Origin of the sequence: Lacimicrobium alkaliphilum (genome assembly GCF_001466725.1) — a bacterium.
Taxonomy (GTDB): domain Bacteria; phylum Pseudomonadota; class Gammaproteobacteria; order Enterobacterales; family Alteromonadaceae; genus Lacimicrobium; species Lacimicrobium alkaliphilum_B.
In genome coordinates, this window is sequence record NZ_CP013650.1 from 3,224,622 (window position 1) to 3,282,292 (window position 57,671).

46 protein-coding genes and 1 riboswitch (1 of these 47 only partly in view) are annotated in these 57,671 nt (G+C 51.8%); of the genes, 26 read left to right on the plus strand and 20 right to left on the minus strand.

Features of this window, described 5'->3' with window-relative positions:
* Positions 1–187 precede the first annotated feature (187 nt).
* Positions 188–1,783, minus strand: a complete 1,596-nt coding sequence (locus AT746_RS14640) for an isocitrate lyase (protein WP_062481566.1) — start codon at positions 1,781–1,783, stop codon at positions 188–190.
* A gap of 169 nt (positions 1,784–1,952) precedes the next feature.
* Here AT746_RS14640 and AT746_RS14645 point away from each other — a divergent pair, with 169 nt between their 5' ends.
* Together AT746_RS14645 and AT746_RS14650 are read left to right on the plus strand one after the other, a co-directional pair.
* Positions 1,953–2,891: a LysR family transcriptional regulator gene (locus tag AT746_RS14645; protein ID WP_062481569.1), complete on the plus strand. Its 939-nt coding sequence runs from the start codon at positions 1,953–1,955 to the stop codon at positions 2,889–2,891.
* Between the two features lie 224 nt (positions 2,892–3,115).
* Entirely contained in the window at positions 3,116–5,287 is a 2,172-nt protein-coding gene (locus AT746_RS14650) for a malate synthase G (protein WP_062484266.1), read from the plus strand.
* 113 nt (positions 5,288–5,400) lie between these two features.
* Here AT746_RS14650 and AT746_RS14655 read toward each other — a convergent pair whose 3' ends face one another.
* Together AT746_RS14655 and AT746_RS14660 are read right to left on the minus strand one after the other, a co-directional pair.
* The gene (locus AT746_RS14655) at positions 5,401–6,417 is read right to left on the minus strand and encodes a helix-turn-helix domain-containing protein (RefSeq protein ID WP_062481572.1); all 1,017 of its coding nucleotides are present in this window, start codon (positions 6,415–6,417) and stop codon (positions 5,401–5,403) included.
* Complete coding sequence (locus AT746_RS14660; RefSeq protein ID WP_062481575.1) at positions 6,389–7,318, minus strand: GGDEF domain-containing protein; 930 nt, start codon at positions 7,316–7,318, stop codon at positions 6,389–6,391. Before AT746_RS14660 ends, AT746_RS14655 begins: the two co-directional genes overlap by 29 nt.
* 314 nt (positions 7,319–7,632) lie before the next feature.
* Here AT746_RS14660 and AT746_RS14665 point away from each other — a divergent pair, with 314 nt between their 5' ends.
* The 3 genes from AT746_RS14665 (at position 7,633) to AT746_RS14675 (ending at position 13,207) form a co-directional block, all read left to right on the plus strand.
* On the plus strand, positions 7,633–10,341 hold the full coding sequence (locus tag AT746_RS14665; RefSeq protein ID WP_062481578.1) for a TonB-dependent receptor: 2,709 nt from the start codon (positions 7,633–7,635) through the stop codon (positions 10,339–10,341).
* Positions 10,342–10,352: 11 nt separating this feature from the next.
* Positions 10,353–12,269, plus strand: coding sequence for a phytase (locus AT746_RS14670; protein ID WP_062481581.1), 1,917 nt, complete (start codon positions 10,353–10,355; stop codon positions 12,267–12,269).
* Between the two features lie 62 nt (positions 12,270–12,331).
* Positions 12,332–13,207, plus strand: coding sequence for a metallophosphoesterase family protein (locus AT746_RS14675; protein WP_062481584.1), 876 nt, complete (start codon positions 12,332–12,334; stop codon positions 13,205–13,207).
* A 40-nt stretch (positions 13,208–13,247) separates the two neighbouring features.
* On the opposite strand, the gene AT746_RS14680 is transcribed toward AT746_RS14675, so the two are convergent.
* From AT746_RS14680 to AT746_RS14700, 5 genes are all read right to left on the minus strand, one after another.
* Positions 13,248–14,375: a beta-ketoacyl-ACP synthase III gene (locus AT746_RS14680; RefSeq protein WP_062481587.1), complete on the minus strand. Its 1,128-nt coding sequence runs from the start codon at positions 14,373–14,375 to the stop codon at positions 13,248–13,250.
* 110 nt (positions 14,376–14,485) lie between these two features.
* Positions 14,486–15,415 carry a hypothetical protein gene (locus tag AT746_RS14685; RefSeq protein ID WP_156413711.1) on the minus strand — a complete coding sequence of 310 codons (930 nt, stop codon included), beginning with the start codon at positions 15,413–15,415 and terminating at the stop codon, positions 14,486–14,488.
* 14 nt (positions 15,416–15,429) lie between these two features.
* On the minus strand, positions 15,430–16,080 hold the full coding sequence (locus AT746_RS20095; protein WP_062481592.1) for a hypothetical protein: 651 nt from the start codon (positions 16,078–16,080) through the stop codon (positions 15,430–15,432).
* Complete coding sequence (locus AT746_RS14695) at positions 16,073–16,615, minus strand: RNA polymerase sigma factor (protein WP_062481593.1); 543 nt, start codon at positions 16,613–16,615, stop codon at positions 16,073–16,075. Before AT746_RS14695 ends, AT746_RS20095 begins: the two co-directional genes overlap by 8 nt.
* Positions 16,616–17,046: 431 nt before the next feature.
* Positions 17,047–17,952: a hydrogen peroxide-inducible genes activator gene (locus AT746_RS14700; protein WP_062484268.1), complete on the minus strand. Its 906-nt coding sequence runs from the start codon at positions 17,950–17,952 to the stop codon at positions 17,047–17,049.
* A 201-nt stretch (positions 17,953–18,153) separates the two neighbouring features.
* Here AT746_RS14700 and AT746_RS14705 point away from each other — a divergent pair, with 201 nt between their 5' ends.
* The 4 genes from AT746_RS14705 (at position 18,154) to AT746_RS14720 (ending at position 23,877) form a co-directional block, all read left to right on the plus strand.
* Entirely contained in the window at positions 18,154–20,415 is a 2,262-nt protein-coding gene (locus AT746_RS14705) for a TonB-dependent receptor (RefSeq protein ID WP_062481596.1), read from the plus strand.
* 5 nt (positions 20,416–20,420) lie between these two features.
* Positions 20,421–21,386: an alpha/beta hydrolase gene (locus AT746_RS14710; protein ID WP_062481599.1), complete on the plus strand. Its 966-nt coding sequence runs from the start codon at positions 20,421–20,423 to the stop codon at positions 21,384–21,386.
* Between the two features lie 59 nt (positions 21,387–21,445).
* The gene (locus AT746_RS14715) at positions 21,446–22,669 is read left to right on the plus strand and encodes an esterase/lipase family protein (RefSeq protein WP_062481601.1); all 1,224 of its coding nucleotides are present in this window, start codon (positions 21,446–21,448) and stop codon (positions 22,667–22,669) included.
* Between the two features lie 170 nt (positions 22,670–22,839).
* On the plus strand, positions 22,840–23,877 hold the full coding sequence (locus tag AT746_RS14720; protein WP_197414268.1) for an AraC family transcriptional regulator: 1,038 nt from the start codon (positions 22,840–22,842) through the stop codon (positions 23,875–23,877).
* 47 nt (positions 23,878–23,924) lie between these two features.
* Here the strand turns inward: AT746_RS14720 and AT746_RS14725 are convergent, their stop codons facing one another.
* The 6 genes from AT746_RS14725 to AT746_RS14750 all read right to left on the minus strand — a co-directional run bounded on the left by AT746_RS14725 (position 23,925) and on the right by AT746_RS14750 (position 31,424).
* Positions 23,925–25,190: an inorganic phosphate transporter gene (locus AT746_RS14725; protein WP_062481607.1), complete on the minus strand. Its 1,266-nt coding sequence runs from the start codon at positions 25,188–25,190 to the stop codon at positions 23,925–23,927.
* A gap of 11 nt (positions 25,191–25,201) precedes the next feature.
* On the minus strand, positions 25,202–25,879 hold the full coding sequence (locus AT746_RS14730) for a TIGR00153 family protein (protein WP_062481610.1): 678 nt from the start codon (positions 25,877–25,879) through the stop codon (positions 25,202–25,204).
* A 144-nt stretch (positions 25,880–26,023) separates the two neighbouring features.
* Complete coding sequence (phoU, locus tag AT746_RS14735; protein ID WP_062481622.1) at positions 26,024–26,746, minus strand: phosphate signaling complex protein PhoU; 723 nt, start codon at positions 26,744–26,746, stop codon at positions 26,024–26,026.
* 156 nt (positions 26,747–26,902) lie between these two features.
* Entirely contained in the window at positions 26,903–27,715 is an 813-nt protein-coding gene (gene pstB, locus AT746_RS14740) for a phosphate ABC transporter ATP-binding protein PstB (protein ID WP_062481626.1), read from the minus strand.
* A 39-nt stretch (positions 27,716–27,754) separates the two neighbouring features.
* Positions 27,755–29,329 (minus strand): phosphate ABC transporter permease PstA, encoded by a 1,575-nt coding sequence (gene pstA, locus AT746_RS14745; RefSeq protein ID WP_062481629.1) that lies wholly within the window; start codon positions 29,327–29,329, stop codon positions 27,755–27,757.
* Positions 29,322–31,424, minus strand: a complete 2,103-nt coding sequence (locus AT746_RS14750) for an ABC transporter permease subunit (RefSeq protein WP_062481631.1) — start codon at positions 31,422–31,424, stop codon at positions 29,322–29,324. The genes pstA and AT746_RS14750 overlap by 8 nt, the downstream gene beginning before the upstream one ends.
* Before the next feature lie 168 nt (positions 31,425–31,592).
* Here AT746_RS14750 and AT746_RS14755 point away from each other — a divergent pair, with 168 nt between their 5' ends.
* The 4 genes from AT746_RS14755 to AT746_RS14770 all read left to right on the plus strand — a co-directional run bounded on the left by AT746_RS14755 (position 31,593) and on the right by AT746_RS14770 (position 36,372).
* Positions 31,593–32,096 carry a glycine cleavage system protein R gene (locus AT746_RS14755; protein ID WP_062481634.1) on the plus strand — a complete coding sequence of 168 codons (504 nt, stop codon included), beginning with the start codon at positions 31,593–31,595 and terminating at the stop codon, positions 32,094–32,096.
* 137 nt (positions 32,097–32,233) lie between these two features.
* Positions 32,234–34,309 carry a polyphosphate kinase 1 gene (ppk1, locus tag AT746_RS14760; protein ID WP_062481637.1) on the plus strand — a complete coding sequence of 692 codons (2,076 nt, stop codon included), beginning with the start codon at positions 32,234–32,236 and terminating at the stop codon, positions 34,307–34,309.
* Between the two features lie 5 nt (positions 34,310–34,314).
* Positions 34,315–35,844, plus strand: a complete 1,530-nt coding sequence (ppx, locus tag AT746_RS14765) for an exopolyphosphatase (protein WP_062481640.1) — start codon at positions 34,315–34,317, stop codon at positions 35,842–35,844.
* Between the two features lie 255 nt (positions 35,845–36,099).
* Entirely contained in the window at positions 36,100–36,372 is a 273-nt protein-coding gene (locus AT746_RS14770; protein ID WP_062481643.1) for an HU family DNA-binding protein, read from the plus strand.
* Positions 36,373–36,439: 67 nt separating this feature from the next.
* On the opposite strand, the gene AT746_RS14775 is transcribed toward AT746_RS14770, so the two are convergent.
* Positions 36,440–37,546, minus strand: coding sequence for a PQQ-dependent sugar dehydrogenase (locus AT746_RS14775; protein WP_062481647.1), 1,107 nt, complete (start codon positions 37,544–37,546; stop codon positions 36,440–36,442).
* 91 nt (positions 37,547–37,637) lie between these two features.
* Here AT746_RS14775 and AT746_RS14780 point away from each other — a divergent pair, with 91 nt between their 5' ends.
* Positions 37,638–38,090, plus strand: coding sequence for a hypothetical protein (locus AT746_RS14780; protein WP_062481650.1), 453 nt, complete (start codon positions 37,638–37,640; stop codon positions 38,088–38,090).
* A 74-nt stretch (positions 38,091–38,164) separates the two neighbouring features.
* On the opposite strand, the gene AT746_RS14785 is transcribed toward AT746_RS14780, so the two are convergent.
* Positions 38,165–38,503: a hypothetical protein gene (locus tag AT746_RS14785; RefSeq protein ID WP_062481653.1), complete on the minus strand. Its 339-nt coding sequence runs from the start codon at positions 38,501–38,503 to the stop codon at positions 38,165–38,167.
* Positions 38,504–38,577: 74 nt separating this feature from the next.
* On the opposite strand from AT746_RS14785, the gene AT746_RS14790 reads away from it, so the two are divergent.
* Positions 38,578–39,606, plus strand: coding sequence for a sodium:calcium antiporter (locus AT746_RS14790; RefSeq protein WP_231730947.1), 1,029 nt, complete (start codon positions 38,578–38,580; stop codon positions 39,604–39,606).
* A 127-nt stretch (positions 39,607–39,733) separates the two neighbouring features.
* Positions 39,734–40,147, plus strand: a complete 414-nt coding sequence (locus AT746_RS14795; protein WP_062481656.1) for a Dabb family protein — start codon at positions 39,734–39,736, stop codon at positions 40,145–40,147.
* A 249-nt stretch (positions 40,148–40,396) separates the two neighbouring features.
* On the opposite strand, the gene asnB is transcribed toward AT746_RS14795, so the two are convergent.
* The 4 genes from asnB to AT746_RS14815 all read right to left on the minus strand — a co-directional run bounded on the left by asnB (position 40,397) and on the right by AT746_RS14815 (position 45,591).
* Entirely contained in the window at positions 40,397–42,406 is a 2,010-nt protein-coding gene (gene asnB / locus AT746_RS14800; protein ID WP_062481659.1) for an asparagine synthase (glutamine-hydrolyzing), read from the minus strand.
* A gap of 157 nt (positions 42,407–42,563) precedes the next feature.
* The gene (locus tag AT746_RS14805) at positions 42,564–43,637 is read right to left on the minus strand and encodes an aspartate/ornithine carbamoyltransferase family protein (protein ID WP_062481662.1); all 1,074 of its coding nucleotides are present in this window, start codon (positions 43,635–43,637) and stop codon (positions 42,564–42,566) included.
* Positions 43,638–43,739: 102 nt separating this feature from the next.
* Positions 43,740–45,170: a sodium:solute symporter family transporter gene (locus AT746_RS14810; protein WP_062481665.1), complete on the minus strand. Its 1,431-nt coding sequence runs from the start codon at positions 45,168–45,170 to the stop codon at positions 43,740–43,742.
* Entirely contained in the window at positions 45,163–45,591 is a 429-nt protein-coding gene (locus AT746_RS14815; protein ID WP_062481668.1) for a hypothetical protein, read from the minus strand. Before AT746_RS14815 ends, AT746_RS14810 begins: the two co-directional genes overlap by 8 nt.
* 119 nt (positions 45,592–45,710) lie before the next feature.
* Here AT746_RS14815 and AT746_RS14820 point away from each other — a divergent pair, with 119 nt between their 5' ends.
* The 10 genes from AT746_RS14820 to AT746_RS14865 all read left to right on the plus strand — a co-directional run.
* A complete protein-coding gene (locus tag AT746_RS14820; protein WP_062481671.1) occupies positions 45,711–46,985 on the plus strand; it encodes a Zn-dependent hydrolase in 1,275 nt (424 codons plus the stop codon).
* 43 nt (positions 46,986–47,028) lie between these two features.
* A riboswitch (TPP riboswitch) is annotated at positions 47,029–47,144 on the plus strand.
* A 92-nt stretch (positions 47,145–47,236) separates the two neighbouring features.
* On the plus strand, positions 47,237–49,171 hold the full coding sequence (gene thiC / locus AT746_RS14825) for a phosphomethylpyrimidine synthase ThiC (RefSeq protein WP_062481674.1): 1,935 nt from the start codon (positions 47,237–47,239) through the stop codon (positions 49,169–49,171).
* A 1-nt stretch (position 49,172) separates the two neighbouring features.
* Positions 49,173–50,660 (plus strand): thiamine phosphate synthase, encoded by a 1,488-nt coding sequence (thiE, locus tag AT746_RS14830; RefSeq protein ID WP_062481677.1) that lies wholly within the window; start codon positions 49,173–49,175, stop codon positions 50,658–50,660.
* Entirely contained in the window at positions 50,650–51,405 is a 756-nt protein-coding gene (locus AT746_RS14835; RefSeq protein ID WP_062481679.1) for a HesA/MoeB/ThiF family protein, read from the plus strand. Before thiE ends, AT746_RS14835 begins: the two co-directional genes overlap by 11 nt.
* A complete protein-coding gene (gene thiS, locus AT746_RS14840) occupies positions 51,396–51,596 on the plus strand; it encodes a sulfur carrier protein ThiS (RefSeq protein ID WP_062481693.1) in 201 nt (66 codons plus the stop codon). Before AT746_RS14835 ends, thiS begins: the two co-directional genes overlap by 10 nt.
* A gap of 2 nt (positions 51,597–51,598) precedes the next feature.
* On the plus strand, positions 51,599–52,363 hold the full coding sequence (locus AT746_RS14845; RefSeq protein WP_062481696.1) for a thiazole synthase: 765 nt from the start codon (positions 51,599–51,601) through the stop codon (positions 52,361–52,363).
* Positions 52,360–53,472 carry a 2-iminoacetate synthase ThiH gene (thiH, locus tag AT746_RS14850; protein WP_062481699.1) on the plus strand — a complete coding sequence of 371 codons (1,113 nt, stop codon included), beginning with the start codon at positions 52,360–52,362 and terminating at the stop codon, positions 53,470–53,472. The genes AT746_RS14845 and thiH overlap by 4 nt, the downstream gene beginning before the upstream one ends.
* Before the next feature lie 138 nt (positions 53,473–53,610).
* A complete protein-coding gene (locus AT746_RS14855; protein WP_062481701.1) occupies positions 53,611–54,336 on the plus strand; it encodes an ABC transporter ATP-binding protein in 726 nt (241 codons plus the stop codon).
* 6 nt (positions 54,337–54,342) lie between these two features.
* Complete coding sequence (locus AT746_RS14860) at positions 54,343–56,706, plus strand: ABC transporter permease (protein ID WP_062481704.1); 2,364 nt, start codon at positions 54,343–54,345, stop codon at positions 56,704–56,706.
* 3 nt (positions 56,707–56,709) lie between these two features.
* Positions 56,710–57,671, plus strand: partial view of an efflux RND transporter periplasmic adaptor subunit gene (locus AT746_RS14865; protein ID WP_062481705.1) — the 5' portion only. The gene runs 259 nt beyond the window's last position; only the first 962 of its 1,221 coding nucleotides appear in the window; it begins with the start codon at positions 56,710–56,712; its stop codon lies beyond the right edge, outside the window.

Genomic DNA, 57,671 nt, shown 5'->3' on the forward strand with positions numbered 1-57,671 from the left:
AAGCTAGCATAGCAAATCAGCACTGCTCTCACACCCGGATACTTTTTTATGGCCAGGCAAAAACCTCCGGAAGGATTTTTACCAGCCTGGGTAGCTGTGAAGGGCGCAGAGCAGCCAGAAATACCGAAATAAAAAAGCCAGTCAGGTGCTCTGACTGGCTTTTTTCAATAACCCCTTTGAGAGCTGTTTAGCCAAACTGATTCATGGTGTTATTGTCACCGGAGGCCTTCAGCGCCTGCTCACCGCTGAAATACTCCTTATGATCGTCACCAAGGTTAGAGCCTGCCATATCCTGGTGTTTAACACAGGCCAGCCCCTCGCGGATTTCGCGACGCTGAACCCCTTCCACGTACGCCAGCATGCCCTGGTCACCGAAGTATCCTTTAGCCAGATTATCCGTCGACAAGGCCGCAGTGTGATAAGTAGGCAGGGTAATCAGATGATGGAAGATACCCGCCTCTCTGGCCGCATCAGCCTGGAAGCTGCGAATCCTGGCATCGGCTTCCTGCGCCAGCTCTGATAAGTCGTATTCAATGCTCATCAGATTCTCTCTGTTATAAGCGCTGACATCTTTACCCTGCTCGCTCCAGGCATCGAAGATCTGCTGGCGGAAGCTTAGGGTCCAGTTGAATGACGGCGAGTTGTTATACACCAGTTTGGCATTAGGTACTGCCTCGCGGATGCGGTTGACCATACCGGCAATCTGACCGATATGCGGCTTTTCGGTCTCAATCCACAACAGGTCGGCACCGTTTTGCAAACTGGTGATGCAATCCAGCACCACGCGATCTTCACCACTGCCGGCTTTGAATTTATACAGGCCATTGGGCAGACGCACAGGCTTAACCAGCTTACCATCGATCTTCATGGCGGTGTCGCCCTCGGCCAGATCCTCGACGCCATTTACCGGCGTGGTTTCCAGAAAAGCGGTATATTGTGACGCCAGATCGCCCGGCTCTTTCGATACAGGTACCTTTTGCGTCAGACCGGCGCCCAGTGAGTCGGTACGGGCCACAATCACGCCCTCTTCCACTCCCAGTTCCAGAAAGGCATAACGCACGGCGTTTATCTTGGCCAGGAAATCTTCATGGGGCACCGTCACTTTACCGTCCTGGTGACCACACTGCTTGGCATCGGAAACCTGATTTTCTATCTGAATACAGCAGGCGCCGGCTTCGATCATCTTCTTCGCCAGCAGATAGGTGGCTTCTTCATTACCAAAACCGGCGTCGATATCGGCAATAATGGGCACTACGTGGGTCTGATAGTTATCGATCTCACGCTGAATTCCCTGGGCTTTAACCATATCACCTGCTGCATTGGCCTGATCCAGCGCCTGGAAAAGATGTCCCAGCTCGCGGGCATCGGCCTGGCGCAGGAAGGTATACAGTTCTTCGATCAATGCCGGTACCGAAGTTTTTTCGTGCATTGACTGATCAGGTAAAGGACCGAATTCACTGCGCAGAGCGGCGATCATCCAGCCGGAGAGATATAAATAGCGCTTATTCGTGTTGCCATGGTGTTTTTTAATCGACAGCATCTTCTGCTGGCCGATAAAGCCATGCCAGCACCCCAGGGACTGTGTGTAACTGGCAGGATCGGCATCATATTCGTCCATATCGCGGCGCATAATACCGGCGGTGTAGCGGGCAATGTCCAGACCGCTCTGAAAACGGTTCTGGGCTTTCATACGTGCCGCATATTCAGGGTTAATGGCGTTCCAGGTCTGACGCTCTTTCAGCAATTGTCTGAACTGTTCGATATCCTGTTGATAGCTTGACATAGGGTTTCTCCGGTATTTAACGCCGCTGGCGTAATGCTTTCAAACTTGTTGTGAATCAGATTTATTTTCCTGCCGAGGGCAAACCTCCCGGCGAATCTGTTGCTGACAAGCATAGCCAGACACCCTATAATTCAACCAATTTATAAAATTCATATTCGGTATTTTATTTATGAATATATCCAAAATGGACCTGAACTTACTGGTGTATTTCGATGTGCTGATGCGCGAGCGCAGCGTCACCCGTGCTGCCAATCAGCTCAGTATCACCCAGCCGGCCATGAGTAATGGCCTGAAGCGCCTGCGTGATCTGCTGGCTGATCCCATTCTGGTACGCACCAGCGAGGGCATGACCCCAACCCAGCGGGCCTTGCAGTTACAACCTGTGGTCAGAGACGCGCTATCCAAGCTGGAATCAGCGATCCAGCCGCAAACAGAGTTTGATCCTAAAACCTCAGAGCGCACCTTTCGCATTATGGCCAGTGACTATGCCGAGTCCACCCTGCTGTTAGAGGTGGTACGCCAGCTCAACCAGCAGGCACCGGGTATTACCCTGGATGTGATCACTCCCAGCGATGTGACCTTCCATGATGTGGAGCATGGCAAAGTGGATATGGCCATCAACCGCTTTGAAGAATTGCCACTGTCTTTTCATCAGAAGGTATTGTGGTACGACACCTTTTCCTGTGTGGTCAACAAACTCAACCCGGTGGTGAAAGACTTTACCCTGGATAAGTATTTAAGTGCCCAGCATATCTGGGTCAGTAAAACCGGCTTTGGTGTGGGTGTGGGGATTGATCCCAATGAAGTGCAGAAACTCGGCTGGGTGGATCTGGAGCTGTCCAAACTGGGTAAAAAGCGCCGTATCCGCGTGTTTACCCGCCATTATCATGTAGCCTTGCAGCTGGCGCGGGAGCAGAATCTGGTGGCCACCCTGCCAACCCGCGCCGCCAGTATTCATAAAGACGATCCCAATATGGTGATCCTGGAACCGCCTTTTGATATTCCGCCTATTGCCCTGAAAATGGCCTGGAGCGCCCTGCTACAGCACGATGCCGGACATATCTGGCTGCGCAGATTGATTATTGAGATAGCGAAGGAGTTGGGGTGAGCGGTAGGTCGGGCTTCAGCCCGACAAATAAATGCCATCGCAGCGCCGTTGTCAGGATAAATCCCGACCTACATTACCACACTTCACCGATCATCACCTCCATGAATAGTGAAGATAGACTTCATAAACTCAACAAAAGGCGGTGGGGTGGCTAGACTGGCAGGACCAGTTTCTAAAAGGTGAGCATACTTATGTCACCGCCCATGCAACAAGAGGACTTCCCCATGCCAGATCGAATCGAGCAAGGCCAGTTAAATATCGATGCCGGATTGTTTGAATTTATTAATCAACAGGCTCTGCCCGGCACCCATGTGGACAAAGAAGTCTTTTGGCAGGGATTTGAGCAGATCTGTGCCGACCTGATACCGCAAAACAAAGCACTGCTGGCAAAACGTAAGCAACTGCAACAACAGATTGATGACTATCATCGCCAGCATCAACAATTAGATGCGGCGCACTATAAATCCTTCCTGCAGGACACTGGCTATCTGCAACCCCAGCCTGATGACAGCCAGATCAGCACCGCTGATGTGGATGCGGAAATCGCCATCATGGCCGGGCCGCAACTGGTGGTACCGATCAATAATGCCCGTTACGCACTTAACGCTGCTAATGCGCGCTGGGGCAGCCTGTATGATGCCGCTTATGGCACCGATGTGATCCCCGAAACTGACGGTGCCGAGAAAGGCGGTGCCTATAATCCGGTGCGCGGGCAAAAAGTGGTGGCCTGGGCCAGAGCCTGGCTGGATACCATTGCACCACTGGCTGCGGGCTCACACCAACAGGCTGTGGCCTATGACATCCGCAGTGGCCAACTGGTGGTCACGCTCAGCGATGGCAACACCAGTAACTTAAAAGACCCTTCAGGCTATACCGGCTATCGTGGTCATATCAGCCAGCCCTGTGCGATTTTGCTGAAACACAACCAGTTACATGCCGAGATCCAGTTCGACAAAGATCATCCCATCGGCAAGACCGATCCTGCTGGTGTCAAAGACATTCTGCTGGAATCGGCCCTGACCACCATTATGGACTGCGAAGATTCCGTGGCGGCGGTGGATGGCGAAGACAAAACCCTGGTGTATAAAAACTGGCTGGGGCTGATGCGCGGTGATCTCAGCACCGAAATCAGTAAAGGCGGTGAGACCCGCATTCGCGGCATGCACCCCGATCGCGAGTATATCCGCCCCACCGGTGAGCGTATCAGTCTGCCCGGACGCAGCCTGATGCTGGTGCGCAATGTCGGCCATCTGATGACCAACAGCGCAATTCTGTACAAGGGTGAAGAAATCCCCGAAGGCATCATGGATGGCGTGATCACCAGTCTGATTGCCAAACATGATTTGCTCAGTCTGGGCCGCTATAAAAACAGTCTGACTGGCAGTGTCTATATCGTTAAACCCAAGATGCACGGGCCGGAAGAGGTGGCCTTTACCAGCACCCTGTTTGCACGGATTGAATCTTTGTTAGGCCTTAAAAGCAATACCCTGAAAATGGGGATTATGGATGAAGAGCGTCGCACCAGCGTTAACCTTAAAGCTTGTATCGCTTCCGCTCGCGAGCGGGTGATCTTTATCAATACCGGCTTTTTAGACAGAACCGGTGATGAAATTCATACCAGCATGCTGGCTGGCGCCTTCGCCCCCAAAGCAGAACTGAAAACCATGGCCTGGATCCAGGCCTATGAGAAAGCCAATGTGGCTGCCGGGCTTGAGTCAGGACTATCCGGCAAGGCGCAGATAGGTAAAGGCATGTGGCCGATTCCGGATCATATGGCGGATATGATGAAAGCCAAAATCGGCCACCCCGAAGCGGGCGCCAATACCGCCTGGGTGCCCTCACCCACTGCTGCAACACTGCATGTACTGCATTATCACCAGTGCGATGTGTTTGCCCGTCAACAACAACTGGCAGCAGAAAAGTTTGATGGTCTGGACGAGATCTTACAGATTCCCCTGCTAAGCACCGACACAACGCTCAGCGCCGGGCAAATCCAGCAGGAGCTGGATAATAATGTGCAGGGCATTCTTGGCTATGTGGTGCGCTGGGTCCATCAGGGCATAGGTTGCTCCAAAGTGCCGGATATCAACAACGTTGGGCTGATGGAAGACAGAGCCACCTTGCGTATCTCCAGCCAGCATATCGCCAACTGGTTACACCATGGCATCCTCAGCCGCGAGCAGGTGCAGGCATCGCTGGAAAAAATGGCCAGACTGGTAGATAAACAGAATGAAGGCGACCCCGAGTATATTCCGATGACGCCGGATACTGCCAATGCCATCGCCTTTCAGGCGGCGGCTGAGCTGATTTTCGAAGGCTGTAATCAGCCCAGCGGCTATACCGAGCCAGTGCTGCATAAAAAACGCCTGGAAATGAAACAGCGCCTGGCTGATTAATCACTCCCCCGGGATTGGCCGGATACTATGATTTTGTCAGTCAGCAGAACTATCTCGCAGAGGTTTGTATAGATTACTATTAATATTCTCTGCGTCTTGGCGCCTCAGCGGGATCATGGCAATCCCGGTGACAGGGCTCTCAGTTCACTGGGTGTCAGGCCGGTCCAGCGCTTGCAGGCGCGACGGAAGTTGGGTACATCGTTAAAGGCCAGTTTTTCTGCCACTGCTTCGTTGTTCAGGCCCTGTACCGTCAGCAGATACAGCGCCTGCTGCATATTGACCCTGTCCTGCAACTGGGAAAAGCGCAAATTATGTTCTTTCAGCCGTCGCTTCAGCGTAGCCGGGCTTATGGCCAGATATTCTGCCACCTGCAACAGATTGGCCTGCCGGTATCGCTGTAAATACCCTGAAACCACTTCAATCAGGGTCTGTCGGACGGGGCCTTTGTCTGCAACCTGTTGCAACGCCAGCTGCCGGCGAAGTGTACTTGCCTGTGGCAGCGGCTGGTGCAGCCATTTCTCCTCGAATCTGATACACAGGGTAGGTCTGTCAAAGGCCAGCCTTAACCCCAGATGTTCCTCATATTCCTGAATATGCCTGGGCCTTGAAAAGGGAAACTCAAACCAGCATGGCAGTCGCTGCCCCAGTAAATGACGGCTGGCCGATACCAGCAGACAACAATACAACTCCACCACAAACTGATATTGCTGCTCATCCATTCCCGCTGCATCACTGAGCAGCAAATAGCTAAAGCCCTGATGGCGATAACGATAGCCAAACAACAAGGGCGCCAGTTGCAGACGAAATCGGCTTAGCAGGCGCATCGCCTGCGAAAGGTTGCGACTATAGCGAATAGCGCTGGCCTCAGCGCTGGGGTCAGGAAACAACCGGTGGCCAAGCTGAAACGCTGCATCATACCCTGGCATCAGCCGCTGAAACTGTGCCATCAACCGCATTAACTGGGACAGATTCAGATAGCAATCGGGGCGTAGCAAATCCTCACGGAAAACACCGGTGCCGCGGAACAGCTTATGCTCATTGACCTGGCGCTGAGCGGCCAGATCCACCATACAGGCAGCCAGGCCCTGCGCCGGTAGAAACTTATCTTGGCGCGTAACATAGGGGCGCACGTTCTGACTCCCGGATGCTGGCTTTTTGTTTTTCCAACTGCTGGTTCAGGCGCATTAACAGGGCATCACAAGGCTCGTTTTTTGCTGCCTCAACCACAGCCGTGCTCAGTGTATGGAAGACCGCATGGTTGCCGGTTTTAAAGGCCAGATGTTTTACCGCATTGGCAATCTGATGTACTTGTTGACTGGCACGTTTCAGAGGCAACTGAGGCATCAGCAGAATAAAACGATCACCTGCATAGCGACAGACCAGATCCGTCTGCCGCACATTCATCAGTATCAGTTCCGCTACTTCCCGCAACAGCCTGTCACCTTCGCCATGACCAAAGCGGCGGTTAAATGCATCGAACTGATCGATATCTACCACCGCCACACAAAAACCGGCCTGATGCCGAATAAGGGACTGGCTTATCTGCTCACGCATATAATCAGCGCGGTACAAACGGGTGACCAGATCCACCTCATCATGTTCGCGTACACCCGCTTCGCGACGACGTAACTGGGCATTCAGAGTGAGCATTTCCTGGTGCCACTGATACAACCCCCAGGTCATCAGGATCATGCCAAAAGGTGCAGGCACCGACTCAAACAAAGGTAATAAGGCATGTTCCGGATAATGAATAAATTCGTCCAGGGCATCCAGCAGACTCGAGAACATAAAGCAGCACAGGCCGATAGTCAGCAAAGTGGTTACGCGCCCCGATGGCCGGCTGATCAATAAAAACAATTGCCAGACGATGGTCAGCAGCACAATACCGCCCTCGCCGACTACATCCAGCCAGTCAATCTGCTGCCAGCTTTTCAGCTCGCCGAGGCTAAAGCTGAGAATAACGGCCAGTGAGATAGCACTGAAGCTCACCAGCAACATACGAGGGTGCAGTTTTAGTAGTGAAAAGTTCATAACAATGCCCAATAAGATGTCTGACTCCGCCAGAATACCTGCAGAGTCTTTTTGCTATCAGGGTCAGATTAGCTCAGCCAGATGACAGCTTAATGACGTTTGTGGACCTTTAAGCGCTCGTTCAAGATGTCCTGTTGCCGTTTTCAGGCTGATTTACGAGGGTCAAAAGGGCTCAGGCTGAGTGGCTTTGGCAGCAAAATCCTGTCTGTCAGTACCTTTTTTCTGGGCTGCGCCACAAATCTTTCATAAAAACGTCATCCCCGATCTTTAGCTTGCCTGCAGCAAGTTAAATCACAACAACGGGATACAACGCTATGCAATACAAATTATCCAGGCTCACTGCCGCCTGCCTGACCGCATTAATCAGTACCGGTACTTACGCCGATCAGGGCAACTTTGTTGGTACGCTCAGCGACAGTGCCAGACAGGTCTATTTTGAGGGCGCTCAGGTACGCATCAAAGAGCTCAACCTCACCACCACAACACGCCGCGACGGCAGCTTTCGCTTTAATAACCTGGATGCCGGTGCTTATACGCTGGAAATCTCCTACCTGGGTACCGCGCCGATCACAAGAACCATCCGCATCACCGACGATAAAACCTCGACCGGCGAGTTCACCTTAAGTGACAGCCGCACTGCCATTGAAGATGTAGTGGTGTACGGCCAGCGTGCCGGTCAGGCCGGTGCCCTGAATATGCAGCGCAGCGCCGATAGCATTCAGTCTATCGTCTCCTCCGATGCCATCGGCCAGTTTCCTGACCAGAACGTGGCCGAGGCCCTGCAACGTCTGCCCGGTTTATCCATTGAACGGGATCAGGGTGAGGGACGCTTTGTGGGGATCCGCGGGCTGGATCCTAATCTCAACAATGTCACGGTTAATGGTGTCAATATCCCCTCTCCGGAAGCCGGAGTCCGCTCAGTGGCGCTGGATGTGTTTCCCTCTGAACTGGTTGAAGGGCTGGTGGTATCCAAGTCCGTGACCCCGGACATGGATGCCGATGCTATAGGCGGCAGCATCGAGGTAAAAAGCTTAAGTGCCTTTGATCGCGCCGGTCAGTCCGCCAGCGTCACGGTGCAGGCCAGCCAGAACCAGCTAAGAGATAATACCAGTCCGAAAGTCTCAGCCAGCTACACCAACCGCTACGACTTAGGCAACCGCGCCGATGTGCTTGGCATTGCCGGCGCCGTCTCCTGGTCTGACCGGGATTTTGGCTCAGACAATATCGAAACCAACGGTGAAGATGAACTCGAACAGCGCCATTACACGGTTAACCGCGAGCGTTTAGGTGCTGCGCTGAACATCGATTATCGCCCGGATTTTAACAACCAGTACTATCTTCGCACCCTTTACAGTGAGTTTTCCGACACCGAATTCAGACAGGCCAATGTATTTGTGTTCGACGGCGACGACTCTGAGATTGAACGGGAGTCCAAAGACAGATTCGAGGAACAGCAAATCTTCTCCGTTACCGCCGGTGGCGAACATCAGCGCCAACAATGGCTGTTTAGCTATCAGGCTGGGTACTCGGAATCCTCCGAAGAAGAGCCAGATGCCCTGTATTATGTGTTTAAAACTGACGGTTTTGACATCAATTCAGATCTGCTCGGTCAGATCCCTGACCTTGAACAGGAAGCCGCCGTCTCACAGCTGAGCAACTATGAGCTGGATGAAATCGAATTTGCCAATAACCTGTCTGAAGATAAGGAATACAGCCTTAAAGTCGATATCGCCAGGGATCTGACCTTCTCCGGCCATGCCGCACAGATCAAATTTGGCGGCAAGTATCGCAGCCGCGAAAAGCAACAGAATACCAATGTCACCTTCTTTGACGGTGATTTTGATGCTATTGACCCGGGTATGTTCGCAGACGAGACGCCGGACTGGGGTCTGGGAAATTTTGGTCAGGGATTAGATAAAGACGCACTGCGCAGCTTTTTTAATGCCAATCGCAGCGACTTTGAGATTGCGCAACTGGACTCAGAGATCGAGTCTAACGGGGAATCTTTTATCAATGAGGAGGATATCTTTGCCGCTTACCTGATGGGTAAAATCGACATGGATAACCTGCGTATTGTGGCGGGCCTGCGTTATGAAAAAACTGACTTCAGCACCTCAGGCCAGCGGGTGGAACTGGTAGAAGATGAGCTCAACGATATTGAACAGGTGATCAATACCCCCTGGCATGTAGAGCAAGATTACGACTACCTGTTGCCGAGCCTGAATATGCGCTATGCCATCAATGAAAACCTGCTAGCCCGCTTCGCCTATACTCAGACCGTGGCCCGACCCAAATTCGAAGAGTCGGCAGCTTTTCAGATCATCGAGTCCAAGACCGAAGAGAATGACGATGGCGGTTACGATACCGAACGCGAAGCCGAAGTCGGCAACCCGCAATTAAAACCCTTCGAGTCAGATAACATCGACCTTTCCATTGAATATTATCCCGGTGGCATCGGCGTATTATCGGCGGGCTACTTTTATAAAGACATCAGTAACTTCGTTGTCTTCGCTGATGTCGCCAACCTGCCCGAGTGGAATGGCTTTGATGAGGTGATCCAGCCCGTCAATGGTGAAGATGCCACATTACAGGGAGTTGAGCTGGCCTGGGTAAAAACCTTCGACAGCGGTCTGTTACTGGCGGCTAATGCCACCTTTTCTGATTCTGAGGCGGTGACTCTGCTTGATGGTGAGCGTTTCGAAACCTCACTACCCAACCAGTCTGACCGGGTCGGCAATATCACGGTAGGTTATGAAGATAATCAGTGGAGCCTGCGCCTGACCATGACCCACAAGAGTGAGAATCTTGAAGAGATCGACGGCGATATGCTGCTGATGGAAGACAGCCACCAGCAGGTGGATTTTTCCGGAAAATACTATATCAACCAGAATATGCACCTGTATCTGAACGCTATCAATATTACTGATGAGCCCTTTTACGCCTATTTTAATCAGCGCAGCCGCAACGCCCAGTATGAAGAGTATGGCCGTACCTTCGAACTCGGCTTCAGTTGGAACATGTAAAAGGAAAAAGCATGAAAAATCTGACCACAATACTACTGATGTCACTGCTGCCTGTAGCGGGTTGCAGTGCTACTGACCAGCCGCCGGATTCTGTACTGACAACGGCGCCGCTCTATACCCAACCTGTGCTTAAGGGCAAACGGGGCCTGATGTTACCCGACCAGCAGTCAAAATGGTTGCTCACCAGTGAAGCCGATGGCCTGTTGCTAATCGGCCAGCAAGGAACAAAGCTCGGCGAATATGCTGGTAATTTTGAGACCCTGTCAGTGCGTCAGGATGTTCGGCTCGATGGTCAGAACACCGTTCTGGTTGCCAGTATCGACAATGAACAGGGGGATATTAAGCTACTGAGCCTTGATCAGAGCGGTGTCTTTAGCCTGCAGGCCAGTCTGCCTGTTGAGTTGGCTCAGGCTGAGGCCCTGTGCCTGTTCCGTCAGCCACAGGGACATATCTCCCTGTTTGCCGCCGATGCGCTGGGTCAGGTGCACCAGTTTATGGTTTATAATGCCAAAGCCCAGCAAATCATAACGCAGAAGGTGCGCAGTTTTACCGGCGTTCCTGAGGTACAGGCCTGTGCAGTGGATGATAACAATCAATTGCTGTATCTGGTCGAGGGCAATGTGGGTGTATGGCAATACAGTGCCGATGCGGAATCCGACCCGGTTCGCCAACCTGTCGCCCTGGCCGCCCCTTTTGGCTCACTGACAGGGGGAGTGACCGATGTCTCTGTGACTGTGGATGGCTCAATCTGGATCACCACCCCTGAAGTTCAGCAGCTGCATCTGATTCAGCCCCAGAACGGCTTAAAGCAGGTCTTTGTTATTGATACCCTGCAGGAGCCGGAAACCATCAGTGTCAACTGGCATCTGGGCCAGTTCTACGGACTGGTGTTTGACGCAGATAAAGACAGCTATCTGCAACTGGCGATTGAGAACGTTGCAGCACAGCCGCAAGCAGGCTTGAAGCGACCGCCAACACTCAACGCAGATATACAGACCGACCCTGTCGCGCGTTTCGGTGATGCCGCTGACGATCCGGCTGTCTGGATTGATCAACACAACCCGGCCAACAGCCTGATTCTGGGCACCGATAAGCGGGCCGGACTGATGGTGTACTCCCTCGACGGCAAGCTGCTGCAAAGTCTGGAGGTGGGACGGGTGAACAATGTGGATGTGCGTCAGCACAGCGCCATTGATAATCACAGTAATACCCTGATTGCGGCCAGTAACCGCACCACCAACAGCATCAGCTTGTTTGATCTGGATGCGCAGCAACAGGTTCGCCATATGGGGGATATCGCCACGGATCTGACTGAGATTTATGGCCTGTGTATGTACCAGTCAGCCTCAGGCAGCTATTTATTTGTGAATGACAAAGACGGCACCTATCAGCAATACCGTATCGATGCCACGTCCCCCAAACCCACAGCACAAAAGGTCAGGGAGTTTAGCCTGCCCAGCCAGCCTGAGGGCTGCAGCGCTGATGACAACAGCGGCCAGCTGTATATGGGAGAAGAAAAAGCCGGTATCTGGAAAGTACAAGCGGAGCCAAATCCATCTGCTGAACCTGAGCTGATCGCCCGGGTCGGCGAAGTATTAAAAGACGATGTGGAAGGCATGGAAGTCTATCACGGTGAGCGTGCCAGCTATCTGGTGGTGTCCAGCCAGGGTAACGACAGCTTTGTGGTGTATGGCCTGTGGGATGGTTATCCGGTACTGACCAACTTCCGTATCGATATGGACCTGAGCAAGGGCATCGACGGGGTTTCAGAAACCGACGGCCTGACCGTCACCCCTGTGGCACTGCCCGGCTATCCACAGGGCCTTCTGATTGTACAGGATGGCCGCAACCGTATGCCCCAGCAACCACAAAATTTTAAACTGGTGGACTGGCGCCAGGTACAAGCACTGATAGATCAGAGCCACTAACAGCAAGTTAGGACAGTTTGCCCCTGCTCTCAGGGGCATAAACACAAAGGATAAGAAATAAAATGAAACCACTCACAGTATTGCTGTCTGCCTTGCTGGCAAATCTGTTGCTGATCAGCAGCGCCCTGGCTGACAGCAACAATAAACCGGAAGTCGCCCTGCGCTTTGCGGTATTAGGCGACGCCGAGCCCAGGCCGCTGCCAGAGTTTCCCAATCTGGCCCGTGCCGTGGAGGATTTGAACCTGCTGGCAAAGCAGCAACGACTGGACTTTGTATTGGGTGTGGGTGACCTGCCCCACAAAGGCACGATGATTCAGTACCAGAATATCACTCCGGTGCTACAGAAGCTGACGCTGCCTTTCTATCCCATTATGGGCAATGAGGAACATGGCGCAGAGAATGGGACAGAGCGATTCTTAGACTTTGCCAATCAGTGGAATCAGGGCAAAACCACCATCAGTTCAAGCAAATATGTGCTGGAGTTTGAGCAACTGGCGCTGGTGATGGCCTCGCCGGATCATGGCCGTGATTTTAATGAACAGGGTGTAGACTGGATCCTCGAACAATTCAGGGAACTGCATCCTAAACCTGTGTTACTGGTGGTCCATGGGGCACAGACCGGTGTGTATCCTGAGCGGGCCGATAAGGGCATTACTCACCCAAAGTTTGCTGAGGTTACTGCACAGCCCAATCTGGCTGCAGTTATCTCCGGAGACTTACATATGGATATGGACAGGGTGAACCATTCCAAACAAATCAGCCAGGTTCATTATCTGCATATTCCGGCACTGGAGCGCACTAAAATACCCGATGAGAGCAATCACTCGCCGATGTTCCGGGTATTGACTATAGATGCTTCAGGCCAGGTGAGGGTTGACACTTATGCGGTTGGTAATCCCGGGCCCCTAAGCAGGCATCATTACCATTTCAGCCTGTAACCATATTGGCAGGCCACCGGGCCTGCCAGCGCAGCCCGCTCTATAGCTTTCTGATCACCAGAGAGCCGATAGAATACCCGGCGCCAAATGAGCACAGTACGCCGATATCGCCGGATTGCAGATCCTGATGATGCAGATTAAAGGCAATCATAGAGCCTGCTGAGGCGGTGTTGGCGTACTCATCCAGCACAATAGGCGCTTCATCTGCACTGGCATCACGACCCAACAGCTTTTTCACGATCAGCAGGTTCATATTGATATTGGCCTGATGCAGCCACCAGCGGCGCACATCAGCAACCACATAACCATATTGTTGCAGATGTTCCTGCAAATGAGCAGCGGCCATGGGGCAGACTTCTTTAAATACGCTGCGGCCATTCTGGTGAAACAGCTTATCCGGGGCATAAGGGTCCACGTCCTGCGCCCGGCTCATAAAGCCAAAGTTTGAACGGATATTATTAGAATACTGGGTGACCGCTTTGGTGCCCAGGATCTCAAATTGATGCTCCCCCCTTGCTGTGTCCGCCCCTTCAATCACCATGGCCGTGGCCACGTCACCAAAGATAAAATGGCTGTCTCTGTCGCAGTAATTGACCTGTGGTGACACCAGCTCAGGATTGATCACCAGCACCGCACCTACAGTACCCGCCTTAATCATTTCATAGGCCCGGTGCAGACCAAAGGTAGCGGCTGAGCAGGCCACCAGCATATCGAAGCCGAAACCTTTTATCCCCAGAGCATCCTGAACTTCAATGGCGATAGCGGGATAGGCTCTTTGCGTGTAGGCACAGGATACGATCACCGCGCCAATATCCGCCGGGCTTTTATTGGCGGCTTGAAGCGCCTTTTTAGCCGCGGCCAGCGCGATTTCAGCCTGTTGGGATAATTCGTAATCGCTGCGTTGGGGGAATTTCGGCTTCATGCGGTCAATATCCAGCACCCCTTCTTTGCTGTAAACATACCGGCTTTTGATACCCGAAGCCTTTTCAATAAACCCGGCACTGGATTGGGGTTTGGCAGTCAGCTCACCGCGCTCAATCTGCGCATGATGTTGCTGATTATATTGCTCAGCCCATGCGTTATAACTTTCTACCAGTTCAGCATTGGTGATCTTGTGATCCGGGGTCCACAGACCGCTGCCACTGATAACTACAGATTTTGAAGACATATTGATTCCGGTTAAGAATACTTTTCCCTAGCTTAACCAGTTACATCGATTTTGTCATGAAGGATGCCTCTGCTCCCGAATATAATCGGGAGCAGAGGGGTATGAGTTCTTCAGAACTGATAGGTGTTAACTTTGCCAAGCAAGGATTCTTTATCCAGCTTACCTGTGACACAGGCGCTGATATCCTTCTGGCTGAAAATATAAATCTTATCCTGCCGGTTGCCTCGCTCTTCCTGTTGCGCGAAATCCTTGAGTACCACAGAGACCTTTTCGTTCTGAGGCAAGGACTTCAGTCCACTGCCATATTTGCACAGTGTATCGGCAAGGGTGTCTTCGAAGCGGGCCAGAAAGCTTTTGTATTGCTGTTGTCTGGCCTGACGCTTAAGTGCCAGCTGTTCGCGCTTCTCCTGTTCCATTTTTTGTGCCGAAGCGGTAAGTTCCTGTTTCTTTTGCTCCAGCTCACGCAGTTCCTTTCGCAGCTTTTCGCTCTGCTCCTCTATCTCTTTAAGCCGCTCACCATCGGCGTGGCGCTTTTCAAACTTCAGATCGGTCAGTCTGCGCTCACTTTCACGCATCTCCCAGGCCAGTTCCCGAACCTCTGATTTAAGTCGCTGCGTTTGCTCGGCCACCTGCTGCCACACTTCTGAGGCCTGCTCCATGGCATATTCGATGTTCTCTTCTATGGCCTGCTCATCGAAATCAAAATTCACTTCAAAGTTTCCATGCTCACCATCAGGTGATGGCGGCATCGGCGGACGGGGTGCCAGACCGTCAAATAACTCACCAAAATTAAACCGGAATATCCGGCTGCCACTGCTGGCGACCAGTTCAAACACCACCCCCTGCCCGGCAAGATAAGTGGCGTCCACATCACTCACTTTTAATTGTCCGTCGGCATTGCTCTGCTCCAGGGCGGTTTGCATTATGCTCTGCATAATCTCCAGTTCCTGATGCAGCTCCTGCATGTTTAGCGTATTTGCGGCCACTGGCCCGGACAATAAAGCCGATAAGGTCACTGCCATTGCTGTCTTGTTCATCATATTTACCTCATTCATTATTCATTCACTGAGCCAGGTTCCTGGCCTGGTGGCATAGCGGTTTCATAGACCTGCTGTTGTATTTCATTCAGTTGTCGGGCGATATAGAGCTGATCATCGCTGCGCTGCTCGTTGACATACTTGATCAGTTCGGCAAAATCCTCGCGCCTCTCGGTACGACTGGAACTAAGCAGGTAGTTGGCCAGTTGCATATTGGCCTGCTGCTGACTCTGTTCCAGTTCACTCACATAGTCGGCAAGTTGCTGTTGTTGTTTTTGTTCAAAGTCGGCCAGCCGGCTGGCCACCTGACTGGTTATTTCCTGCTCCCGGCCTTTACCGGCAAAGCTGATCATCATGCCCTGTTCGTGCCACTGAATTTCAACCTGCAATAGCACCATCACAATCGCCAGCATTGACGTGGCGAAAGATAACGGCAGCCAGCCCCGCCAGGGTTGCGAAAGCTGTTGCTGGTGAGCGATGGCCTGAGGTTGCCATGAAGGCACAAATTGCGGGCGGTATTCATCGGCCGCCTGGCGAATATGTCTGGCTGTTGCCACCCGCTCAGCCAGTTCTTTATCCTCTGCCACCAGTTGATCAAACTGCTGTTGCTCGGCAGCATTCAGTTGTCTTTCCAGCCATAGTGCAAATAGTGCATCTTTGTCAGACATCGGATACCTCCATTAAAACTCTCATTTTCCCCAGCGCGCTGTACAAACGGGATTTAATCGTATTGGTCGATACTTCCAGCTGCTGCGCAATTTCTTCAAAGGTAAACTGACCAAAAAATTTCAGTTCTATTACCGCCTTTTGCTCCAGTGGCAGCTTTTGCATGGCCGTTACTAACTCACGACTACGGGCGGTTTCAAACGTCCATTGGCTGGCACATGCATCATGATCGACCAACTCCTCACCCTCATCGAGGTTCTGGTGATACCGTTTGCGCCGGTAAAACTCCACACAGCGGAAGTGAGCAATACGAAACAACCAGCTTTTGAAACTGCCCTCCGCCCGGTAACTTGCCAGGTTTCTGAACACAGATATAAATACCTCCTGCATCAGATCCATAGCGTCATCGGCATTGCCGGTCATACGCAGACCATAGTTATAGATTGCCTGTTCATAGCGCCTGATTAGCTTAAGCCAGGCTTTATTATTGCCAGCCAGCGCCTTGTGAATCAGGCTGGCATCACTTTGTGAAAACACCTATGGCCGTTCCTTTTTATTTTTTATGATGATCAGATTATTGGCTTAGTTATAGAGTCGTTAACTGCTGAAGAAAAGTTTGCCGGTTTTGAAAAAACTTTTTATTAAAAAATTAACCACTAAAGGCACTGGATTCCCGCCAACTGCCGCGGGAAAGACCGCTCGTCATGCCCGAATGTTGTTATCGGGCATCCAGCGACCTTCAAGAAAATAAATTCACCGCTGAGACGCAGAGTTCGCAGAGAAAACGGAGAGGAAATATCTGTTAAATCTCCGCGCTCTCAGCGCCTCAGCGAGCTCTTCCTGCTTTTATTTGTTTTATCTCGCAGAGCCGCAAAGGTCGCGGAGTCAATAGCCGGAAAACCTCTATGCTCTCTGTGTCTCTGTGTCTCTGTGGTGAAAATCCGCTTTTTCGTGGTTAAGAAACCCGCTCAGAGGGTAGGAATAGGCATTAGTGGTTGTAATAACTCGGCAATACGCCGGAACAGCTTAACCCTGGTGGTACCGCTGCGCCAGACCAGGCCAATCTCACGATAGGCCTTATCTTCTGCCGGGAAGGAGACCAGCTGGCTGTGAGAAAGAATATCGCTTTTCAGCGCCAGTTCAGGCAAAAAAGTCAGCCCCAGTTTACTGTTAGCCAGTTGCACCAGCGTAAACAAACTACTGGCTGCCAACGCGCTGACCTGCTCTTTATGTTTAAGTCCGCAGGCACTTACGGCATGACCGGTCATGCAATGTTCCTGCTGCAGCAAAAATACGCTGTTCTTCGGCAGTGCAGAATAATCCAGCGGCGAGGGTAATTGTTTCATCATTTCAGGATGAGCCACCAGATGAAATGGATCGTGGCCAATCACCATCTGCTTGCAACCTGGTGTCTCCATGGGCAGTGCCAGTATCAGCAGATCCAGTTCTCCACTGGTCAGTTCCTTAAGCAAATTTGAGGTAGTATTTTCCTGCAGTTGCAGGTTCAGCTGTGGCAATGCCTGGCCGACTTTATCAATCAGTCCTTCAAGCAGAAAAGGCGCAATAGTAGGAATAATACCCAGTTTCAGTTTACCGGCCTGCCAGTTTCCGGCGCTTTGTGCATACTCCACCAGTTCGTTGGCACCGTTCAGCAAAATTTTGCTACGCTCCACCATCTCAAGCCCTAAAGCGGTGAAAATAAAGGTCTTGTGATCCCGCTCCAGCAACTGACAACCCAGTTGCTCCTCAAGATTCTGAATCGCCGTACTCAAGGTAGACTGACTGACAAAACAGCGCTGTGCCGCCCGATTAAAATGCTGCTCCTCATAAAGGGTGACCAGATAATGCAGGTGCTTAAGATTGGGCCATTTCACTAACACTGAACCTCTTTTTTTACGATTAAGAAACTATTATTAATCAATTTGAACAATATGACTAGATTTATTCCGGCTCTCACCATCGCCCTATGAGCGATTTTACCCACCTATTTTGACTGGTTTTGTCCTTGTTGAGGGTTCAGCAACACGTATGATTCCTAACATCAGAATAACAAACCATTTACATGGAGACACCTTATGTGCGCATTATCCATGCCTCAGCAGACTAAACGACCTGTTAGCTTCAGGTTAACCGCTCTTGCTATAACCCTTGGCAGTCTCAGTTGCCATCCGGCAATAGCACAACAGCAACAAGACCGGGAGCTGCAGCGCAGTATCGAAGTCATTAATGTCACCGCCACCCGTCAGACCGAGAATCTTCAGGATGTGCCCATTGCCATCACTGCCCTTTCCGCCAGCGAGCTGGAAAAGATGCAGATTATGGATCTCGGTGATCTGGAGTCCCATATTCCTAATCTTAATTTACACGTTGGCGATGCCTCCAATGCGGTTATCTATATTCGTGGGGTCGGTCAGATAGATTCCATCTCTTTTAATGATCCCGGTGTTGGCGTTTATCTTGATGATGTCTATATGGGCCGTGTGCAGGGCTCCTTTCTGGATGTCGTAGATCCTCAGCAAATAGAGGTTCTGCGTGGGCCCCAGGGCACATTGTATGGCCGGAATACCATAGGCGGTGCAGTAAAATTCACCAGCGCCAGACCTGGCCAGGAGACCGAGGGTTATGTGGGTCTGAATCTCGGCAACTATAACCAGCGTGGGCTCAAGGCCAGCTTAAGCGGCCCCCTGATTGAAGACAGACTGGCCGGGCGGTTTGCTATCGCCAAAACTGATCGCGATGGCTATGCCGACAATCTGTTTGACGAAAAAGAAGATTACGATAAGGACAGCCTTGCATGGCGTGGCAGCCTTTTGTACACCCCTAGCGAACAGTTTAATGCCTATCTGGTTATAGATGGCTCGGATAACAGCCCTGATCGCTCGCGAACACCGCATCGGGAGACGCCCATCTATTCTGTTGTCAGCGGTGATTACCGCAAGCCCGGCAGCGATCCTTTCACAGTTAATGCCAATTATAACGATCTGGAGCAACTTGAAACCCGTGGCGCAGCCCTGACTCTGGAGTATCAGCTCGGAAACATTACCCTGAAATCCATCAGCGCTTATCGGGAAATGGAATACCGCACCCATCTGGATCTGGATGGCACCCCGGACAGTTCATTCGGTATTTACAATTTTGAAGATCAACATCAGGTCAGTCAGGAGCTTCAGTTGTTATATCGCACCGACAACCTTTCTCTGGTCTCCGGGCTCTATTATTTCAACGAAGATGATCTGACCTTTGGTGGTGCTGTTGCGCCGGACTTTTTTGTGCCATTGGGTGATGATGTTTTTCTGCCCTTCCCCGTTATCAACGCCGGCGAACGGGATCAGCAAAATACCAGCCGGGCAATCTATGCCAATCTGAACATGGATCTGACCGATGACCTGGGACTGACCCTTGGCGCCCGCTATACCAAAGAGAAAAAACAGGTTGTCAGCGCCGGAGAAGAGTTTGCCGGTACAGGTATAGACAGCGCAGAGCAAATGGAGGCTGCCTTTGGCACCGGAGTCGGTTACGGTCAGACCGGTTTTAGTGCAGAACAACAATGGAGCAATTTCTCTCCCAAACTGGTTCTCGATTACAAGGCTTCAGCGGATACACTGATCTATGCCAGCGCCAGCAAAGGCTTTAAAAGTGGTGGTTTTAATGGGCGGCTGACGTCGTTTGCCCAACCATTCGATCCGGAAACCCTCTGGAGCTATGAAATAGGCTCAAAATCCTTGCTCAATCAGCAGAATGTTCGCCTGAACCTGGCCGCTTTTTACAATGATTACAAAAACTTCCAGTTAAGCCGATTCTCCATCGATGCAGACACCGGCGCCTTTTTATCACTGTTTGAAAATGCCGGTAAAGCCACGATTTACGGCGGTGAAATGGAACTCAGTGCTGTTATCAGTGATGCACTGACGCTGAACCTGAATGCCGGCTATCTGGGCGGAGGCTATGACGAGCTCATCGGTGATTTTGAACAGGAAGTCAGTGATCAGCGCGAGCTGGTCAATGCTCCTAAGTGGAATGGTCGTGCGGCTCTCGAATATTGGTTCAACAGCGTCACCAGCGGCAGCCTGTCATTAAACGCCTCCGTCAGCTATCGCTCCAAAACTTACCTGACAGTCAGCAGTAGTGAAATCCTTGCTCAGGGTGGTTACTCGCTGATGGATTTATCACTGAACTACCTGTCAGATCAGGACTGGCAGGCCAGCCTGTATATCAATAATCTTACCGACAAACGTTACCGTCATCATGCTTTTGATCTCAGCGCCTCGCCGGGCGTGCAACTGGGTTATTACGGGGCTCCCCGTACCTTTGGCGTCAATTTCACCTACAGGTTCTGAAGCACATGATTGATAAAGATACCCAGGCTCTATTGGCACAGTTCAACCAACAAACACCGGATATTCAGCAGCCTGAAACCGACCCTGAGAGTGCAATCCAGAGCGCGCGGGACGGTGCCAGGGCGATGTTTCTCAACCTCGCAGGGGATATTGATAGCCAGTGCCAGGTAAGAGAGCTGAAAATTAACGGCCCGACTCAAAGCATCACCGCCCGGCTCTATCGTCCGGAGTTGATAACGCAACAAAATATGCCGCTGGTGATGTTCCTGCATGGCGGAGGCTGGTCTTTAGGAGATCTGGACTGCTACGACAGCCTGATCAGAGAGCTATGCAGTCTCAGTGGCTGCCTCTTTATCAGTGTCGGATACCGCCTGGCACCGGAACACAAATATCCAAAAGGACTCAACGATGCCACAGATGCCATGGAATGGATATTTGCCAATGCACAGCAGTTAGGAGCCGATAGCAGACGTATCGCCATTATGGGAGACAGTGCTGGCGCTAACCTGGCCATTGCGGTCAGTCATCGGCTGCACAGCAAAACCTCAATACGGTTGGCGGCCATGTACCTGATTTATCCGGTAATGGACGTACACAACCCACATCATATGTACCCGTCCAGAATCACCTATGGTAATGGCGATTATCTGCTATCCAGAGACGCTATAGATGGCACCCGCGACTGGTATCTGGATAACAACAGCCGTAGTGATAATCCGGAAGTTTCGCCGGTTTTTCTGCAAAAACTCGGCCACCTGCCCGCTACATCAGTTATAACGGCGGGTCTCGATCCCCTTATGGATGAAGGCAGGGAGTTTGCAAACAGGCTCCGGGAGGATGGCGTGCTCAGTCGTTATCACTGTGTACAAGGAACGATTCACGCGTTTTTGTCTTTTGGTGTATTACCCGTCGCCAGACAGACACGAGCCCTGCTCGCCAAACAATTACAAGAGGATCTGGTTAACAGCTAAGACTTTGTGACCGGGTCACGACATTCAGCCAGAGGACGGCTTTCAATCAGGAGAAAGAAATGAGACAGATCCATACAACAAGTTTAGTAATTTGTTTATTTTCAATATTTTACCTTTCGTCTGTATCCGCCCTCACCCTGGAATCCAGTTTTACCAGTGGTGTAAATAACGGCTGGACACTCGTTGAAAGATGGAAAGATACCAGTGGCAATCTGACAGCGGAGAACTATCCCGGTGATGGTCGTGGTGACCAGACCGGACAGCGGGCCACGTTTTTTGGCACCTCTCAGCCAGGCTCAGACAAGTTCCTTCTTTATCATGCTCCAGGTTGGAATACTAACGGCAAAACAACCCCCGTATTATTAATCCATGGCGCCAACCAGGACGCAGATATTGCCTGGGCCAACCCCAATGATGCAGGTTCATATGGCTGTGGAAAATACAGTTGTCCTGGCACTGGCTTAATGCAGGAACTGGTCGCCGACGACTTTAAAGTATTTGCCTTATCTTTGGCTCATAAAAATGGTGATGGTTATTTCTGGAGCGAACAAATAGCCAATGCGATCAATATCATTAAGAACAAAACCGGCGCATCAAAAGTCGATCTGGTGACCTGGTCGAAAAGTGCGTTTAATGCCCGCATGTATATCTCCTCTGTAGCTGAAGCCTGGGGAACATCTTATCAGGATGATGTACGCAGATTAATTATGCTTGGCGCACCAAATAATGGGATAGACTGGTCTTTTCGTCATGGCTGGACTCATACTTTCGCCGTTTATCCGGGATGCGGAGGTGTCATCAACGGCCCAACTGCTCATGATGCGATTCTCTGTTATGGGATTTGGCAAAGTGGAACTCAATGGAGCTATGCCTCCAGTTACTTTCCCGGATCTGTGCAAATGTTGAAGAGATGGGATCATGTTTACGGGTTGCCCGTAGCAGAACAGGATTGGTACACAACCTACCATGGCGGTTGGGGGTATTATACCCACGGACAAGGCATTGATGCTTTTACGCCTTACTCACTGGTAGACACTGTCAGAGCTGCGGGCACCGATCCGGATGTACGGGTACATAATTTGTGTGGTAGCAAAGCAGATATCGCGCTGATCCATAATGAGCACACAGGCCCCTCTGATGGCGTGGTTTTTGTAAATAGCTGTGTCGATGCCACTGGTATCAGTAATCATGGTGGTTCTGCGACTATCTCAGTAAACCACCTGGGGTTAGGTTGGTCATCTGCCGCAACCGCGCAAATCAAAAACTGGCTAAATGCCATCTGATTTTCAGCATTCACGGCCCTGAAACACACAGGGCCTCCAGAGCGCCATATAGTTAAAAAAACAACATGGCGTTGTTCGCACTGTACTTTGGTCAGATTGACCCGCCTGGCGCTTTGTGCTCTATTCTTGATCAACCAATTATCAAGACTATGACAGGAGTGCATCGGTCTGTGACGAGCAAAACCTGCATCCCGCCCGGGAATATTGAGCTGATGCAAACCATGATGGCGTCAGTGGATGTTTCCTTGGCAAGCCTGATGCGACAGTTGCATATTCAAACAGATGAACCCGGGCTGGAAATCATAGACTTTCTGAGACTTCAGGAAGCCTTTGCGCTGGAAGTTGGCGACGAGTCCTGGCATATGTCCAAGCGCCCCCTGTTACCCGGTACTAATGACTATGTGCTGGCAAGTCTGGGGCATTGCATGAATCTGAATGACGCACTGAAACAATTAGCTGTATCTTACAACGTGATCCACGGTGGCAATTATAATCAGGCAGAGTTATCAGAAAGGCATCTGGATTATATTATCGATGACAGAGAATTTCCTTATCTGTCTGATGCCAGGTCTGAGTATATCCAGTTTAATCTGGAGTCGGTACTGCTGTATGTGCACGGCATCATCTGCGCCTTATTACCCGACAAATCCCATATTCCTCTGCTGAAGATCTATAGCCGGGCTCCTGCGGCTAAACATACATTATTGCAATCTGTCCTACATGCTACCCCGGTTAAATCTGAGGCCTCTTGTTATACCCTGCGCTATGCAAATTCTGTTGCCTCAGAGCCTCTTGACTGGCAGAAAATCGGTACCCTGACTTCAGCCAAAGTTTATGGTGAGTTGCAACGAAGGATAACGGTACCTTCGGGAAACCAACAACATCAGGATTTTCTCGAAAAGGTCAGACAGGCAATTCGTTCGGATTACCGCAGTCAGGATGCGGTGGCTGATTACTTAGGCTGCAGTGGCGCAACACTAAGGCGCAAGCTGGCGGAATATCAAACCAGCTTTCGTGCGGTAAAGGAGCAGGTCCTGGATCATCGGGCCAAATCTCTGCTGTCAGCGCAGCTGACTATTGAGGATGTAGCACTGGCGTTGGGTTTTTCCGATGTGCGGAGTTTTAACCGGGCCTTTAAAAGCTGGAACGGGCTGACACCAAAAGAATACAGCCTGGCTAAAAGGAAAAATGCCAGTCAGCTAAGCTGACTGGCATCATATACAACGAGTTTTTCCGGGAGCAGATCAACTGCCTGTCAGGCAAAAATGCCTTTGAGCATAAAGAAGAACATAATGGACAGTGCTGCACCTACCGGCAGAGTAACAACCCAGGAAATCACGATATTGCGCACCACGGCCAGGTTCAATGCAGCAATACCACGGGCCATACCCACACCGAGAACAGCCCCTACCAGCGTCTGGGTGGTAGAGATGGGCAACCCGGTACCTGAGGCGATAATCACGGTAGTCGCGGCGGCCAGTTCGGCAGCAAAACCGCGACTGGGGGTCAGATGGGTAATACCCTTACCTATGGTCGCCATAACCCTTGAACCAAACAACGCCAGCCCCATCACGATGCCTACCGCACCCAGTGGCAGAATCCACCAGGCCAATGCCGCTTTACTGGCAATCTGGCCATCATTCTGAACCACACTTACCACTGCTGCCAAAGGACCGATAGCGTTGGCGACGTCATTCGAACCATGAGCAAAAGCCATACAACAGGCCGTCACCACCATCAGAATAGCGAAGACCTTCTCAACACTGGCAAACTGCATGCGACGATTGGCGGCAGCATCCATTTTGATGCGACTAATAACCACCTTACCAAGCAAGCCAACTACCACCGCCAGACCAATTGCCAGGGCAAAGCCCTCCGCCGTGCCCATGCCCAGACCGACATGCTTAAGCCCCTTTTTGATCGTCACCAACGCCATCACAAAACCCGCCAATGCCATATAAAAAGGCACATAACGCTTAGCGCTGGCAAAAGGATTATCGGTGTCGAATATCAGGCGCTGAGCACTCATAAAAATGAGAAAGGCAATAATACCGGAGATGGCCGGAGTGATAACCCAGCTACCAACAACCCCAGCAACTTTACCCCATTCGACCGCGTCAGCACTGACACCCACCGCAGCAAAACCAACGATAGCGCCGATGATGGAGTGTGTAGTGGAAACCGGCCAGCCGAGCCAGGACGCTATCACCAGCCAGATACCGGCGGCAAACAATGAGGCAATCATGCCGTAAACCAGTAATTCCGGACTATCCACAAAATAGGCACTGTCGATAATGCCTTTACGAATGGTAGAGGTAACCTCACCACCAGCCAGATAAGCCCCGGCAAACTCAAATACCATGGCAATCAGAATTGCCTGTTTAATGGTCAGCGCCTTGGAGCCTACAGAGGTGCCCATAGCGTTAGCCACGTCATTGGCACCGATGCCCCAGGCCATTAAAAAACCCACTACCGCAGCAGTGATGATCAGCATAAAACCGTATGTTGCAAGTATATCCATCGATAAGGCCTTTACTTAGCTAGCATGAGTTCCAGGCGTGAACCAACACGCTCAGCGATATCGGCCAGGTCGCCGATCCATTCGATGATTTTATATAAAAACATCACGTCAACAGGGTTGAGCTGGTCTTCCAGCTTCCATAACGAGCGGCGGATACTGATCTGAATTTTATCCGTATCATCTTCGATCTGATCCAGTTCGTTGATCATCTCTTCCACCACTTTCACTTCGCGACCACGGAAACCGGTTTCCAGTAATTCATCCAGTTCATTAGTCACTTTCTTGGCTTGTTTTGTTGCATCCAGGCAGCGCTGAAGGTATTTAACAAAATCCTCCTGCATCGGCTCAGGGATCTGCAATTCACGCCCCAGTACCAGCCCGGAAATGTCCCGGGCCCGGTTGGCGATTTTATCCTGGGTGGTGAGCAAATCGAGCAAATCCTGGCGCTGAATCGGCATAAAGATACCGGCCGGAAGGTTGACCCTAAGTTCATGTTTCAGCGCATCGGCTTTTCTCTCCAGATGAGAGATATCGTGCTGACACTTCTCCGCCTGTTTCCAGTCTTTTTTGAAAACAGCGTCAAAAAAGGGTTTCAACCCCTGACTGCACTCATGAACGGTATTGATATGTTCTTCGAGAGGCTTTAGCGGTGATTTGGCAAAAACCTCAAGGAATCCACTTGTAGACATAAATGACACAACGTTAACCCTTATATGTGCGGCGCATGATACACCAGAATATATGACAGAAATATTTCAGTTTTATGACAGTGTTGCACGCGAGTAACTCAAATACTGAATTGCAGCAGAGCCTCTTGCATTCAGGCAAATTAATCAACTCTGGCGAAGCTCCGCCAGCCTTCTCTGCATATCTTCACGAGAAATATGTCTGACATCCTTACCTTTAACCAGATAAATAATATACTCACAAACATTCTTACATCTGTCTCCCACCCGCTCAAGTGCCCGCATCGCCCACAACACTTCCAGCCATTGTGGCAATGACTCCGTATCCTGCTGCATTTCGCTAACAGCCAGGGTCAGTAATTGCTTGTATTGCTCGTCAATCTCCTGATCGCCCATATGGATCTCCAGGGCCGCCTCAGCATCGAGCCTGGCAAAAGCATTGAGGGTTCTCCTGAGCATCTCCATAACATGGTTGCCGGTGGCAATCATGCCATTTTTAATATCCTCAGAAACAGGCAGGCTGCCCTTAATAAGCAGGTTGGCAATACGCTCAATATCATCCCCCATTCGCTCAAGGTCGGCAGTGGTTTTGTTAATGGCCAGCACCAGACGCAGGTCACTGGCGGCAGGATGACGCTTGGCAATAATCCGCGTGCACTCTTCATCGATCTGCACTTCCATGGCATTCACCGTAAAGTCATTGACGATGACTTTCTCTGCCAGCGCCATATGGTTGTCCCGCAGTGCGGCAATGGCGTCACAAAGCTGCTGCTCAACCATACCGCCCATGGTCAGCACGGAATTGCGCAGGTTCTCCAGCTCCAGATTGAAGCGGCCGGAGATATGAGTATTAAGTTTAATTTCTTGCATAAGCCATTATTACTTACCAGCGAAAATGCATCGCGAATTTAACATATCGCTATAAATAAGGCCCGAAAAAGAGTGAGGGGTTAGGCAGGACGGAATTCTTTCCGACAACGATGTCAGACCGGTACTGTCGGGTTGAAACCCGACCTAGACCCTCATCTACCCATATCTGCCGGTAATATATTCTTCGGTTTGCTGTTGTTTGGGCCGGGTAAATAGCTGATTGGTATCGGAATATTCTATCAGGTGGCCCTGATGCAAAAAGGCGGTAAAGTCCGACACCCGCGCAGCCTGCTGCATATTATGGGTCACCACCAATACCGTGTATTTTTCCTTGAGCTGATAAATTAACTCTTCAATGGTCAGGGTGGAGATAGGATCCAGTGCCGAGGTGGGTTCATCCAGAAGCAGGATCTCAGGCTGCAGGATAATCGCCCGGGCAATCACCAGTCGCTGTTGCTGACCACCTGAGAGAGTCAGGGCCGAATCAAATAACCTGTCTCTGACTTCCTTCCACAAGGCCACGTCGATTAGTGCCTGCTCTACCGCATTGTCCAGCGTGCGCCGGTCACGAATTCCCTGGATCTTCAGGCCGTAGACCAGATTGTCATAAATAGACATAGGAAAAGGATTAGGCCGCTGAAACACCATACCCACCTGAGTGCGTAACAATGCTACATCCTGTTTCCGGTGGTAGATATTCTGGCCATTGATCAGCACCTCACCTTCTACATGGCAGTCGGGGGTCAAATCATTGAGGCGGTTAAAACAGCTCAGCAGGGTAGACTTACCACAACCGCTCGGACCGATAAGTGAGGTAATCTGGCATTTCGGAATGCGCATATTGATATTGTGCAGGGCCCGGGTCTGACCAAACTTTAACGTCAGTCCCACCACATCGATAGCCACCTGGTCTGCCGGCAGGTTATCCAGACTGACTTGTGGTTTTACTAAATCAAAATAATCAAACATTTATCACTCTTTATTCAGCCACAGCACAATTCCGCATAACTACCTGGACATCGCCAGATACTGACGACGTAACCGGGCGCGGACCATCACCGCAATGGTATTCAGGGTGAGTACCACCAGCAATAATAACAGGCATGAGGCAAACATCATCGACGAACCATGGCCGATATTATTGCTGTGAAAGGCACCGTCATAAATCAGCACGCCGAGGTGCATAAACTGGCGCTCCAGATGCAGATAAGGAAATTCGCCATCCACCGGCAGACTGGGGGCAAATTTAACCGCCCCCACCAATAACAAAGGCGCAACTTCTCCGGCACCGCGGGCAATCGCCAGAATAACCCCGGTCATTATGCCGGGGCTGGCCATGGGGATCACCGTGCGCCAGATGGTTTCAAATTTTGTGGCGCCCAGAGCGAAACTCCCCTGTCTGAGGCTATTGGGCACCCTGCGTAACCCCTCCTCAGTGGCCACAATCACCACCGGCAGAGTCAGCATGGCCATGGTCAGAGCCGCCCAGAAAATCCCCGGTGCCCCAAAGGTCGGTGCGGGTAGCTGTTCGGAAAAGAACAACTTGTCGATATTGCCGCCCACCTGATAGACAAAAAAGCCCAGTCCGAATACCCCATAAACAATAGAAGGCACACCGGCGAGATTGTTAACACCAATGCGAATAAAAGAAGTGAGCATGTTAGCCGGCGCATACTCATTCAGGTAGATTGCCGCCAACACACCTAAGGGTGTGACGATGACGGTCATCATCAACACCATAACCACAGTGCCGAACAATGCGGGAAATACGCCTCCCACATTGTTGGCGCGCTTTGGCTTCTCGCTGACAAACTGCCACATGGCATCCAGCGCTGCAGAGACCTTCTGCAGAGCAGATAACTGATTTAACAGCCGGTATTCCTCAATATCTGCAAGGGCAAGGGAATATTCCGAATTATCCGCAAAACTGACCCGAACCCGATAACGGTCGGTCTCCTGCTGTAAGGTGGTGATTTGTTGATTGATATCCTCATAGGCCTGAAGCAGCCGCAATCGTGCCGGTGCATCATCTTCTACACCTCGCCTGTCAAGCTCTGCCAGTTGCTGATGCACAGGTGCCAGTGCATTGACGGTCAGTTCACGAATCTGCTGCTGTTGGGCCCTGACCTGTTGCCATCTTGCCTCTGTCTGCTCAAAATCAATCAGCTGCTGGTCGTAAACCACCGCCTGCAACCTGGCAAACAACCGGTTACCGTTAGTAAGCTGAATGTCCATCAGGGATTCAGGCGTGCTCAGCTCAACAATATGCTGTTGCGGGAGCAAATATTGCTGATCACTGAACTGATCCAGCCTGGCCTCATTAAACAGCCAGCGCATCTCGCTGCCGGTAGTAACAAAGTCATCGGCCAGCAGGGTGGCATAAATAGTCCTTAGTTGTATTGAGTCTTGTTGCGCCTTGAAGGTCACCTGATACAACTGAGGAGGCCAGAAGTGCTGAGCGCCTTTAAACAGCATCAGACCTATCATTCCGCCAAGTAACAGCAGGATAACAGCGACCAGAGCGGCACTGGAAACTACCGGCAACCCTTCTTTCTGGGCCCTGAACCACTTCCAATCAGACATTCTGATAATGCCTCCTCAGGCGACCCCTGATCAGTTCCGCGAAGGTATTGATAACGAAAGTAAAGGCAAAGAGTAACAAAGCCGTAAAGAACAGAATCCGGTAATGAATGCTGCCAACCTCAGCTTCAGGCAACTCGATGGCGATATTGGCCGTCAGAGCTCGTAGTCCGGAGAAGGGATCCCAGTCTGACACCGGTGTATTCCCTGTCACCATTAATACGATCATGGTTTCACCGAAGGCCCGCGACAATCCCAGCATTACCGAGGAAAAGATCCCAGGATAGGCCGCCACCAGCACCACATATCGCAGGGTTTGCGACCTTGTTGCCCCCAGCGCAAAGGAGGCCTGACGCAAATGAGCCGGTACCTCATAAATAGCATCCTCGGCAAGAGAATAAATACTCGGCACAATCGCAATACCCAGCGCCAGCGCAACAACCAGCGCATTCTTACTGCTGTAGGTTTCGCTGTCAGTGAACCAGCCTTGCGGCCATAACCAGTCCTGTACACCCTCGCCGATTAAAAAAGCCAACCAGGCCACCAGCAATACCAGCGGCACCGCCATCAACAACTCCCAGCCCGACTGCCACTTCAGGCTCAGCCATCTGGAGATGGGTTTTTGCAGAAATGCACTGATAATCAGCCCCAGCGGCAACCCCCACAGAAACAACACAATAGCCAGCAGATGATCTTCGACAACAGGGATCAACCAGATTGCCGCGATAAAACCAATCACCACTGAGGGCACCGCCTCAAGCATCTCAATACCGGGTTTCAGCCAGTTGCGCAGGCTGTCAGGCACAAAATAAGCGGTATAAATGGCCGCGCCCAGCGCCAGCGGTATCGCCACCATCAACGCAAACAGGGCAGCCTTAAGGCTGCCAATCACCAGTGGTACCAGGCTGTATTTGGCCTGAGCGTTGTCGGCGGAGGTGGTAGACTGCCAGATAGTGTCCGGCTCTTCATAACCGTGATACCAGACTTCTGACCATAAGGACTCAAAGCTGACAATGGAACTGGCGTTATCGATTTGCCATTGTTCAATGCTTTGTTGATGTTGCATAAACAGTTTATTCCCGGCCAGCAAGAAGCTGCGCCCGGGCTGGCTCAGCGATTGCCGCTGAAGTATTTCTCCTGTACTGCCTAAAAACAGCAACAATTCCTGATTGCGGGTCAGGATCACACCAAGATCCTTACCGCTGACCATCTGCATCTGTTGTAAAGAAACAGGTTCAGGCAAGGTATAAATCTGCTGATAGATAAACTGCCCTTGCTGATTAAAACTCGACCATTTCTGCACTTCACCACCCTCAAGACCAATCAGCACTGCCTTGTGATCGGGAAACGCGGAAACCTTTTCCACAGGTCTGTCGGTGTAAATACGCTGATGGGAATCGGTACTGGCAAAAACCACCTCACCTTCTTTGTACCACAAGGCAGTTCTGACCGAAGGTAACAGCAGTAACTGACCGCTGCCGTCAAGCTCCTGGGTGAAATTCTGTAGCGGTCTGTCCCTGGACACCCAATGCACATGCCACTGCTTGTCGGATTGTATGGCCACCGCCAACCAGCGTTCAGACAACGCCACCTGCCACTGCTGAATTATTTGTGGTACCGCGGGTTTCACCAGAAAAGACAGTTCCTGCATCCTCTCTATACGCTGTGCCACCCGGATCAGGCGCTCCATTCTTACCACGCCATCAGCACCGAGCTGGAATAAATAACGCTCACCGCCATGGTGCAGAGCCCTGGTATTAAGCTGGCATAGTTGAGGCATGGATCTGAGCAACTCCAGCGATGAGTCACTCTCGCCGGACTGGTAAAGATTAAGCTGGCAATCCTCTGTCATGCTCAGTATTGCGCGGCCGGCACTGAGATCCTCAAGCAGCAGAACCCGCTCTTTTTCCGGCGTGGCCCAGCTGTTCACTGGCTTTAAGGAAGGCGAAAGCAGCAGAGGCGAAGTCACATACAGCAAATGCCAAATCAACACAGCCAGCGTCACCAGTACCGTCAGGCCACCAATGGTGATAATACGGCCAGCAAACCGGTCGCGCCGGGCCCGGCCTTTGTGTGATGGATGTTGGCTTAGCTGCACGGCATATCCACTGAAAAATCACTCGCCTGGAAAACCCGCTTATTGTAATGATCCTGGTGATGAAATACTAACGCTTTGAAATAATCAGGTTTTTGTTCGCTCGCGCCAACAAGGTGGATTATAGTTCCGGTAACGAGATATAAAATATTGCCAAAAGAGGTGGAGTCTATGAAATCTATTGTTGTCACCCTGCTCGGTAAAGATAAACCCGGAATTGTGGAGACCATCGCCAAACAGGTCAGGCAGTCAGACGGTAACTGGCTGGCGAGTAATTTCGCTCACATGGCCGGGCATTTTACCGGTTTTGTGGAAATTCAGTTGCCAGAACAGAATATCGCCCCGCTGTTGGATAAACTCGACAGCATGCCAGAGCTCAATATTCGCCTGGTAGAGGGGGAATCACAACCGGCGCAGGCAATCAGAGCCAGTCTCGAGATTATGGGCAATGACAAACCCGGTATCGTGCAGGAGATCACTTCTGTGCTACATCAGTTTAATATCAATATCATCAGATTCAGTTCAAGTTGTGAGGCAGCACCGAACTGGGGGGGCCTGTTATTTAAGGCCAATATCGACATCGACTATCCTGAAGGCTTCGATATCGCCCCTTTGAGTCTGGCTCTGGAGCAGATCGCCAATGATCTGGTGGTGGATATTGACTGGCAGGATTGAGTGCCTGTTGTAGGCAGATTCTGTTGTCAAACTTTGTCAGAAACACATCATTGGCAGTTGCTGTCATAAAAGCTTCATTATCCAGGTGAATAGTTATTGCTAGACTCTCGCCAATTTTATCCGGTCAATTCAAACAGATGAGTATTACGACACTGCCTTACTACCCAAAAGAGCTGAGCTGGCTGGCGTTCAACCAGCGTGTGTTGCAGGAAGCGGCGGATAAACGCAACCCTATCGTCGAGCGTATCCGCTTTCTGGGGATCTATTCCAATAATATGGATGAGTTCTACCGGGTGCGGGTAGCCGATGTAAAACGCCAGATATACATTCATCTTAACGATAAAAACCTGGAAGCCGCCGAGCAGACCAAAGCCCTGATGGATAAGATTCAGGAACGTGTGCTGGTAATGACCGAGGAATTTGAGCGGCTCCATGCTGAGGTGGTTGCCAGGCTGGCCAAGTACCATATTTATCTGATTACTCAGAACCAGTTGGATGAGTATCAGATAAACTGGCTGCAAAGCTATTTTCAGAACAAGATCCTGCGCTACATCGCTCCGGTGCTGATCAATAACAGAGTCAGGCTGGTGGAGCGACTCAATGACGCCGCCACCTATCTGTTTGTGGCCATCCGTAAGGCAGAAAAGAAAACCCAATACGCACTGCTGGAGGTGCCCACGGATTATACCTCCAGGTTTGTTCAGATCCCGCCACAGAAAAGCCGTAAGAAAAAATACATTATTCTGCTCGACGACATTATTACCTTATGTCTCGACCGCATCTTTCGTGGCTTTATCGAATTCGACCAGCTTGAAGCCTACTCCTTTAAAATGACCCGGGATGCGGAATATTCCATCAATGACGAAATTGATGAAAGTTATGTGGAGAAGATGTCGGAAAGCATGAAGCAACGCATGATCGCAGAGCCCGTGCGCTTTATCTACGACGGCGATATGCCCGATGACATGCTCAATTTTCTCAGAAAACAGCTGAGTATCTCGTCCTACGACAGCCTGATTGCCAGCGGCCCTTACCGCAACTTTAAGGATTTTATCGGCTTTCCCAATGTCGGCCGGGCCTATCTGGAGAATCCGCTGCTACCGGCGATTAATACCCGCGACTTTGCCGATTACGACACTGCGTTTGATGCCATCAGCCAGGGCGATATTCTGCTGTATTATCCCTACCACCGCTTTTTGCATCTGACCGAGTTTGTGCGCCAGGCCGCCTTTGACCCCAGCGTTAAGCATATTCGCCTGAACATCTACCGGGTGGCGAACAAGTCCCGCATCATCAACTCACTGATCGATGCGGTGAATAACGGCAAGCAGGTAACGGTAGTCGTAGAGCTGCGGGCCCGTTTTGATGAACAGGCCAATATTGAATGGTCCAAGACCATGACCGATGCCGGTGTCAAAGTGCTGCTTGGCCTGCCGACACTCAAAGTACACTCCAAACTCTGTGTCATCAGCCGCGAGGAGAACGGTGAGCTGATCCATTATGCCCACTTCGGCACCGGCAATTTCAATGAGAAAACCGCCAAGATCTACACCGATTTCAGTCTCTTCACCCGCGATCAGGAACTGGCCCTTGAGGCCATTGAAGTGTTTGATTTTATTCAGTATCCATACCGGCGCTTTAAGTTCCAGCATCTGCAGGTATCGCCCATCAATGCCCGTACCCGCCTGCAAATGCATATCCGTCAGGAAACCCAGAACGCCAAGGAAGGGATCAAGGCCCAGATCCTGCTGAAAATCAATAACCTGGTCGACATAGCACTGATTGATGACCTGTATCGTGCCAGCCAGGCAGGCGTTAAAGTCAGGGCCATAGTCAGGGGCATGTGTTCACTGGTCCCGGGAATTAAAGGCCTGAGCGATAACATTCATATCACCAGCATCGTCGATCGTTTTCTGGAACATCCCAGAGTGATGATCTTTGAAAACAGCGGCGATCAGAAAGTCTTTATCTCATCGGCAGACTGGATGACCCGTAATATGGACAACCGTATAGAGGTGGGTTGTCCGATCAATGATCCTGTGCTGAAAAAGCGTATTGTAGACATTCTCAATATTCAGTTTAAAGACACCATCAAGGCCAGAGTCATTGATGCCGAGCAGACCAATAAGTATGTGCGCCGTGGCAACAGGAAAAAGTTGCGTTCGCAGGTAGAGATATACCATTATCTGAAGGCACTGGAAGACAACAGATAATCACAATGAACCAACTTGACAGCGCATTCAGCGATCTGGAGACCAGGGATACTACCCATGTGGCCGCGCTGGATCTCGGTTCAAACAGTTTTCACCTGGTGGTGGCCCGTATTAATGCGGGCAGTGTGCAGATTCTGCATAAGGTGAAGCAAAAGGTCAGACTGGCAGAGGGGCTGGATGACAACGGCATACTCAGCCAGGAAGCGATGGACAGAGGCATAGAAACCCTCCAGCAATTCGCTGACAGCCTGTATGGCTTTAATCCCGACTCGGTACGCATCGTTGCGACGCATACGCTACGTCAGGCACGTAATGCCAATGTGTTTATCAAAGCCGCCCGCAAAGTTCTTCCCTACCCGGTTGAGATTATCGCCGGGATTGAAGAGGCCAGGCTGATTTATCAGGGAGTCGCCCATACCAGCGAAAACAGCCGACAAAGGCTGGTGCTGGATATTGGTGGCGGCAGTACCGAGTTTGTTATCGGTAAAGGCTTCAATCCGCTGCTGATGCGCAGTCTGCAAATGGGCTGCGTGAGTTATACCCAGCGCTTTTTTGACAATACAGAGCTCAGACCCAAAGCTTTCAGTAAGGCCCGGTTGGCTGCAAGCCAGGAGCTGGAGATGATTCAGCGCCGCTTTCGCAAGCTCGGCTGGGAACAATGCACAGGCACCTCTGGCACAATCAAAACCATCGTCAGTATTGCAGAAGAGATCGATCCCCAGGCCCGGCCGGGTATTGTGAATCTCAGCCAGATAGAGAAAATGATCCGGTTTTGTTGTGATGCCGGTCATTACCAGCAACTTCCTTTTAAGAGCCTGAGCGAAGAGCGCGCCCCGGTATTTGCCGCAGGTTTAGCCATTCTGGCAGCCTGTTTTGACAGCCTGAATATTACAGAATTAGTGTTTTCGCCCTCTGCACTGCGTGAAGGGGTCATCTATGAGATGGAAGATCGACTCGAGCATGATGATATTCGTGAACGTACAGCGGACAGCCTGGCTACCCGCTATGATGTAGATATCGAACATGCCAGACGGGTACTGCAAACCACTCTGAATATCTATCAACAGGTGGCATCAGACTGGCAGATACAGACCACAGAATTACAGCAGTTACTCGGCTGGGCCGCATTGCTGCATGAGGTGGGACTGCAAATCAACTCTCGCCGGGTCCAGCACCATTCAGCCTATGTCCTGCAAAATGCCGAACTGCCAGGCTTTAATCAGCAACAGCAGGACTTACTCGCCAGCCTGGTGCGTTTTCACCGCAAAAAAATCCGCACCGATGAGTTACCGGAATTCACCGAATACAGCACCGAACAGGTGCTGAGACTGATATGCATACTGCAGCTTGGCGTGCTTTTGAATATTCGCCGGCAGGACGATTTTCTGCCTGAAATTCAGGCAAAAGCAAAACAAAATAAGTTATTTCTGGAATTTGACGGAGACTGGTTGCAAAATTCGCCATTGGTTCTTGCTGACCTTGAGCTCGAAGCAGAGTTCATGCGGGGTTGCGGGATTCGTCTGGTTGTGCGTTAATGTGTTTTGCTGCTTTTTCAGGGCAGCGTAGTACAACCATTAATCAGATTATCACAGCCTGGGGCATTATCGCGCTTTGCCAGATGTGATAACAGATAGGGTGTGATATAAAGACTGTGCCAGGTGCACGCGGGTAATGTATGTTTTTTGGTAACTCTGAGTACCGTCATATACCCGGCAGCCGTCGCTATAATAATGAGTTTGGAGTAGCTTAGCTTCTGCTCACTATCAACGTAAAACAAAAGGAAGCATTCAATGAATAAAACTGATCTTATTAACCGTATCGCAGAAAGCGCTGATGTATCCAAAGCGTCAGCCGGCCGTGTTGTTGATGCCTTTACCGGCGCGGTAACAGAAGCCCTGGCCAGTGGTGACGAAGTCGCTATCCTGGGTTTTGGTACTTTTAAAATCTCCGAGCGTGCCGCCCGTACTGGCCGCAACCCGCAAACCGGTGCGACTATCCAGATCGCCGCCTCCAAGCTGCCTTCTTTCAAAGCAGGTAAAGCTCTGAAAGACGCCTGCAACTAAGGTTTCTGTAGCAGGGGCACAGTACTTTTAAATACAATGTATTATTAAGTGCTCGCCCCTGATATTTTTAGTTCCCGGCTCTGACCACTTTTAATAATTTCCCTGATTCTTCATCGGTTAACAGATAAATTCCGCCATCTGTGGCCACAGCAATATCCCGTAGTCTCACATCCAGTTCAGTAAAAAGACTCTGTTGTTCACTAACTTGAATTCCATCAAGTATAGCCCGTCGCACTTCTTTGGATTTAAGGGTCGCAGACAGCAGGTCTCCATCCAGCTCAGCAAACATACTGCCCCGGTACACCACCAAGGCTGAGGGAGCAATAGATGGCGTCCAGTCCACCAGCGGCTGCAACATGCCCGGATATTCAGTAAAGGGGCTGATATTAGCGCCGGAGTAATCTTTACCATAGGTGATCACCGGCCAGCCATAATTACCGCCTGCGCGAATTAAATTGATTTCATCGCCACCAGCAGGTCCGTGCTCATTGGCAAATAACAGTTTTTTAAAGGGGTCCCAGGCCAGGCCCTGTGCATTGCGATGCCCGAGGCTGTACACCCCCTCGGCTGCGCCTTCAATCTCAGGATTATCAGCCGGGATACTGCCATCATCACTCAGCCGAATCAGCTTACCCAGATGGCTGGCGGGATTTTGCGCCTGCTCGCGATAATCAAAGCCGTCCCCACTGCTCAGCACCAGGGTATTGTCATCCATAAAAGCAAGCCGGGCGCCATAATGTACCGGCGTAGCCTTGTCGGGCTCAGCGCTGAATAGTACCTGCTGATCAACCAGCCTGCCGTCCCCGAGTCTGGCCCGCATCAGGCGCAAGTGATTGGCCGCATCGGTACCATGGGCATAGGTAAGATAAATCCACCCTGTAGCGTTGTACTGTGGATGCAGAACAATATCCATCAGCCCGCCCTGCCCCTTATAATACACCTCTGGCACCCCCTGAATCGGCGGCGACACCTCACCATCAAGAATACGCCGGAGCTGGCCGGATTTTTCTGTCACCAGCACACTGCCATCTGGCAGCTCCACCACCGCCCAGGGATAGTGCAATCCGGTGGCGATGGTCTGAATACGGTAGTTGCTGAATACTTCTGTTTTGCCTGTTACCGCGAAGTTGGGAAGGAGTAACACCAGTAACAATAAAAATTTCAGGGCAGACATGATGGCTGATTCTCCGTTCTTTTCTTACAGTGTGTTAATTATTCAGTAACTATGCAATTATTTGTTCCAGTTAATGTTATCGCGAGATCCAATGGAAAACTTTGTCCGTCTTCTGATCCGTTATATCTTCGCCACACTGCTGTGTTTCACTCTTGCCAGTATTGCCCATAGTCAGATGGTGCTGGCGGGGCTTGAACAACAGGGTATCGTCATCCCCCCTGTTGAACGGCTGCAGATGACCCTGAGTGACTGGTGGGGCTTATTGCCAAGCTATGGTGCCATTATTGCCGCGGGGATGCTGATTGCCCTGAGTGTTGCTGGCTGGATTTGCAGCAAAACAGGCCCAATAGGCGGGCTGCTGTATGCCCTGGCAGGTGCCGTCGCCATGCTGAGTATTCTGATGGCGATGCAGCCGATTATGGATATCACCCTGATAGCCGGGGCCAGAAGCACCACCGGCTTAACCTTACAGGCGCTGGCAGGCTTTTTGGGTGGTTGGGGCTTCTATTGGCTGCGCAAAAAAACCAAGCTGCATTTTGACTGACTCTACGCTGTAGAGCCCAATTTATTGGGCCAGGCTGGCGTTGCTTCTGGTATTCTTTCGTGCTTGAAAAGCTTTTAGCCAAAACGCTTTGGATCAGTTTGCTGCAGAAATTCCTCAGACAATCCGGCTAACAATGACTCATCTGCCAGGCCTCTGGTCCGCATTGCAATAAGCTGGCACCACGCATTATTTCTGCTGTGGCCGTCAAATATAAGTGCCATCTCTTTGTTTCGGTCCTGCACCTGCTTATAGAGCTGAAGGTAACGGTTATGAACATGCTCTTCGCTGTTCGATATAATCTGCCCGAACTCTTCCAGAGTTTGGGTGCAGAATCGTTCAATGGCTTTTTCCTTGATTATTTTAAACTTTTTCCAGTCACTTTCTTTCATAGATTGTTCTCTGCTGGGCTCCATACAAATACTGCTGAGTGTATTATATTACAGTCAGTAGAAAGGAGATAAACCTCAGTAAGATAAGGAGCGCTCGATTGCTGAACCCCGACAGCTGGACCTTACTGCAGGCAGTGCTGGTATTCTCAAGCTGTGCACTGGTGATTGCTATAGCAGGTACCCGTATTACCCGTGTTGTCGATCAACTGGCTGACCGCACCGGAATAGGCGAAGCCGCAGCGGGTGCGGTATTACTTGGTGCAGCCACATCCATTGGTGGCTCGGTATTGTCTGTAACCGCAGCCTGGCACGGCAATGCAGAACTTGCAGTCAGTAACGCGCTTGGCGGTATCGCCGTGCAAACTTTCTTTCTGGCGGTTGCCGACATGGTTTACCGGCGCGCCAATCTGGAGCATGCCGCCGCCTCAGTACCCAACATGATGCAAAATGCGCTGCTGATTACGCTGCTGGCATTAATTATGACCGCTCCCTTGCTGCCCGAAGTGACGCTGTGGGGCATACACCCTGTAACACCGCTGCTGTTTATCGCCTATGTATACGGTATTCATCTGTCACAAGGGGCTCATAATTCGCCCATGTGGGCACCGACCAGAACCCGGGAAACCAGTGAAGATAAACCTGATGACACCAGCCAGATGTCATCAATGGCGCGGCTGTGGAGCGAGTTTGCACTGCTGTTTATCATCCTCGGTGTGGCGGGATGGACGCTGGAACCCTCAGCAACGGTTATAGCCGCTAAAACAGGACTGACCCAGACCATTGTCGGGGTAATGCTGACAGCTATCAGTACCTCTATACCTGAACTGGTGACTTCAATTGCTGCGGTACGAAGGGGGGCACTAACGCTGGCCGTAGGTGGGATCATTGGCGGTAATGCATTTGACACGTTATTCACTGCCGCTTCCGACGTAGCCTACCGCGAAGGCTCCATCTACCACACCATGACAGACGACACGCTGTTCTGGGCGGGTCTGACGCTGCTAATGTCCGGCATTCTGATGATGGGACTGATCCGTCGTGAACGCCAGGGCCCCGGACGTATTGGCGTGGAAAGCGTATTGCTTATACTGCTTTATCTCGGCGGGGCATGGCTGCTCCTCTATTAATCCTGTCAATGGCAGGAAATCTCTGCAGATCGGTACAACAAATACAAAAAATCGTAATCTCTGCACTATTTCGAAATCTGTGCAACTCTGGTAGCGTTCAAAGCTGGTTTGCAATCAGGATATTCCCATGCCAGATACTTCCCGCCGAGGTTTTCTTTGTACTACTGCATTGTTGGGAGCGGCATCGTTGCTACCAGGCAAGGCTGGTGCGCAACAAACATGTACCCGGTTTCCTAAACTGACTCATCAGGTATTTTTCTGGCTTAAGAACCCAGATTCGATTGAGGATCGCGATAAGCTGGTTGAGGGGCTTAACGGCCTGCGCCGGATTGAGAGTATACGGGGTTTACAGATTGGCGTCCCGGCTTCTACCGAGAAGCGGGAAGTGGTGGATAACAGCTATCAGGTGTCAGAAACCATGTTGTTTGACGACGTAGAGGGACAAAATATCTATCAGGTTCATCCCCTGCATCAGGAATTTGTCGAAAAATACTCCCATCTGTGGGCTAAAGTTGTGGTGTACGACTCCATCGCCCTTTAATCCCCCTGTCGCTAAAAAAGAGCGCGGTGAGGCGTACAAAAAAGCGCTTAAAAGACTCGATATTAAATAACGTCTTTTATGCTGCAAGAGCTAAAAGCATATCATCTCGCAGAGGCGCTAAGGCGCAGAGAAAGATGCGTGTGGTATTCTTTTGTGTCTTTCGTGATTGAATGCTTTTTACCACCACACAAAAAACACGAACAGGCCGATAACCCTGAGGGCGATCGGCCTGTATGCATAAATAGAGACCTAAACTACCCAGCCTAATTCCTGGGCCTTATCATGGGCCAGCTGCGGAATGTCCTGCTCGATAAAGTGATGATGTAGCAGCATCACGCCAAGTACATGGTTAAGTACGGCGTCAATCTGCACCTTATCGGCCAGGTCGGTATCACGGCTTTCCTGTTTTTGCATCAGAGTCTGCACATAATCGGCATCGATAAAGCCGGCCTTTTCCAGCTTCTCTTTGGAGGCATAGCGTTCAAACAGACCTTTGAGTTTCTGCCATTTTTTATCGTCGGTATGGGCCGGGGGCGCCATAAAGGCGAATTTCTGGCGTTCATACAGTACCGTAGGCAACAGTCCTTTCATGGCTTCGCGCAGTACGTACTTTTCCTTGCTGCCTTTGATACGCATCTCAGGTGGGATAGTGGCGGCAAACTCAGCCAGATGGTGATCCAGAAACGGCGGTCTGGCTTCCATGGAATTGGCCATATCCACCCTGTCACCGCCCCAGGTAAGAATTTGCCCCTCAAGCATGGTTTTGATCCACACGTACTGGGCCTTATCCAGAGGATGGCGATCAGTCAGAAAATCTTCATCCAGTCTGTCGGCAATGGCCGCACCGGGCTCATAATCGGCCAGTTCTTCCCGGATCTCCGGCGTGAGAAGATTGCGGGCCAGATCGGAGCAACCCAGCCAGGGTTGCAGACAACTGGGGGTAAAGCCCACTTTGGCATTAATTTTCTCAGACACATATTCGTCTTTAGGTAACATCGCTCCCTGGAACAGTTTGTTCGATTCGGCCAGAGTCTGCTGCCATTCTGCCGCCTGCTCGGCGTTCAGCCCTTCCATACCATGCAGGAACATGTCTTTGCGAAAGGCCGGATAACCGGCAAAGAGCTCATCGGAGCCCTCACCGGTGAGCACCACTTTATAGTCATTGTGGGTCACATGCTGGCTCATCATCAGCTTGGCCACGGCCAGGGTGTTGTAGATAGTGCGTTCGGTATGCCAGATAGTGCGCGAGAAATTATCGTACAGCAGCTCGGCATTGAGCTTGAGAATATCCTGCTCAGCGCCTGTAGCCCGTGCCATTTCAGTGGCGATGCTGGCCTCATCATATTCATCGTTATCGAAGCTGATGGTAAAAGCACGGATCGGATCCTGTGCTGCTGCTGAAGCCAGACCGAGAATCGAGCACGAATCGATACCACCAGAGAGATAACAGCCCACCGGCACATCAGCAGTTAATCGCAGTTGCACTGCTTCTAATAACTGATCGCGCACCCCTTTAATATAGTAATCATCGTCCATCCGCGGCCGCTGTTCGGGAGTCGGAAAGTCCATATCCCAGTATTTGGTCTCTTCGATATTAAACTTGCCACCCTTGCGGGTAATTTTCAGCATATAGCCGGGTTCCACCTGATGTACACCTTTGAAGGCTGTGGTGCCCGGCACCATTACCTGGATCAGCTGATGAAACAGGCCATGACTGTCAAATTCTGCCGTTACTTCAGGGTGGGCCAGTACGGTTTTTACCTCAGAGCCGAACACAATATGATTGTCGGTTTGGGTCCAGTACAAAGGCTTGATACCGAATCTGTCTCTTACCAGATACAGCGCATCCTGCTGTTCATCATACAAAGAAAAGGCAAACTCACCGCGCAGGTGTTTGAGGGTCTCGTCCATACCCTCCCGCAAATAAAGGTGTGGAACAATCTCTGAATCACTCTTGGTTTCGAAATACTCGCCCTGAGCGGTGAGTTCCCCGCGCAGACGCTGGTAATCATAGAATTCGCCATTGTGAGCGAAAATCACCCGGCCACCATGAAGAAAAAAGGGCTGGCGGCCCCGGCTTTCATTCAAATCAATAATCGACAATCGGGCGTGGCTCATGCCTACCCCAACCTCTTTGGGATTGCAGTAACCATAATTATCCGGCCCTCTGTGGTGCATAATAGCCGCCATGTTGACCAGAATTTGTGAATCTATTTCGCGCTCAGGGGTGTTGGCAAAAATGCCAGCTATTCCGCACATAAATACTCCTGTTGTTAATGCACCACAGAGACACAGAGATTGTTATCCGGGGAAGCGAGGTAAACCTGCACATCGGAAATCGCTCGCTGGCAACGCACCAATAGTCCTTTTAAACGATTCACCTTTCTCTGTGTCCTCTGTGACTCTGTGGTAAAAATCAAATAACGTCCAGCACCCGCTCGGCCCGCTGTACCAGACAGGTCAACAGAGCCATTCTCAAAAATACCGCCCCTCTGGCCTGCGAGAAATACCAGTTGTGGCTGGTGCCATCGAGGCTGGTGCATAACTCCTCCCCCCGTGCCAGAGGGTGCAAAACAATGGCGTGTTCCTTCAGAGGCGACTTGGCATCGATATGAAAGACCTTACCGTATTCCTTAAAGGAATTACCCTCCCAGGAAATCGCGTTGATATAAACCACATCTGCCTTGGGTAGTACGCTGTCCAGATCGTCAGCGGTGTGAATTTTCAACCCGGCTTCTTCCAGTTGCTCCAGTTGCCCCGGCGCAAACATCTCTTCACGGTCACAATCATTGACAATTGTCACTGTTGTAAAAACTTCGGGAAAATCACAAAGCAGTTTGAGCAGACTGCGTACCGTACGCATTTTCGAAGGCAAACCCACCAGACACACATGCAAAGGCTCGCCAGGTTCATTGGTAACCAGATCCGGGCGCCACTTAAAGATAGTATAGAGATCGGCCAGCGCCTGGGTCGGATGCTCATCAATGCCGTTACCGGCGTTGATAATAGGAATGCGCAAAGCATTCATCATTTCCCGTACCGAGCCCTCCTGAGAATCACGCAACACCACGCAATCGCCATAATTATTGAACATCTCGGCGACATCACCGAGAGATTCACCTTTGGCAATACCTGTGGTGGAGCGATCGGTGATCGACATAATATCGCCGCCAAGACGATGCCAGGCGCTCTCAAAGGACAAACGAGTACGGGTACTGGGCTCGTAAAAGGCTGAGATCAGAATCTGCCCGTTTAACGAGGTACTGAACCGGCCCGGATTCGCCTCGTACTTTGCCGCCAGCCGGAACAACTGCAGCAGCGTGGCGCGATCAAACTGATCCGAGGAAAAAATATGTTGATCGGAGAGTTTGGCCAGATGATCGCCATCTTCTTCGATGGCGCGCAGCAACTTCTTGGGATGAGCATCACCGCGCACATCCGGACGTGTTCGTTCAAACTGGACTACCTGTTCGATTTTGGGATCTACCATAAAGACTTATCCTTCAGATCGCGCTTATACAGCAGCAATAAAATAATCGGAGCCAGCGCAGCGCCTGCGCATGCTACCAGCACCAGTAACGTTAATAAGGTTTCACTCAGGTACATTGTCAGGCTCCTTAAAGGTCTGCCAGTCAAACTTGCCGGGGGCAAACAACAAACCCATGAGACACACCGCCAGCGACATCAGACAGGCGCTGATAGCGGCAACATAAAAACCAATAACAAAGTAAAGCACCAGACCGGTAATTGTGCCTAATGCCATGGCGGCAGTGGCAAATCTGCCGGTCAGCCCCTGATGATATAAACCAAATACAATGGGCCAGATGGCTGATGCCACAAAGGCGCCGGTAAAATTCAGTAAAGCTCCTAACGTGGCCACTTTAGGCAGGCATAACAGCCAGGTGAGTACGCCTAAACCAATCACCACACGCTTACTGGCTTTTAGCAAAGTATCGCTGTCGGCCTTGGGATTGATCAGCCGCTTGTAACCGTCCTGAGTAATCAGGTCCGAGGTAGCGGCCAGCAAGGAGTCCATGCTCGACGCCAGGGCGGAAAACACCACCACAAATACAAATACCGCGCCGATACTACCCAGCAGCTTGGCCGCCACCAGCGGTCCCACCATATCGGCACTGGGCGGAAGTATGCCCAGCGAGATTGCCGCCAACGCAATAAAACCTGTGACGATGGGAATAGGCAGCCACAGCAGCCCGCCTAACAGAAAAGCCCTTTTACCCACGCCGGTCTTGAAGGCAAAGGCCCGCGACCACCATACGTTAGAGTGGAAAATCTCACCGATACCAAAAAAGATGTTGTTAAATAAAAACATGATCGCAGCGGGAAAAGCGACATTGAGCAGTTCCGGCTGGAAATCGCTGACGCTTTGATGGATCTCACCAATACCCACGGTATCGATACAGACCCAGGCGATGATCACCACCCCGGTCAGGATCAGAATAGACTGCACAAAGTCGGTAGCAATAACCGCCTTGAGCCCCCCGAGCAAGGTATACAACACACAGATGATCAGGATTGCCGACATGCCGGTGTGATAGCTCAGGTCACTCAGGGATGACAGCAATATTCCGCCTGCCATCCCCAGGCTCACCAGCCAGCCCATGGCATAAAACACCGAGATGATCATAAACATGGCCCAGGCGCTCTTACCGTAGCGGGTACGAATAAAATCACCACTGGTAAAACCGTGGGGCATCAGGGATTTAATACGTTGAGCCATGGGTGCGAAGAGCATCAGGCCAAAGGCCGCCATGCTGTACCCAATCATGCCCCAGATACCAAACTGATAGGCCAGTTGCGGGGCCACTAAGGTGGTATTACTGGTGATCCAGGTGGCCATGGCGGTAGCAGTTGCAAAAGCGAAGCCGACATTGCGCCCGGCCAGGGCGTAATCATCGATACTGCGGTTATCCCGGCCTAAATACCAGCCAAAGGCCACCCACAGGATACCGAAACCAACCAGTATGGCCAACGCCAGGCCCCAGTCTAACTGTGCTTCAAGCATATTCCGCCTCCTTGCGATTAAACTTAAGCAACAGAATCACCAACAGTGAAAATGCCGCCAGCCCAACAGCAAACAACACCAGGGCCTGCGTCAGAGATCGATGTCGGACCTCAACTTCGGCAATCAGTTGTGGGGCACTCTCACCGCTGCTGTCGGTAACCCTGGCCTGATAGTGACCATCGGCGAAACCGGACAACGTGGCCTGCTGCTGACCGCTGATATCAAAACGCTGCGCAGAACTGAAATCGGCACTCTGGTCGCCTTCACTCAACTGCACCACTTCCAGGCCGTCATACTTGTTCTGAAGATTATTTAATTCCAGTACAAAGTATCCTTCCCGGGACTCGATCTGTTGCACAGCCGAAACCGGCAACACCATCATACTTACTAACACTAAAGCCAGCTTCAGGATCCTGCCCATGCTGTGCTCCTCTGTGATCAGTGTATTAACATGCTAACATTGTTAATACACTATACCCAAGTGACGCCGGGCGACAACCTCAGTGCTGATGCCCGCCCAAATCTTGCACAGGAGGCACTATGCAACAGGACTTATCTGTACAGCTGAGCAGACTTCAAAATGATCTGCTGGAACTTTCCCATATCGGCTATGACCCCGAGAGCAAAGGTGTATTCCGGCTTGGTTTTAATGAAGCCGACATGGAAGGGCGACGCTGGCTGATTAAAAAGTTTGAGGACGAAGGATTCAGTGCGCATATGGACCAGGCCGGCAATATTATTGGCAAGATGAATGCCGGACAAACCGGGCCGGTAGTGGCCATGGGATCGCATATTGATTCGGTACCTGCCGGTGGCATGTTTGACGGTACGCTGGGCGTGCTGGCGGGGCTTGAATGCATGCGGGTTATCCGGGATGCGGGTCTGGAATGTGAGTATCCCCTCGAAGTCTATGCCTTCGCCGAAGAAGAGGGGCGCTTTGGTGGCATGATGGGGGTGCAGGCGATTGTCGGGGAGCTCAATCCTCACTGGCTGGAAAATGCCCATGACGCCACTCATGTGTTTCTCAAAGATGAAATGCAGCGGGCCGGGCTGGAAGCCTTCAGAGCACTGGATGCCAGGGTGGATCCCAAACATTTTCACGCTTTTCTGGAACTGCACATTGAGCAGGGCCCGGTGCTGGAACGGATCAAGAAGCCCATCGGTGTAGTGGAAGCTATTTCCGGCGTGTATAAATGGCTGGTACGGCTGATCGGTGAGGCCAACCATGCCGGTACCGCCCCTATGGATATGCGCAGTGATGCCTTTATGGGGCTCGCGGATTTTGCCCATGAGATTCCCCGTATTATCGACGAGGATGGGTCAGACAAGAGCCGCCTGACAGTCGGTCGGGTGGAGCTTAAGCCCGGTTATGCGCATACGGTACCGGGTGAAGCAGAGTTTACCCTGGTGGGCCGGGATACGGATCCGCAGGTTATGCGAAATCTGGCTGATTCCTGCCGTCGTGTTCTGTCTGCCATCGCCCGCAAACATAATCTGATGTTTGAATTTGAACAGATGAGCTGGCTCGAACCCCAGGCCATGTCTGACAAAGTGATCAAGAGCTTCTGCAAACAAGCCGAGAAAATGGGCCTGGATTATGAGGTGATGCCCAGTGGTGCCGGCCATGATGCCCAGTATATGGCCAAGATTACCCCAACCGGGATGATTTTTGTGCCCAGCGTTGCCGGTATCAGTCACTCCCCCGATGAATGGACCCACTGGCAGGATGTGGAAACCGGCTCCAATCTGTTACTGCAAACGGCGCTGGAATATGCCAAACCCAAAGCCGGTGCGAAGAAAAAGTCTGCCGCATAACTGCCATTGCATTCGGGAGAAATATCCGCTTATACTGATAGACAACATCTTGTCGGAGTGCCCCTGGTGATTTAACCAGCAGGGGCTGAGACCGCAAACGCGGGATCCGTTGAACCTGATCAGGCTAATACCTGCGAAGGAAACAAGAGCGCATCGGCCCTTTGCTAATGGCAGTTCTGCACATGGCGTGGCCGTTGTTCTTGCTGACACTCCTGACAAGCTTCTCAAACCATTAATCAGGCGAGAATGCTATGTCAAACAGACGCGAAAACCGCAGCCAGGCGGAAAACTTCCTGCACCATCTGCAGGGGATGGCTTATCCCAGTTCCAAACGTATTTATCTCAAAGGCAGCCGCGACGATATTCGTGTGGCCATGCGCGAGATCCAGCTTAGCGATACCCTGACCGGCAGCCAGTCAGCACCGGCGTATCAGCCCAACGAACCCATTCCTGTGTACGACACCTCAGGCCCTTATGGTGACCCCGATGCCGAACTGGATGTACGCCGCGGCCTTAACGCTGTGCGTCACAACTGGATCCTTGAACGTGATGATACCCAATTGCAGGAGGGCACCCTGTCCCGCTATACCCGTAATCTGATGGCTGAACAGGAGCCATCATCGGAGCAGGCGCTACAACTGCAACGCCGGCCCAGATGCGCAAAGCAAGGCAAAACCGTAACCCAGTTACATTACGCCCGCCAGGGTATTATCACACCGGAAATGGAATATATTGCCCTGCGCGAAAATATGGGTCGCCAGCGTATCCGTGATCAGCAACTGACTCAGCAGCATCCTGGCCAGGGCTTTGGCGCCAAACTGCCAGAGTCCATTAGTGCTGAATTTGTACGCGCTGAAGTGTCCGCAGGCAGGGCCATTATTCCCGCCAATATCAACCATCCGGAAGCCGAGCCGATGATTATCGGGCGTAATTTCCTGGTCAAAGTGAACGCCAATATCGGTAATTCGTCCTTAACCTCTTCGATTGAGGAAGAGGTAGAAAAGCTGGTCTGGGCCACACGCTGGGGCGCCGATACGGTGATGGACTTGTCCACCGGGCGGCATATTCATGCAACCCGGGAATGGATCCTGCGTAACAGTCCGGTGCCTATTGGTACGGTGCCCATCTACCAGGCGCTGGAAAAGGTTAACGGCGATGCCACCAAACTTAACTGGGAACTGTTCCGCGACACACTGATCGAACAGGCAGAACAAGGGGTGGATTATTTCACCATTCATGCCGGCGTGCTGCTGCGTTATGTGCCCATGACCGCCAGTCGCCTCACCGGTATTGTCTCGCGGGGTGGTTCGATTATGGCCAAGTGGTGCCTGGCCCACCATAAGGAAAGCTTTTTATATCAACACTTTGACGAAATCTGTCAGATCTGTGCGGCGTACGATGTCAGCCTGTCTCTGGGTGATGGTCTGCGCCCCGGCTCGGTGGCCGATGCAAATGACGAAGCCCAGTTCAGTGAACTGCGCACATTGGGAGAGCTGACTAAGATTGCCTGGCAACAGGATGTACAGGTAATGATAGAAGGACCGGGGCATGTGCCCATGCATTTGATCGAAGCCAATATGCAGGAGCAACTGAAGCATTGTCACGAAGCCCCTTTCTATACCCTGGGGCCACTGACCACGGATATTGCACCGGGCTATGATCATTTCACTTCCGGCATCGGTGCGGCGATGATTGGCTGGTTTGGTTGCGCCATGCTTTGCTACGTCACCCCCAAAGAACATCTGGGCCTGCCCAACAAAGAAGACGTCAAACAGGGCCTGATTACCTATAAGATCGCCGCCCATGCCGCCGACCTGGCTAAAGGCCACCCCGGCGCGCAGATCCGCGACAATGCCATGTCCAAAGCCAGATTTGAATTCCGCTGGGAAGATCAGTTCAATCTGGCACTGGATCCACAAACGGCAAGAGATTATCACGACGAATCCCTGCCGCAGGAGTCCGGTAAAGTCGCCCATTTCTGTTCCATGTGCGGACCCAAGTTCTGCTCCATGAAGATATCCCGGGAGGTCCGGGACATCGCCCGGCAACAGTCTGTGGAGGTAAAGATGGTGGGCATGGACGGCCAGCCCGAGACAGTAGAATCCGGCATGAAAAAGATGGCCGAAACCTTTCGCCGGCAGGGAAGTGAGCTTTATCACGCGCCCGGTGACTGTGGAGAGGCCTGAAATGCCCAAACCCATAATCTGGTGCGTTGGCGGCTCCGACAGTGGAGGCGGTGCAGGTATTCAGGCCGATCTGCATACCGTTCAGGGCCTTGGCGGTCACGCCTGTACCCTGCTCAGTGCCATCACCGCACAAAACTCCCGTTGTGTTGAGCGTATTCAGGCTGTGCCTGTGGATATGCTCAGCAGTCAGCTGGACAGCCTGGCGGCTGATATGCTGCCAAAGGCCATTAAGATAGGCATGCTTGCCGATGTCAGCCAGGTGAATTTACTGGGGGAGTTTATTGGCTGGCTCAGGCAGCAACAATCCGGGCCTTTTGTAGTTTGGGATCCAGTTATACGGGCCAGCAGTGGCGCATGGCTCAGCGAAATCAGCCCTGACCACTGTAAGCCACTTTTACAACAAGTGGATCTGATCACCCCCAATGCCGCTGAACTGACATGGCTGACCGGCATTGCCCCCAACGACAAGCCCAGTCTGCAGCAGGCAGCCCGGGCGCTGCTGAATAAGGGGGTAAAGGCGGTACTGGTTAAAGGCGGGCATCTGCACTGGCAACAACAGGACTGCACGGATTACTACTTCAGCAAGGATCGTTGCTGGCAGCTGACAAGCACCAGAATCACTACGCCCCACGGCCACGGCACGGGTTGCGTGTATGCCAGTGCCATTGCCACCGCCATGGCGCTGGATTATCCACTTGACGATGCCGCCTGTATCGCCCGGGCGTATATTAATCAGGGTCTGAAATCAGCCACTGGCTTGGGCAGTGGCCCCGGCCCTGTTGCTCATCTGGGCTGGCCACAAAAGCTGGCCGACTTTGCTGTGTTCCAGCCGGACCACAAGTCTGCGCCCTCAATATGTGGATTCCCTGCCCTGAAAATACGCTCACTGGGGCTCTACCCTGTGGTAGACAGCCTGGACTGGGTCAGAAAACTGCTGCAATGGGGCGTCACCACACTGCAATTGCGCCTGAAACGCACACCGGATCAGCAGCTCGAAGCAGAGATCAGCCAGGCAATCGACCTTGCCAACTGCTATAAAGCCAGACTCTTTATCAACGATCACTGGCAGCTTGCGATTAAATACCGGGCCTTTGGCGTGCACCTGGGCCAGGAAGATCTTGAGGATGCCGATCTTAAGGTCATTCAGCAGGCCGGATTGGCCCTGGGCATATCCACCCATGGTTATGCCGAACTGCTCAGGGTCATACAGCTGGCCCCTTCCTATATCGCTTTGGGGCATATTTTCGCGACCAATACCAAACAGATGCCCTCCAAACCTCAGGGACTGGAGCGTCTTAAAGCCTACCAGGCATTACAGCAAGACATTCCAACCGTTGCCATTGGTGGTATTTCGGCATCAAAAGTGGATAAGGTGCTGGCCTGTGGTGTTGACGGTATCGCCATGGTCAGCGCCATTACCGCTGCCGGAAATCCGCAACAGAGGGTCAGACAATTGCTGGCAAAGGTGGAGTGCCATTATGCTCAGTGATCAGGAGGTGATGCATTACAGTCGCCAGATCCTGTTACCGGAACTCGAAGAAAGCGGCCAGCTCAGGCTCAAACAGGCCTCTGTGCTAATCATAGGTCTCGGCGGACTCGGCTGCGCGGCAGCCCAATACCTGGCCGGTGCCGGTATCGGCAAGCTGACTCTGGCCGATGGCGATCGCCTGACGCCGAGCAATCTGCCCCGCCAGTCGCTGTATTCACTGCAACATAGTGGCCAGTTAAAAGCGGAGCTGGCAGCGCAGCGGTTGCAGGCACAAAACCCCCATATCAGTATCACAGCGCTAGCAGAATATCTGCATACAGAGCAATTGCCCGAACAGGTCGGTGAAGCCGATCTGGTGCTCGATTGCAGTGACAATATGACCAGTCGCCAGGCTATTAATGCCACCTGCTACGCCCTTGGCAAACCTCTGATGATTGGCGCAGCCATGGGATTTTCGGGCCAGTTTCTGGCCCTGCATCCGGCCCGGAAGCATGGTTGCTATCGTTGTTTATACGAGCCCGAACAGGCGCCACCAAAAGGATGTCAGCATGCCGGGGTAATGGGCCCGGTAGTGGCGATGATGGGGCTGTTGCAGGCACTGGAAAGCATCAAATACCTGGCAGGCGCAGGCACGGTGCCCTGGGGGAAGCTACATCTGTTCGATGGCCTCAGCCACAACTGGCAACAATATGCCCTGCCCCCCGCCCCTCAATGCCCGATATGTGGAGACAAACAATGCAACTGACTATCAATGATCAAACCATAGAGCTGAGTGCTCCTGTAAGCTTAGCGGCACTTATCCGCCAACATTGCCCGGATAACAATGGGATCGCAGCAGCGGTAAACCAGCAGGTGGTGAATAAGAGTCTGTGGGAGAAAACCGAACTACAGGCCAATGACCGCATCAGTCTTTTCACTGTGGTGGCGGGGGGATAATCATGCTGCACATCGCCGAACGGAAATTTGCATCCCGGCTGTTAACAGGTACCGGCAAATTCAGCCGCGCCGAAACCATGCTCTATGCCCTTGATGCCAGCGGCACACAACTTGTGACCCTGGCCTTAAAACGACTGGATCTGCAACAGGGACGTGATGAGATTCTCAGGCCCCTGCGCAGTCTGGGGGTGGACTTACTGCCGAATACCTCAGGCGCCAGAACCGCAGAGGAAGCCATTTTCGCCGCCAGACTGGCCCGCGAGGCACTGGGTACAAACTGGCTGAAACTGGAGATCCATCCGGATCAGCGCTATCTGCTGCCCGACCCGCTGGAAACCCTTAAAGCCGCACAACAGCTGGTAAAAGAAGGCTTTGTGGTACTGCCCTATTGTGGTGCCGATCCTGTGCTCTGCCTGCAGTTGCAGGAAGCCGGCTGCGCCGCGGTGATGCCTCTGGGAGCCCCCATAGGCTCTAATCAGGGCCTGCAAAGTAAAGCCTTTTTGCAGATCATCGTGGAGCAGAGCCAGGTGCCGGTGATAGTTGATGCCGGTATCGGCGCGCCGAGTCAGGCCGCTGAAGCCCTGGAAATGGGCGTAGACGGAGTGCTCATTAACACCGCCATCGCCTGCGCCACGGATCCGGTCAGTATGGCCAGGGCGTTTAAACTGGCGGTAGAGGCAGGACGTATGGCTTTCGAAGCGGGCACCGCCGAACCCGGGCAGGCTCAGGCATCCAGTCCCCTTACGACCTTTACGGAGGCACTGTGAGCTTTTTACCTGAATTTGAAAAGCTTGACCGGGAAGAGGTACGCATGCGCCTGTATAGTTGTAATGCAGACGATGTAGAGCGGGTGCTTAACAAAAAACGTCCCGGGCCTGAAGATTTTATGGCGCTGTTGTCACCGGCCGCAGAACCCTATCTGGAGGAGTTGGCGCAGCGTGCTTATACCCTGACCCGACAGCGGTTCGGCCACACCATGCAGTTCTTCGTGCCATTATATCTGTCTAACCTGTGCGCCAATGACTGCAGCTACTGTGGATTCTCCATGAGCAATAAACTCAGGCGCAAAACCCTTACCCCGGATGAGATAGAGCAGGAATGTCTGGCCATCAAAGCCAGGGGTTTTGATTCTGTGCTGTTGGTAACCGGTGAACATGAATCCCGGGTAGGCCTCGATTACTTCTGCAACGCCTTGCCCCTGATCAAGCGTCATTTCAGTTATCTGGCGATGGAAGTGCAGCCCTTAAGCGAACAGGATTATCGCCGGTTGCGCTCACTGGGGCTGGATGCGGTGCTGGTGTATCAGGAAACCTACAATAAAACCAGCTATGCCCGGCACCACTTAAAAGGCAAGAAAACCGACTTTAACTGGCGACTGCAAACCCCTGACAGACTCGGAAAGGCCGGTATCGACAAGATAGGTCTGGGCGCACTGATCGGTCTGGATGACTGGCGTATTGACAGTTTTTTCACCGCCTGCCACCTGCGTTATCTGCAAAAAGCCTACTGGCGAAGCCGCTATTCGCTGTCATTCCCACGTCTGCGCCCCTGCGCCGGTGGTCTGAGTGACATCAGGCCGATGTCGGATAAGCAACTGGTGCAATTGATCTGTGCCTGGAGGATTTTCGACAGCGAGCTGGAATTGAGCTTATCCACCCGTGAATCGCCCTTTCTGCGGGACCATTTACTGCCATTAGGTATCACCAGTATCAGCGCCGGCTCCAGCACCCAGCCGGGAGGTTACGCCAGCGAGAACCCGTCGCTGGAACAGTTTGCCACCGATGATAAAAGATGCGCCGCGACCATGGCAGAGGTGGTCAGAGCCAAAGGCCTGCAACCTGTATGGACAGACTGGCACCCTGGCTTTTGCCGGTAGCGGCGTTAATGTCATAGTCTGTAACAAAGAGGATTATAGCCCCTGGAGAGTCGTCGTTTCGGTAGCCAGGTCCTGTTGGTGACCACAATATACAGGTAATGATATGCTGAGAAGACTCTCTGACCGGGAAAGCCTTGCATGAGTGCACCTCTGGATAAAAATTTACCCGCTTTTCGCACCGACTCACTGAGCAAAGTCTATGGAGAGGGTCCGTCAACGGTGCATGCCTTAAGGGGGGTCAACCTGGAAATTACAGCGGGAAAGCTCGCTGTATTATTAGGTCCGTCGGGCAGCGGAAAATCAACCTTACTCAATATTCTCGGCGGTCTCGATCATCCGTCATCAGGCGAGGTATGGTTTTTTAATCAGAACCTGACTCAAATGGACGATTCCGAACTGACGCAATACCGGAGGCAACATGTCGGTTTCGTGTTTCAGTTTTATAATCTGATGCCCAACCTCACCGCCCGGGAAAACGTTGAGCTGGTCACAGAAATCGCAGATAACCCAATGGAGGCAGAAGAGGCTCTGGCACTGGTCGGGCTGAATCAGAGACTGGATCATTTTCCTGCTCAGCTTTCCGGCGGCGAACAGCAACGTGTCGCCATCGCCCGTGCAGTAGCCAAAAATCCCATGCTGTTATTTTGCGATGAGCCAACAGGTGCGCTCGACAGCGTCACAGGACGTGCGGTGCTGCGTGTACTGCAAGACGTTAATCGCCAACTCGGTACAACGGTCATGATTGTTACCCATGCGGCAGCCACAGCGGCCATGGCAGATCTGGTTTTACACTTTGCAGATGGTAATATTCACAAAGTGGCTCACAATAAAGAGGTCCAGGATGCCGACACCATCGAATGGTAACCAAGCATGTCGGTACTGAATCAAAAAGTTGGCCGCGACCTGTGGCAAGTCAAAGGCCAGGCCATCGCTATCGCCCTGGTGATTGCAGTGGGTGTGATGATGCTGGTGATGATGGAGGGTTTAGTCAGCTCTCTTGCCGACACCAAGCAGGACTATTATCAGCGCTACCGTCTGGCCGATGTCTTTGCACCATTAAAAAGGGCGCCCGGACAGGTGCTCAGACGCATCGCCAACCTGCCTCAGGTGGCAAGTGTTGAAGCACGCATAAACGGTTCAGCACTGGTTGATTTACCCGCCATCGATGTTCCCATTCATGCCCGAACCCTGTCCTTACCATCATTTAACGAACCCAGGCTCAATGCTATTTATCTGGTAAAAGGCCGCCAATTGTCCTCATCGCATAAGGATGAAGTATTGTTGCTGGAAGGCTTTGCCCTGGCCCATGGTCTTGCACCCGGTGATACGCTTTCAGCCACCATACAAGGGGTAAAACGACGCCTGAAAGTGGTCGGTCTGGCTCAGGCGCCGGAGTTTTTGTATACCACCGCCCCGGGAGAACTGGTACCCGATGATGGCCGTTTTGCGGTACTTTGGATGAATCACAAAGCCCTTGAGGCGGCGTATGATATGGAAGGGGCATTCAATGAGGTACTCATCAGCCTGGTCCCCGGCGCCCGTAAAGAAGCCCTTATTCACCGATTGGATCAATTACTGGAGCCCTTTGGCGGACTGGGTGCTTACGATCTGGACGAGCATATATCAAACCGGTTTATAACAGAGGAAATTGCTGGTCTGAAACTATCCAGCCGTATTGTTCCGCCGATATTTTTAGCAGTAGCAGCATTTTTGCTCTACATCGTTGTTGCAAGAATGGTACAGGCACAACGTCCACAAATAGGCTTACTCAAAGCCTTTGGTTATTCCGATGTGGCGGTGGCGATACATTATCTCAAGTTTGTCATGATCATTGCCATTAGTGGTGCTGTGGTGGGGTGCCTCTGGGGAGTCATGGCCGGACGCTCGCTTAGCGGCTTCTATCAGCAATATTACAAGTTTCCCTTTTTGGTATTCAGTATCGAATTCAGCAGCCTGGTTAAAGGGATAAGCGTCAGCGCCCTGACTGCGGTCAGCGGCAGCGTATTGGTGATGAGGCGTATATTAAATCTGGCACCGGCAATCGCAATGAGTCCGCCAGCCCCACCTGATTATAGTAAGAGCCTGAGCTTTGGATCACGGCTGCGAGCCTGGCTTGACCAGCCTACCCGCATGGTGTTGCGCTCAGCACTCCGCCAGCCGCTGCGGCTTGCTATGTCGGTCACGGGGATCGCGCTGGGCATGGCATTGTCTGTTGCCATGTTAAATGTTATGAGCGCCTTTAACAGCACTCTGGATTTAAGCTTTAGTCATATAAACCGCAGTGATGTTATGGTCAGTTTTATCGAACCTCTTGCAGACAACACTCTTTTTTCATTGCAACGTATTGACGGGATATTAACGGTTGAGGGGTTCCGAGAGGTACCGGTTCATTTTCGTCATGGCCGCTCAACGTATCGCGGCAGCATCACTGCTTTAGATTCTGCGCCGCAGCTGTATCGGGCGCTGGATAAGTTAAAGCAACCTATCTATATTCCTGCGCGGGGCATTGTGCTCTCCCGCTCGCTGGCACAGGAGCTCAACGTCAGTCCAGGTGACGAGATTCAGATTGATATTCGCGAGGGAAACCGAGCTGTTCTGAATGTTCCCGTAGTGGCACTGGCTGATACGCTGCTGGGTTCACCTGCATTTATGCAACTGGATAATCTGAACCGTCTTATGCAACAACCCCGTCGCGTGTCAGGGGCTTACCTGAAGATCGACTCAGCCCATAGCAACGCGCTTTACAAACAACTCAAAGCAATGCCTGTCGTCGCCGGAGTCAGTCTGAGTAAAGATAGTCGGGCTGCTTTTGCCAGGGTCATGGACAGTGGCGCCGGGGCCATGCGTTTTGTGATGATAAGCATCGCGGCGGTGATCACCTTTGGGATTATTTACAACAGTGCTCGTATCGCTTTTTCAGAGCGCGCCAGAGATCTTGCGAGCCTGCGTGTACTCGGGCTCACCCGTTCCGAGACAGGCTTTATCCTGCTTGGAGAAATAGCACTGATTACCCTGTTGGCATTGCCTGCAGGGGCATATTTCGGGCATTATTTATCCTTTTTGATTGCGGCGGGTTTTGATACAGACTTATACCGGATTCCGGTCTCGTTTGTACCAGCCAATCATGCCATTGCAGCCATTGCCGTCATACTGGCAACGTTACTCTGTGCGATACTGGTCATGCGCGATATTTGCCGTCTCGATTTGGTTTCTTCACTTAAAATCAGGGAGTAAAGGATGCCACCCACAGGTTCCAGATTCTGGCTCACTACCACTGTGCTGATAGTACTGGTATTGCTGTTAGGTTACGCCCTGTGGCCACAGGCCATACAGGTTGATGTTGCAGAGGCCCGTTTGGAAGCCATGCAACTGACCATTGATGAAGAGGGGCGCACCCGGGTCAGAGATGCCTATATGGTTGCAGCTCCTGTGGCTGGCAGACTGCTCAGGGTGGAAAAGGAACCTGGCGATGCTGTCGTTGCAGATGAGACCATCATCGCCAGATTATTGCCACTGAGTCCGGCGTTGCTGGATATCCGTACCCGGGAGCAAGGTCTGGCGGCAGTTTCCTCAGCACAAGCTGCGATTCGGATGGCCAAAGCCGATTTAAACCGCGCACAGGCCGACAGAGAGCTTGCTGAAGCCGAATCACAACGGACCCAGAAGCTGTTTGACAAGGGATTAAGCACGCAAGCAGAGTTGGATGCAGCAATCCGTACAGCGCGTTCAGCCGCCGCCGCCCTGGATACGGCCAATGCCGCGCTGGCAGTGCGGGAAGCCGAGCTGGATGCGGCCAGGGCCAGATTGATCGATATCCGGGATGCGGATGGTCCGGTGGCAACAGGACAACACCAGAAAGTGATTGAGATACGTGCGCCCGAATCAGGCAAGGTTCTGCAAATTCTGCAAAAAAGTGAGACGACTGTCAGTGCCGGAACGCCCATTATGGAAATAGGCGATACCGACAATGATCTGGAAATTATTGCCGAGTTACTCTCCACCGACGCCGTCAGGGTTTCCCCCGGTGATCCGGTGATCATCGACAACTGGGGCGGCACCAGGGCGATCGATGGAACCGTCAAGCGTGTAGAGCCCTGGGGTTTTACCAAATATTCTGCCCTGGGTGTGGAAGAGCAGCGGGTAAATACCATTATCCGGATAAATGAGAATGCCAGGCAGCATCAGCTTGGCCACGGTTA

Bases quoted from the DNA above. Each gene is read 5' to 3' on its own strand.
- AT746_RS14640 (WP_062481566.1), bottom strand. From the start codon at position 1,783: ATGTCAAGCTATCAACAGGATATCGAACAGTTCAGACAATTGCTGAAA.
- AT746_RS14645 (WP_062481569.1), top strand. From the start codon at position 1,953: ATGAATATATCCAAAATGGACCTGAACTTACTGGTGTATTTCGATGTG.
- AT746_RS14650 (WP_062484266.1), top strand. From the start codon at position 3,116: ATGCCAGATCGAATCGAGCAAGGCCAGTTAAATATCGATGCCGGATTG.
- AT746_RS14660 (WP_062481575.1), bottom strand. From the start codon at position 7,318: ATGAACTTTTCACTACTAAAACTGCACCCTCGTATGTTGCTGGTGAGC.
- AT746_RS14665 (WP_062481578.1), top strand. From the start codon at position 7,633: ATGCAATACAAATTATCCAGGCTCACTGCCGCCTGCCTGACCGCATTA.
- AT746_RS14670 (WP_062481581.1), top strand. From the start codon at position 10,353: ATGAAAAATCTGACCACAATACTACTGATGTCACTGCTGCCTGTAGCG.
- AT746_RS14675 (WP_062481584.1), top strand. From the start codon at position 12,332: ATGAAACCACTCACAGTATTGCTGTCTGCCTTGCTGGCAAATCTGTTG.
- AT746_RS14680 (WP_062481587.1), bottom strand. From the start codon at position 14,375: ATGTCTTCAAAATCTGTAGTTATCAGTGGCAGCGGTCTGTGGACCCCG.
- AT746_RS14685 (WP_156413711.1), bottom strand. From the start codon at position 15,415: ATGATGAACAAGACAGCAATGGCAGTGACCTTATCGGCTTTATTGTCC.
- AT746_RS20095 (WP_062481592.1), bottom strand. From the start codon at position 16,080: ATGTCTGACAAAGATGCACTATTTGCACTATGGCTGGAAAGACAACTG.
- AT746_RS14705 (WP_062481596.1), top strand. From the start codon at position 18,154: ATGTGCGCATTATCCATGCCTCAGCAGACTAAACGACCTGTTAGCTTC.
- AT746_RS14710 (WP_062481599.1), top strand. From the start codon at position 20,421: ATGATTGATAAAGATACCCAGGCTCTATTGGCACAGTTCAACCAACAA.
- AT746_RS14715 (WP_062481601.1), top strand. From the start codon at position 21,446: ATGAGACAGATCCATACAACAAGTTTAGTAATTTGTTTATTTTCAATA.
- AT746_RS14725 (WP_062481607.1), bottom strand. From the start codon at position 25,190: ATGGATATACTTGCAACATACGGTTTTATGCTGATCATCACTGCTGCG.
- AT746_RS14730 (WP_062481610.1), bottom strand. From the start codon at position 25,879: ATGTCTACAAGTGGATTCCTTGAGGTTTTTGCCAAATCACCGCTAAAG.
- phoU (WP_062481622.1), bottom strand. From the start codon at position 26,746: ATGCAAGAAATTAAACTTAATACTCATATCTCCGGCCGCTTCAATCTG.
- pstB (WP_062481626.1), bottom strand. From the start codon at position 27,715: ATGTTTGATTATTTTGATTTAGTAAAACCACAAGTCAGTCTGGATAAC.
- pstA (WP_062481629.1), bottom strand. From the start codon at position 29,329: ATGTCTGATTGGAAGTGGTTCAGGGCCCAGAAAGAAGGGTTGCCGGTA.
- AT746_RS14755 (WP_062481634.1), top strand. From the start codon at position 31,593: ATGAAATCTATTGTTGTCACCCTGCTCGGTAAAGATAAACCCGGAATT.
- ppk1 (WP_062481637.1), top strand. From the start codon at position 32,234: ATGAGTATTACGACACTGCCTTACTACCCAAAAGAGCTGAGCTGGCTG.
- ppx (WP_062481640.1), top strand. From the start codon at position 34,315: ATGAACCAACTTGACAGCGCATTCAGCGATCTGGAGACCAGGGATACT.
- AT746_RS14770 (WP_062481643.1), top strand. From the start codon at position 36,100: ATGAATAAAACTGATCTTATTAACCGTATCGCAGAAAGCGCTGATGTA.
- AT746_RS14775 (WP_062481647.1), bottom strand. From the start codon at position 37,546: ATGTCTGCCCTGAAATTTTTATTGTTACTGGTGTTACTCCTTCCCAAC.
- AT746_RS14780 (WP_062481650.1), top strand. From the start codon at position 37,638: ATGGAAAACTTTGTCCGTCTTCTGATCCGTTATATCTTCGCCACACTG.
- AT746_RS14785 (WP_062481653.1), bottom strand. From the start codon at position 38,503: ATGGAGCCCAGCAGAGAACAATCTATGAAAGAAAGTGACTGGAAAAAG.
- AT746_RS14795 (WP_062481656.1), top strand. From the start codon at position 39,734: ATGCCAGATACTTCCCGCCGAGGTTTTCTTTGTACTACTGCATTGTTG.
- asnB (WP_062481659.1), bottom strand. From the start codon at position 42,406: ATGTGCGGAATAGCTGGCATTTTTGCCAACACCCCTGAGCGCGAAATA.
- AT746_RS14805 (WP_062481662.1), bottom strand. From the start codon at position 43,637: ATGGTAGATCCCAAAATCGAACAGGTAGTCCAGTTTGAACGAACACGT.
- AT746_RS14810 (WP_062481665.1), bottom strand. From the start codon at position 45,170: ATGCTTGAAGCACAGTTAGACTGGGGCCTGGCGTTGGCCATACTGGTT.
- AT746_RS14815 (WP_062481668.1), bottom strand. From the start codon at position 45,591: ATGGGCAGGATCCTGAAGCTGGCTTTAGTGTTAGTAAGTATGATGGTG.
- AT746_RS14820 (WP_062481671.1), top strand. From the start codon at position 45,711: ATGCAACAGGACTTATCTGTACAGCTGAGCAGACTTCAAAATGATCTG.
- thiC (WP_062481674.1), top strand. From the start codon at position 47,237: ATGTCAAACAGACGCGAAAACCGCAGCCAGGCGGAAAACTTCCTGCAC.
- thiE (WP_062481677.1), top strand. From the start codon at position 49,173: ATGCCCAAACCCATAATCTGGTGCGTTGGCGGCTCCGACAGTGGAGGC.
- AT746_RS14835 (WP_062481679.1), top strand. From the start codon at position 50,650: ATGCTCAGTGATCAGGAGGTGATGCATTACAGTCGCCAGATCCTGTTA.
- thiS (WP_062481693.1), top strand. From the start codon at position 51,396: ATGCAACTGACTATCAATGATCAAACCATAGAGCTGAGTGCTCCTGTA.
- AT746_RS14845 (WP_062481696.1), top strand. From the start codon at position 51,599: ATGCTGCACATCGCCGAACGGAAATTTGCATCCCGGCTGTTAACAGGT.
- AT746_RS14855 (WP_062481701.1), top strand. From the start codon at position 53,611: ATGAGTGCACCTCTGGATAAAAATTTACCCGCTTTTCGCACCGACTCA.
- AT746_RS14860 (WP_062481704.1), top strand. From the start codon at position 54,343: ATGTCGGTACTGAATCAAAAAGTTGGCCGCGACCTGTGGCAAGTCAAA.